This window comes from Photorhabdus bodei (assembly GCF_003287735.1).
GTDB lineage: Bacteria > Pseudomonadota > Gammaproteobacteria > Enterobacterales > Enterobacteriaceae > Photorhabdus > Photorhabdus kayaii.
Genome location: NZ_NSCM01000039.1, coordinates 1 through 47,778, shown reverse-complemented (window position 1 = coordinate 47,778; position 47,778 = coordinate 1). Strand labels below are relative to the sequence as shown.

Below are 47,778 nucleotides of genomic sequence, written 5' to 3'. Positions count from 1 at the left end.
GCAATAGCAACAAGATACGACAAACTTGAGCGAAATTATGCCAGTATGGTTGCCATGGCTTTTATGATGATGTGGTTACCCATGTGGGCTGTATAAGTTATGTACACGAAACGTCAACAGTCCCTAGCAAAAGAATCTATTGTGTATGAAATCCACTGCATCTGGACGTTTTTGGGTAACGAATTGCCATCAGCATAGGATTTACACATCTAAGTAAATTAATTTATTTACAATTGAAAAGTGTGTCAGTACCTGGAAATCACCAGGTAAACGCGACCAATAAAGTTGATTTCATTAATTGCACAGTCAAAAGTTACGTCGTTATCACAAACTCGGATCTTACTGACTGGGATTTTTGTAATTTTTTTAATGCTGTGCATGCCTTCAATATCAATTAACCATAAACCATCTTGAACATCAGGTTCTTCTGTATCTAGCAAATACCAGGTTTTATTGTTATCGACAATAAGAGGTTTTTTTATTTCTCTGGCAATCAGTTGATTATCTAAAATCACTGGATCGTCATCGCTCAGCTTTCCACCAATCAATTTAACGCGTTGTATTTTCGGGGTAATAATGTTTTTTAAAGATTCCTTTTTCTTTTCTCCATCAGGGAACATTTCTCCTTGTCCTGTGCTTAGCCATAACAATGAAGCATTGGTTTCAAGGTTGCATTGAATAACCCAATCGGCTGGAAAGCTGTCCCTTAGATAACGGTTTGCCATTGTGCTTTTAGACACCCCTAAATGGTCGCTCAATGCTTGACGTGATTTAAACCCATATGCACTAATAAGGCGTTCGATAGCTTGCTTTCCTCCACTATCTGCACCCATTTTTATCTCAGTTATGTTTTTTTTCATTGAAAGTACAGTTTGGTGAGTTTGCCGTCTTCACAAAGCCCTCTGATTAAGAGCTATAGTGATACCAAATAAATTTGTTAGATCCGATAGGGGATATTGCATCATGGGCATATAAATTTCAATCTATATACTTTGTGAAACTATGTCATCTAAATAAAGAGAAAAAATCTTCCAATCGATAAAATAAGAAAAACTTATTAATTACAATGGATTGTGATCGGAAAGAAACCTTTTTAACCATTAATTATTTCAATAAAAACAATAATTAATATATTAACACTATCAAATATAGTTCTCAAAAAAGATGAAAAACCACTTTAAATTTTTCTAATCAAAGTGTACTGTTCTTATATACAGTTATGTTATACGGAGGTAAGTTTGTCAGTGGACTTTCTTATGGAATCAGTAATAGCGCAACGTATTAATTTTATCGCCAGAATGGCAACAAGCTGTGAATGTAATCATGCTGAAGATAAAGAACTTGCTTTAGTTTGGATTGCTGAGTTGTCGACACCACTTGCAAAACAACTTATTAACCATCACGAAACGCTTGAAGAATAAATGCGGCAGATAAATGTGGGAATTCTGTATGATAAATAATCTAAAGTTTCTAAGTTGATAATGATTGCATTGGAAAATGAGCTGAGAAATAGACTTTGCCTATGAATTCAGCAAATTTTGGAAGATATGATTAATTATTAAATTAGCCACTGAAAAGTGGCTTCTTGCTTCTCATTTGTACTGTTTCCTTAACAATATTGTTTCATTGTTTCTCTCCCACTATTCAGCGCACCATAACACTTTAAATTAACAATATTGACTAAATTAGAGAGGGTATACCTAATGAAAATAATTGCACAGCAGAATGATACTGTTGATGCTTTATGCTGGCGTCATTATGGTCGGACTCAAGGTATGACAGAACAGGTACTATTAGTTAACCCAGGCTTGGCAGAATATGGTGTAATTCTGCCACATGGTACAGAAGTTGAGATGCCGGAAATTATGACAACTACAACGAAACCTATTTTGCAACTATGGGATTAAAGATATCCATCCTAAATTGGCGGTTTTTAAATAGAATTATCACTCTATATCAGGAAATTAAACTTATCTATTCTGGCTAGATAAATAAACAGTTGAACTGGAACATTATACTTAATATATAATCAAGCAGCGCAAATTTGAATTTTTTTAACTATTAGAGTCAAACTTTAACAAAAGAATTACCTAGTAACATAGATTACATAAAAGCCTTTCTCGATTACGGGAAGGGCTTTTTAATTTATGTTGTTATATTTTCCCTTTTCAAAAAACTTGTTTTGTCTTTCTTACAATTCCTCTTTGATGTCGGCAACTGCCATTGCTGGCATTCTTTCATACATAAACCCATAACCACCAAATGGCATTTTTCCAAACATGGATACACAACTAACAGAACTCTTGCGCTTATTGCGTAACCTGATCAGAACTGGTGTTGTTACCGAGGTAGATCATGCCCGAGGTATGTGCCGAGTCGCGACAGGTAATCTTGAAACCGATTGGCGACCTTGGTTGACAATGCGAGCAGGTCATTCCCGTACTTGGTGGTCTCCCAGTGTTAGTGAACAGGTTTTATTACTATCCGTTGGTGGAGAATTGACCACCTCCTTTGTATTACCGGCTGTATATTCTGATCAATTTCCAGCGCCATCAGCTTCTTCCGAAGCTGTCCATATAGCTTTTCCTGATGGAGCAGTAATGGAGTATGAACCGTTATCTGGTGCATTAAAGGCAACTGGTATAAAGACTGCTAAGGTACAGGCTTTATATTCCATAGATCTTGAAGCGACAAATATAAAACTAAAAGCATACAACGAAATAAAACTGGAGTCATATAACGAGATTAAACTGGATGCAAAAAACAAAATTGAATTGAAAGCACTCAACGAAATTGGGCTAGACGCAACAAAAGAACTCAAAATGAAATCACATGAAGTCAAGTGTGAAGCAGAAGAAAAAATCGAATTGAAGGCATCAGAACTGACGTTGAAAGGAAACACGAAACTGGAAGGTAATGTTGAAAATACAGGCGGAAAACTCAGTTCTAACGGCGTGACCTTACATTCTCACCAACATACCGGCGTTATGGCAGGCGGTGCGACAACAGGAGGCCCAGTATAATGATGTACCTTGGAATGAATCGACAAACCGGTCATAGCCTGACGGATCTGGATCATGTACGCCAGTCTGTCAGCGACATCTTACTAACCCCCATCGGTAGTCGTTTGGCTCGTCGTACTTATGGTTCTCTGCTACCTGAATTAATTGACTGGCCACAGAACGCGGCTCTACGCCTGCAAATTATGGCAGCCACCTATACAGCTATTAGCCGTTGGGAACCGCGAATTAATCTGACAGCTATCACCATAAATACCCAACAAGACAGCAAAATGACAGTAGATATATCTGGTCATTATCAGCTGTCCCCTGGGGGGTTTTCTTTATCTATCCCTGTGAGGTAAAACAATGCCGACCATTGATCTAAGCCAGTTGCCGCCACCTGATGTAGTCGAGCCACTGGATTATGAAATCCTGTTGGCTGAACGTAAAGCCAAATTAATATCTCTTTATCCTAAAGAACAACAGGATGCTATTACTCGAACATTGGAATTAGAATCCGAACCTCTGGTTAAGTTACTTGAGGAAAATGCTTACCGGGAATTGATATTGCGCCAGCGGGTTAATGAAGCTGCTCGTGCAGTAATGTTGGCCTATGCAACCAATAGCGATTTAGACCAGTTAGGAGCGAACTATAACGTTACTCGGGCAGTTATGGAGCCTGATAGTACCTTCCGTGATCGTATCCAAAGAGCCTTCGAAGGGCTAAGTGTTGCAGGGCCGATAGGTGCGTATGAATATCATGCCCTTAAAGTTAATGAAAGTATTCATGCTAATAGAAATGAATACAAAGGCGAATATCAAACTGTTGCAGATGTTTCCGTCGTCAGCCCATCACCAGCCAATGTGACGGTGACTGTTTTGTCGCGGAAATGGAAATGGGAAAAAGATAAAGAAGACGAAGAGGATAAAGAGCATAGCGGTGTAGCTTCACAAGAGTTACTGGATAAAGTGATTGCGGCACTTAATGACGAAAACGTCAGACCGGTTGCTGATCGGGTAAAAGTACAGTCAGCCAACATAGTGGAATATCAAATTGATGCTGTGCTTTATCTCTATCCGACACCTGAATCTGAACCTATCCGTAAATTGGCTCAACAAAATATGGATAAGTACGTGCTAGATCAACATAAATTGGGGAGAGATATTCGGTTATCTGCCATTTATGCTGCCCTGCATGTCGCAGGAGTACAACAGGTAGAACTGAGAGCCCCGACGAAGGACATAATTCTGTGTAAAGATCAAGCTCCTTATTGTACTGGTGCAAAACTGGAAATAGGTAAAACACAAACTGCTGATTGTTCCAAACCAAATCCAGGTTTGATAGTGGGAGGTTCTGATGAATGACCGCCTGTTACCAACAGGTTCTACGGTTTTGGAGTTGGCTGCTGCTAAGGCATGTTCACAATTGCAAAATATTCCAGTACCGCTTCGCCAACTCTGGAATCCTGATACTTGCCCTGAAGAGTTATTACCCTATCTGGCGTGGGCGTGGTCGGTTGATCGTTGGGACGAAAACTGGTCGGTAAGCACTAAACGAGACGTGATAAAAAACTCGCTGTTTCTGCACAAACATAAGGGAACCATTGGTGCCGTCCGTCGCGTGGTAGAACCGCTTGGTTATCTCATTCAAATAAAGGAATGGTGGCTGAACAACGAAACACCGGGCACATTCCGGTTGGCGATAGGGGTACAGGAAAACGGGATCACCGAAGAAACTTTTTTAGAGCTGGAACGGCTAATTTCTGATGCCAAGCCTGTAAGTCGTCATTTGATAGGTTTGTCAATCAACCTGGATGTTAAGGGCGAATTTTATTGTGCTGCAACGAGTTATAGTGGAGATGACCTCACTGTTTACCAATATATCCCTGACGTCATCACAACTAGCGACAATGCTCCTTTAGGGGCAGCAATTCATATGATCGAGACAGATACATTGAGGGTTTCACCATGAAATACTTTGCAATTTTAACCAACCTGGGAGCGGCGAAACTGGCGAACGCTGCTGCTTTGGGGACAAAAGTCGATATTACTCACATGGCTGTTGGTGACGGTGGCGGTAAATTACCAGATCCTGACGTCAATCAGACAAAATTAGTTAATGAAAAGCGTCGTGCTGCAATTAATACATTAGGCGTCGACCCGGTAAACACCAACCAAATTATTGCCGAACAAATTATCCCTGAAAGTGAGGGTGGTTGGTGGATGCGTGAAATTGGTCTGTTTGACAGTGAAGGTAACTTGATTGCAGTAGCAAACTGTCCGGAAACCTATAAACCACAATTACAGGAAGGTTCGGGTAGAACACAAACTATCAGAATGATCTTGATTGTTAGCAATACGGATTCGGTAACGCTGAAAATCGATCCCTCTGTAGTTTTAGCAACTCGTGATTATGTAGATAGCTCTATTCAAAAACATGAAAAAAGCCGTAATCACCCAGACGCCACGTTGACAGAAAAAGGTTTTACAAAACTTAATAGTGCCATTAACAGTAATGATGAAACTACAGCAGCAACACCCAAAGCGGTAAAAGCAGCTAATGATAATGCTAATAGTAAATTGGCAAAAAACCAAAATGGCGCGGATATCCCAGATAAAAATGCTTTTGTAAAAAACCTTGGTTTATTGGAAAAGCTGATCCCGATAGGTGTACCACTTCCTTGGCCGACGGCTACACCGCCGGATGGGTGGTTACAATGCAATGGTGCGGCCTTTGATAAGTCGAAATTTCCGGAATTAGCCAAGGCTTACCCTGGTGGTAATTTGCCCGATTTGCGCGGTGAATTTATTCGCGGTTGGGATGACAAACGTGGCGTTGATCCGGATCGTACATTATTGGTATGGCAAGAAGGGTCTTATTTAGTACAGCAAGTTGATCAAACTATTGATAATGTTGTTAACTTCTCAATTAATGAGCGTACAAAATTACAATGGGATACTCCCCAAAGTAAAGATATTCAATTAAGAGCTAGAGCTTCTGAATATTTAATAACGACTTGGACTCCCAAGGCAGCTCATATAGGGGTATCAAGGCCACGTAACGTAGCGTTTAACTATATTATAAGGGCAGCATAATGAGCACGCCTGTACTCGAAGTGATTCCTGTGGGAATACCTCTTCCCTGGCCGATTGACATACCACCAAATGGGTGGGTGAAATGTAATGGGGCAATCTTTGATAAGTCTTTATATCCAAAATTAGCGGAAGCTTATCCCAGTGGTAGATTACCTGATTTACGTGGTGAATTTATCCGGGGCTGGGATGATGGACGTGGGGTGGATATCGGTCGATATCTCCTATCCTTTCAATTGGCAGATATTGCTCCACATAGTCACAGGATTGGACGGATGTGGTCCAACTCAAATGGTGGAACCGAGAAGGTGGGTACACCAAGCTATATTCTCAATAGTGTCTACCAAAACGTTAACTACGGCATTGATCCTCGCGGACTAGGCATCGCTATAGGAATGGGAGCGGGTGGTTTCGGTTATATGGATAATGCGATTGCTGCTTCAACAGGAATAGAAACACGTCCACGAAATGTGGCATTTAATTACATTGTGAGGATTGCCTGATGAATAAGGCTGTACTGGATAAAAATAATATTGCTATCAGTACCGGAAGTATCGTTGTGTTTAATTACGATGCGATTACGCTGGAATATTTAAACAGTTCTGATGAGTATCTTCCCGTTGGTGTCGGTCTTCCTGCTAATTCCTGCACAGACGCGCCACCTGAAAACCAAGGGGGATATGCCGCCTGCCGTTCATCTGATTTAACTAGTTGGCAAATTGTACCAGATTATCGAGGAAAAATAGCCTACGACACACAAACTGGGGAACAGAAGGAAATCATTAAACCTGGTGAGTTATCAGAAACGCTGACATTTAAACAACCAAGCACCGATTTTGATAAGTGGGATGGTGAAAAATGGGTAACGGATATTGAAGCTCAAAAAAACAGTCGAATTGAACAAGCAGAACAACAACGTGTCACTCTTCGCCAACAGGCTGATGAAGCCATGACTTTATTACAATATGCTATTGAGACTGAGATGGCCTCAGACACAGAAAAAGCATTATTGCTTGCCTGGAAGAAATATGTGGTATTACTGAGCCGTGTTGATACTTCAATGGTTTCAGATATTGAGTGGCCACAAATACCAGAATAATACAATTATCAAGACCGGGCATTATTCTGTCCCCGGTCTTTTTTCAGTTATGATAGGCTATGTTGGCCAGTCGATTTCCGATGCTTTTGAAGTATCAACCTGGTTAAGTATGGCTAGGTATTTTTTCCATTCTAATAAGACCTGGCGCATTAGGTAAACACTTATTAATTAACCTAAAGAGTCAGAGTAGAAAAAGGCCTGCGGTTTGTGAACGGCAGGCCTATATTATTTATACCTGTCATCCTTCAAGTTGCCTCTTTGTTGGCTGCACTCACTCACCCCGGTCACATAGTTATCTATGCTCCCGGGGATTCGCTCCCTTGCCGCCGCGATGCATCTTGAAATCCATAAGGTATATACTGATTGTGTGGGCCACTCAATATCTGGTGCTATGGTGGGATTAATGCGGTTTGCTTGTATTCGGTATTTTTTCCAGGCTTTGAGCCGCTCTATCTCTTCCAGAGTTGCTTCATCTAGATCAACAGCATCCTGTAAAGGAGAAATAGTATTGCTGGCAAGGGCTAGCAATTCTTCTTTATGTCTCTCTGCTTGAGCAACTAACTCGCCCTTTGTGTACTTACGTGGAACAATAGCGCCATCTATATATTGCCATTTGCCAGAAATATCACAAGAATCAGGCAGATTACTTACCTCAGCCACACTCATTCCATCTGGGTTAAAAGCTGATACATCTCCTGATATAGAACGGATTACATTATTAAAATCATACATTACTTTAATTGTGTCAGGGTTAAAGCTTTTCTGGCATTCATACCAGTCTTGACCATTTTCTGACTTCAAATAAATGACATTAAAATCTTCGATGATTTTTCTGGCTTGTTTTGAGTTAGGTGTATATTGGGAAAAATTTTTAATATTTTGCATATATTCATCACCCTATTAAATATTGGATATATTCATCCATATGCCATTAACCTTCTTCTGTATTGGTCTACGGTTTACGGTGTCAACTAATTGATTTCTATTTCCATTTATTACAGCAGTAATGGCATACCCACTTGCGTCTGTATCTCCAGAACTTTCCCGTACTTGCGCACTCTCTTTAGCACCAAAGCGAATGTCTTGAATATAACGCGTGTCTGATTCTGATTTTGTATAAGCACCAATAATCGCAGCGGTTGGTCTATATCCTTCATGATAGACCTGATACCCCCTAACTCGAAGATTATCAGATTTAAGGCTCATCCATTCATTGGTTGATTTTTAAAAACTCACTAATCCGTGAAATTTCCAACAGAATAGTCTCGTATTGGTACTAAGCGAGGGTATATATGGCAAAGATTGGCTATATTCAGGTGCCAATAAATGACCAGAACTGTGGTTTATGAAAAAATACGTTGATATGTATAAATTATCATCTATTTTTGTAGGGAAAATCTGTGAAAAAATAATCAATGAACAGAGCTAAAAGTTCACGCCAGAAGAAACAGATATTGATTTGTAGAGATTTCCTTTTCCACACGTAATAAAGTACAAATAGTTAAATTATTAGAAAAAATAATAAATTAAACAACCTGATTTGTATCATCTCCCACACATTTCCCATCGAATGATTTAATAATTCGGATACTTCAACATAGCGGGACACCTTAATAGGAGAACCGCTAATATGGCACAAGATTATCATCATGGCGTCCGTGTACAGGAAATTAACGAAGGCACACGTACCATCACCACAGTTAGCACCGCTATTGTTGGTATGGTCTGTACTGGTCCTGAGGCAGACGAAAAAACTTTTCCATTAAACACTCCGGTTTTGATTACTGATGTTTCGATGGCAATTGGTAAAGCGGGTAAAACCGGTACATTGCCTCAGGCACTTAAGGCTATCTCAGACCAGTCTAAACCCGTTACTGTTGTTGTCCGTGTAGCACAAGGTGAAACGGAAGAACAAACTACCAGCAACATCATTGGTACTACAACTAATGAAGGTAAGAAAACCGGTATACAGGCACTGTTGGCAGCACAAAGCCAATTAGGTGTGAAGCCTCGTATTCTGGGAGTCCCTGGACTGGATACAAAAGCTGTTGCTGTTGAGTTGGCGAGTATCGCGCAGAAACTGAGAGCAATGGCTTATATCAGTGCCTATGGCAGTAAGACTATCTCAGAAGTTATCGAATATCGCAAAAACTTCAGTCAACGAGAATTGATGTTGATTTGGCCTGATTTCCTGAGTTGGGATACTGTTTCTAATAAAGAAACTATCGCCTACGCTACTGCTCGTGCATTGGGTTTGCGTGCAAAAATTGATGAAGAAACAGGTTGGCACAAAACACTGTCCAACATCGGTGTCAATGGTGTGACCGGTCTTTCAGCAGACGTATTCTGGGATCTTCAAGATCCAGCAACAGATTCAGGCCTGCTAAACCAAAATGGTATTACGACACTTATCCGTAAGAACGGCTTCCGTTTCTGGGGTTCCCGTACCTGCGCTGATGATCCATTGTTCCAGTTCGAAAGTTACACTCGTACTGCCCAAGTATTAGCTGACACTATGGCGGAAGCACATATGTGGGCGATCGATAAACCACTGACTCCTTCACTGGTACGAGACATTATCGAAGGTATCAATGCTAAGTTCCGCGAACTGAAATCTGGGGGCTACATTATTGACGGTCAGTGTTGGTATGACGAAAACGCCAATGATAAAGACACCTTGAAAGCGGGCAAATTGACCCTCGATTACGACTATACACCTGTACCACCACTGGAAAATATGATGTTACGCCAGCGTATTACAGATCGTTACCTGATGGATTTCGCGAAAAGCATAAACGGCTAAGGGGACACAGATGGCATTACCTCGCAAACTTAAATTCCTGAACTTGTTTAATGATGGCAATAGTTATCAGGGAATCGTGGAAGAACTTACTCTGCCTAAGCTGAGTCGTAAACTGGAAACCTATCGTGGAGGTGGTATGAACGGTAGCGCAACCGTGGACTTAGGCTTGGATGAAGGTGCATTGGACGTTGAATTTACTCTGGGAGGTATGGAAGCTCAACATTATCGGCAATGGGGTCTGACCAAAGCCGATGGCGTAATGTTGCGCTTTGCGGGCTCCTGCCAGCGCGATGATACCAGCGATGTGATTGCTGTTGAAATCGTGATGCGTGGCCGTTTCCATGAGTTTGACCACGGTACTTATAAGCAGGGAGATAATACTCAGACCAAAATCAGCGCTAAAAACACCTATTTCAAATTGACATGGGACGGTGAAGTTCTGATCGAAGTGGATACCGTTAACATGGTTGAAGTCGTTAATGGTGAGGATCGCTTGGCAGATCACCGTCGCGCTATGGGTCTTTAATCTAATCGGATAAACAAGGTTGAACCATGACAGAAACACTAATTACTCAAAACGACGAGCAGCGCACAATCGTATTAGAAGAACCGCTTGCACGTGGTAGTAGCAACATCACTGAAGTGGTGGTGCGCAAACCGAACAGTGGCGCACTGCGTGGTGCTCGGCTACAGGCTTTGCTGGAGATGGATGTGGATTCAATGATATTGGTTTTGCCACGTGTTACCACACCAGCGCTCACTAAAAGCGACCTGTTGTCAATGACACCCGGCGATCTGATTAATCTCAGTGTTGAGGTGGTCAATTTTTTGTTACCGAAGTCGGCGAAGTCCGGTTTCCAGACCGACTAACCGTAGATGAATTGGTGGCAGATATTGCCACCGTTTTCCACTGGTCTCCGGCAGTGACAGATGAAATGTCACTACCGGAATTACTGGACTGGCGACATCGGGCCATCTTACGAAGTGGTGCAGAAAATGAGTAATACACAGTCACAGCTTAAATTGGTAATACAGTCCGTTAATAAGCTGACCAGCGCCTTGAAATCTGCCCAGCGAAATAATAAAAGGTTGGCGGATTCTCTCCGGCAAAATCGTGATGAATTCAAGCGATTAAATCAGACTTATGAAGCAATTAAACCTTATTCTGCTCCTGAATATGCGCAGGAAACTGCGCATACCAGTAACAAAAAGGAAGAAGATCGCGGTGAAGGTCGTTATAGCAAAATCAAAGAGCTTCGTGACCGCGTTAGCCAATATGGTGCTAGTGCAAAATCAGCCGGTAGCAAGATACTGACAACCAGTAAAAATTTTCTGATGCCGGGTTATGATCTTAATGTTCAAATGTCTAAAATTCAGGCACAAACCGATATTGAAAAAAATTCTCCTGAATACGTCATGTTGCTCAACCAAAGTCGTGAGTTGAGCAAAAGTACAGGGATTCCTGCCAGTCAGATTGCACAGGGGCAGAGCCTGTATGCCTCCAAGGGGTATTCTCCTGACCAGATAAAGAATGTGATGCCTGGTGCGGTATTAATGTCGCAGGCAAGCGGTACAGATTTCGCCAATGTGGTTGATATTAGTACTAATGTACTGGAAGGGTTTAAATTACAATCCGAGGAGATGGGGCCTGTTAGTGATGTTTTGACGGCAACGCTTATTGGCTCAAAAACAACGTTGGCGGGATTGGGTGACACCATGAAATCTGTCGCTCCAGCGGCCACTTCTTTGGGGATTGATATTGAAACCGTTGCGGCTGCTACAAGAAAGCTAAGTGATGCCAATATTAAGGGAAGTGAAGCTGGAGAGGCTTTGAGCAATGTACTAAGTCGGTTGGCTGAACCGCCTAAAGCTGCTGCTGCCGCATTGAAACAACTAGATATTAAGACTCGTGATGCTAAAGGTAATTTACGGCAATTACCTGATATTCTCGTTGAACTAGATGATAAAACCCGTTCAATGAACGGTAAACAACGTACGAGTTATTTCACCGCAATTGGTGGTGAAAACGCTGCTCCTGCTTTGGATGTATTGGTAAATCAGGCAGGGCAGGGAGGATTGCAAACTTTTATCGCTGGACTAAAAAATGTTCAAGGTGAATCCCAAAAAGTTGCATCTGTAGTGACGAATAATCTCACCGGTGATATCCAAAAACTCAATGCCGCTTGGAGTAATCTGGGCGTTCAGATGTTTTCTGGCGTAGAAGGTCCTGCAAGAGAAGTCACTCAGCAAGTCACAAATGTAGTCAATAAAGTCAGTGAATGGATGGAAGCCAACCCACGCTTGGCTGCAACGCTTGCGACTATTACAGTAGTGGTCGGAGGCATGTTAACTGTTTTTGGCGCATTGGCACAGGCGATCGCTTCGATATTGCTTCCATTAGCTGTAGCGAAATATAGTCTTACTTTCTTTGGTAGTACTGGTGTGAGAGCGCTCGGATTAGTCGGGAATGCTCTGAAAATGTTGGGTAGCACCATGATGATCGTTGGCCGTTTGATGATGGCTAACCCAATCCTCGCCATTATTGGTGTAATTGCTATGGCGGCTGTTTATATTTGGCAAAACTGGGAAACATTGGGGCCGAAATTTTCTCAGCTTTGGGAAAATATTAAAATTAGCCTAAGTGAGAAATGGGAATCAATTAAACAGAGTGTTCTGCAAACTTGGGAAAGTATTAAAACTAATATCAGTAATGCTTGGGAATTAGTTAAACAGAATACATTGGATATCTGGGAAAATATTAAAATATCGATCTCGGATAAATGGAATGAAATTATTACTGACGTAATGAATCTACCCAGTAAATTTAAAGAGGTTGGCACAGCAATAATTAACAGTTTATTGGAGGGGATTAATGAAAAATGGGAAGCCCTGAAACAGAAACTGACTTCATTGTCTGAATATCTCCCTGATTGGATGCGGTCAAAGGAGGATATTTCAAAAGACGCCAGTAATAATGTGAGTCCTAATGTTAGTTCGGTTCTGCCCAAACATGACAAGGGGGGCATTATTCCGGCTGGCCGATTTGGTATTGTGGGTGAATATGGACCAGAGATTGTCACTGGCCCTGTTAATGTTATTAGCCGCCGACAGACTGCTAAACTTGCTGCCGCTGCGGCATTTTCTTTGAGCGTAATGGCGCCTTCTGCCGCAGCCAGAACCGCACCATTGCATGTTCAGAGCTTACCGGTTCATGCTTATCCTCAGATTCAGGAAAAGAAAGCGGACAAACGTCAGATGGTAGAGTACCGCAGTGAATCACCTGTCTATCATATAAATATCTATGGTGCACCGGGGCAATCTGCGCAGGATATTGCAACAGCGGTTAGGCGCGAATTGGATGATCGGGAACGTAAACAGCAGGCGCGTTTACGCAGTTCATTCTCTGATAGAGGAGAATTCTAATTATGATGGCTGCACTGGGTTTATTTGTTTTTATGTTGAAAACCACACCATACCAAAGTATGCAACATCAGCAGTCATGGCGGCATGCTTTTAACAGCCGTATCGGGATGCGGCCTGCCTGGCAATTTCTGGGGCCGGATAACGACACAATGACACTTTCCGGCTCGTTATATCCAGAAATTACCGGTGGTCGTTTATCATTGACGGTACTACAAGTGATGGCTGATAGCGGTAAAGCTTGGTCCTTTATCGATGGCAGTGGCACGGTTTACGGTATGTTTGTCATTGAGAGTATCGACCAGACAAAAACTGAATTTATGTCGAATGGTTCTGCCCGCAAAATTGATTTCACATTGACATTACGGCGAGTGGATAGTTCTCTAAGTGAAATGTTCGGTGATCTTCAGGAACAATTCTCTATGCTTACAGACAATTTGTCAGATAGGGTCAGAGAGGTGTTGCCATGACATCTGAATTTGGCAGAGGTTCCGAAAAAGGCAGTGCACCGGCATTTCTTTTGGAAATTGACAATAAAGATATCAGCGGGCGTATTCAATCGCGCCTGATGTCACTAACGATGACAGATAATCGTGGCTTTGAAGCCGACCAGCTTGATATTGAACTGGATGATGCAGATGGAAGTTTGGTGCTACCTTCCAGAGGTAATGTGATTTCATTGGCGTTGGGATGGCGTGATCAGCCACTGATTAGTAAAGGGCGTTTTACTGTGGATGAAATTGGTCACAGTGGAGCACCGGACAAATTAACGATTCGTGCCCGTAGTGCTGATTTCCGTGAATCTCTCAATATGAGACGTGAAGAGTCTTATCATGAGAAAACGATAGGGAATATTGTCCATACTATCGCTGCTAGAAATAACCTTACCGCCGATTTGCATCAGGATATTGCGAAGATATTTATTAACCATATTGATCAGACGAATGAGTCAGATGGTAGTTTTCTTACGCGCTTGGCAAGGCAAGAAGGGGCAATTGCTTCAGTAAAAAATGGTAAGTTGATATTTATTCGGCAGGGACAGAATAAAACAGCCAGTGGTGCGGTTATCCCTGCATTGGTGATTACACGTCGGTCAGGTGACAACCACAATTTTACGCTATCTGACCGAGAGGCTTATACTGGCGTGGTAGCAAACTGGTTGGATGTCCGTAAACCGGAGAAAAAACATACCTTAACCGTTGAGCGAAAAAGTCAGAAAAATGCTGATAAATTAACCTCTTATTTAGTAGGTAGCAAAGATAACGTATTGGAACTTTCCCGTACTTATGCTGATGAAGCCAGTGCTAAACGTGCTGCCAAGGTTGCCTGGGAGAAAATACAACGTGGGGCAGCGACGTTTTCGATTCAATTGGCTCAGGGGCGTGCAGATCTCTACCCTGAAATACCAATCAAAGTTACCGGCTTTAAACCAGAAATAGATGCCGCTGAATGGACATTAACGACAGTTACCCACACGGTGAATGGATCTGGTGGTTTTACAACAGCACTGACTCTGGAATTAAAAATTGATGATCTCGACATGAAATAATTGTTCTTCAAATGAGATCTCATTGTTATATTGTTCGCATAATGAGAGTTCATGTTTTAGTTAAAGGTAAAAAATATGATCAAGTGTCCTCTTTGTGGTAAAGCGGCTCATGCACGCAGCAGCTTTGAGCATTCCAGCCATACAAAAGAACGTTATAATCAATGTCAAAACATCAATTGTGGTGCAACTTTCGTCAGCCATGAAACGTTTGTCCGCTTTATTTCCAAACCTGGTGAAGTAATAAGTGTTAAGCCGCATCCCAAAGAAAAAACTAAAACTCAATTAAATGTGACTTGAAAATTAAAAGTTAATGGTAAATATTTGCCACCAACAGGTGGCTTTTTACTCGGATACCAGATTTGTTATATATCTTGCTGCTAGTTACGTTGCTAAATATCTTGTGAATTAGTTAATAAATTCACTTGCGTCCCTGGTCATATTTTGTCAGCTTTGGTGTAATCAGAATCACTGATCAACACTCACCAAAGTAGGACAATAATGATGAAAAATGTGGGCTTTATCGGCTGGCGCGGTATGGTCGGCTCAGTATTAATGCAGCGTATGATTGAAGAGCAGGATTTTGATGTTATTCGTCCGGTATTCTTCACGACATCACAACACGGACAGCCAGCACCTGATTTTACTGGTCAGCAAGGTACGTTACAGAATGCTTTCGATATCGAAGCTCTTGGTGTTTTGGATATTATTATTAGCTGTCAGGGGGGAGATTATACTAATGAGATTTATCCAAAGTTAAGGGCAACGGGTTGGCAGGGATATTGGATTGATGCAGCGTCAGCGCTGCGCATGAATGATGATTCCATTATTATTCTTGATCCAGTTAACCATACGCATATTCAGCAAGGTCTTAATAAAGGCATAAAAACTTTTGTTGGTGGTAATTGTACCGTTAGCCTAATGTTGATGTCTTTAGGCGGCTTATTTGCTAATGATTTAGTTGAATGGGTTTCTGTTGCAACTTATCAGGCGGCTTCTGGTGCTGGTGCTCGTCATATGCGGGAATTGCTGGTTCAGATGGGATCTCTACATACTCAGGTAGCAAAAGAGTTGCAAGATCCGGCATCGGCTATTCTGGATATTGAAAGAAAAGTAACGGATTTCACCCGTAGCGGAGTTATGTCAACTGAGCAATTTGGCGTGCCGTTGGCAGGTAGTTTGATTCCGTGGATTGATAAACAACTTGATAATGGCCAAAGCCGTGAAGAGTGGAAAGGTCAGGCAGAAACCAACAAGATTTTGAATACCGGTAATAACATCATTACTGTGGATGGGTTATGTGTGCGTATTGGTGCTTTGCGTTGCCACAGTCAGGCATTTACTCTGAAATTGAAAAAAGATATTTCGATTCCTGAAATTGAGCAATTACTGGCTGCGCATAATGACTGGGTTCGTGTTATTCCAAATGATCGCGAATTGAGTATGCGCGAATTAACTCCGGCTGCCGTAACGGGAACTTTGAATACTCCTGTAGGACGTTTACGTAAGCTGAATATGGGCCCAGAGTATTTATCTGCTTTTACGGTAGGTGACCAATTGCTGTGGGGAGCAGCAGAGCCTCTGCGTCGTATGCTGCGTATCTTGGTTTAATTATTTTAATACATTTACTTATGTAAAAATCCACTCGTTATTCGGGTGGATTTATCCATATAGCTCTGTTCATTGTTTCTTTATTGGTTTATTTTTGATATCTTATATAAGATGTGTTAATGATTTTTTGGTTTGAAAATAAAAAATCGATCTTATAGGGGGAGATATGAAGCAAGATAACCTACTGGATTTAAAGGTAAGGGAATTAAGAGAGTTGGCGAAAACTTTATCTTTTCGCTATCTAACTCATAGTAAAATAAGAATGGATTTTAATTCAAAAATAAATCTTTTTGTGGAGGATATATTAGGTCAGGTTCGTATTCACTGTTTATCTTCAAATGGTGCAATTGAGATTATTCAGTTTGAAATAGATCACTTAAAAGAACAAGCTTTCTATTTGACAGCAAACAGAGTAAAGCAATATGCAATAATTGAAAGGGAAAAAGAGAAATCAAGTTATACCCTATGGATTTCAAGATGCATCGCGACGGCAAGGGAGTGAATCCCCGGGAGCATAGGTAACTATGTGACTGGGGTGAGCGAGTGCGGCCAACAAAGAGGCAACTTGAAAGATAACGGGTATATACCGAAATTATTATTTCTACTAAATCATCATGGTTGGATATATTATACTATTATGTTTTATCTTTAGTAATATTATTTTCACTTCTTATTGTTAAAGTTATTATAGAGAAAAGAGGGAGTTATATTCTCTCTGTTTTTTCATTCTTTATAATAGTCATGTTTGGAACTGCTCAATTGTTTATTAATTTAAATAGTGAGGTAATTAGAGTAGGTAGTGTGATGTTTTCTATTTTATATGCTTTGGTTCTACCAAGAAAGTTCGTCAATGAAAAAAGGCGTTAAATTAAAACGCCTTGTTTTGATTATTTAATAAATTCTGTCATCCCAAATACTATAACCGCCAGTACCTGCGATAAGGTGATTCCAGGTAATGTTTGTATATTTTAACGAAATACTTTCCTGTGGTGGAAGCTCATTATGATTCAATGAATGTGGATGTAAGACACTTATTTCAGTGATTGTGGCACCAGTGATCTTTATATTGTAATAACGTTCTTGAGCACCATTTGAGTTAGTTCGGTAAAAATCAATAGAGCATTCAAGAGACTCATTCTCAGAAATAGCAACACCGAGTAATGGTGATGATTTGTCGATAGGTTTTTGGATAATAATGGGTTGATGATCGACATTTTGAGCCCGTGTTATCGCATGGCTTAAGCTATAAACTAATATCTGATCAAGATGGTTTGCTTGATATTTATTACCAATAGAATCAACAGAAGAACATCCAGCTGATATTAACCCTTGTTTCTTTCCCTTTATTGTCATGTAAATCATGTCAGCCATATTATATCCTTAGATTATATTTAAGTGATGCTTTACAGAAACATTAAATAAATTACACTTTATCTATTGGAAATAATAGATAAAAAAAGCGCCCATAGAGAATTAATATGGACGCTTATTTAAATTGATAATAATATCAATCAGATATCGATATTAGCTGCTTTCAGGGCATTCTCTTCAATAAATGCTCGACGAGGTTCAACAGCATCACCCATTAGAGTTGTAAACAATTGGTCAGTTGCAATGGCATCTTTTACTGTCACACGCATCATGCGGCGGGTTTCTGGGTTCATGGTAGTTTCCCATAACTGTTCAGGGTTCATTTCTCCCAAGCCTTTATAACGCTGTATAGACAACCCACGGCGAGACTCTTTAGTCAACCAGTTTAGCGCTTGTTCAAAGCTGCTAACCGATTGGCGTCGTTCACCACGTTCGATATAAGCGCTTTCTTCGATTAAGTTGCGAAGTTTATCGCCTAGCTGAGTGATACGGTGATATTCGCCACCGTGGACAAAATCGAAGTCCAATAGATAATCAGTATCAACACCATGTGTACGAACACACAGCACCGGTTCGTACATTTGGCGCTCACGATTTTCATGGAGGCGATAACTGTAGCTGCTGCCGTTTTGTTCACTGTCATTCAGACGGGTGACCAGCATTTCAATCCATTCTTCAACTTTCGTCTTATCAGACAATACTTCTTCGGTCAGTTTCGGATGATAAATTAGGCTATTCAATAAACTTAGTGGATACAGACGTTCCATGCGTTTAATGATTTTTTGAACACCATTAAATTCAGTGACCAATTTTTCCAGTGGTTCGCCTCTCAGGGCTGGCGTGTGCTCATTGGTGTAAAGTGAGGCGCCATCTAGTGCAATGGATAGTTGGTACTCATCCATTGCTTCATCATCTTTAATGTATTGTTCTTGTTTGCCTTTTTTGACTTTATACAACGGTGGTTGAGCAATAAATACATGACCGCGTTCAATGATTTCTGGCATTTGACGATAGAAGAAAGTCAGCAATAGAGTACGAATATGAGAGCCATCGACGTCCGCATCCGTCATGATGATAATGCTATGGTAACGCAGCTTATCTGGATTGTATTCGTCACGGCCAATACCGCAGCCCAATGCTGTGATCAGGGTTGCCACTTCCTGAGAAGAGAGCATTTTATCGAAACGTGCTTTTTCGACATTCAGGATTTTGCCTTTTAGCGGCAAAATTGCCTGATTTTTGCGGTTCCGTCCCTGTTTTGCCGAGCCACCCGCAGAGTCCCCTTCCACTAAGTAGAGCTCAGAGAGTGCCGGATCACGTTCCTGACAATCCGCCAGTTTGCCTGGCAGCCCAGCCAGATCCAGTGCCCCTTTACGGCGTGTCATTTCTCGTGCTTTGCGAGCTGCTTCACGAGCGCGAGCAGCATCAATAATTTTACTGACAACGGTTTTAGCGTCGTTTGGATTTTCCAGTAGATATTCCACCAGCTTCTCATTCATCAGCGTTTCAACCGCAGTTTTCACTTCGGAGGAGACGAGTTTGTCTTTAGTCTGAGAAGAGAATTTTGGATCAGGCACTTTAACGGAAATAACAGCAACTAAACCTTCACGAGCATCATCACCCGTGGCGCTGACTTTGGATTTCTTGTTGTACCCTTCTTTATCCATGTAACTATTAAGGGTACGTGTCATCGCAGTGCGGAAGCCAACTAAGTGAGTTCCCCCATCGCGTTGTGGGATATTATTGGTAAAGCAGTAAATATTTTCCTGGAAACCATCATTCCATTGCATTGAAATTTCAACGCCGATGCCATCTTTTTCTGTAGAAAAATAGAAAACATTTGGATGAATGGGTGTTTTGTTTTTATTTAGGAACTCAACAAACGCTTTAATTCCACCTTCATAATGGAAGTGGTCTTCTATATTAGTGCGCTTATCAATAAGACGGATGGATACACCGGAATTCAGGAAGGATAGTTCACGCAGGCGTTTAGCCAGAATGTCGTGCTGGAATTCTGTGTTATTACGGAAAGTATCCATGCTCGGCCAGAAGCGGACACGGGTACCTGTTTGTTCAGTTTCTCCAACGACTTTCAGTGGGCTTTGTGGCACACCAAGGTGATAAGTCTGTTCATGAACTTTACCGTCACGGCGGATAACCAACTCCAGCTTTTCAGACAAGGCGTTAACAACAGAAACCCCTACGCCGTGCAAACCGCCGGAGACCTTATAAGAGTTATCATCGAATTTACCCCCCGCATGCAGCACCGTCATAATAACTTCGGCTGCTGAAACACCTTCTTCTTCGTGTATACCGGTAGGAATACCGCGACCATCATCCTGTACGGAGACTGAGTTATCAGCATGGATAGTGACGATAACTTCACTACAGTGGCCTGCGAGGGCTTCGTCGATAGCGTTGTCGACAACCTCGAAGACCATGTGGTGTAAGCCGGTACCATCGTCTGTATCACCGATATACATGCCCGGACGTTTACGAACCGCATCCAGCCCTTTTAATACCTTGATACTTGAGGAGTCATATGTATTCGACATCAACGTTTCTCGCTCATTTTTAATCCTGTGGTTGAACCTCTATTTTGCCATTTTCCACGCGAAACATCTTGCTATTTCCATCAAGCATGTCTGTTATTTGGTCAGGATTTATCGCACTGACAAATACCTGAGCTTGTGTGGATTTTAGACGAGCGGCCAGCAACTGACGGCGGCCGGCATCCAGTTCGGAGGCAAAATCATCAAGCAGATACAGACATTGTTGTCCGCTCTGTCGGGTGAAATATTCACCCTGTGCTAGCCGCAGTGCGCACATCAGTAACTTTAATTGACCGCGGGATAGCATATCTTCTACTGGCGTTCCTTCTGCACGAATGCGCAGATCTGCCTTATGTGGGCCGGAAGCTGTATAGGTTAACGTTCTGTCACGCTCAAATTGGCGCTCCAGTAATTCAGCATAATCACTCTCTTTGTCCCATCCCTGTTGGAAAGAGAAACTTAATGTAAATTCGGGTAAAAACTGCTTGCAGGTATTCGTGATATCCTGAGTGATGTTTGTAACATATTCACCACGCCACTGATTTATTTGGTTAGCGAGTGGTACCAATTCCTGATCCCAAGGCCGTATCTGGCTGTAGCGGGTAACTTGTCGTAGTGCTGCATTGCGTTGTTTGAGTAGCCGTTTTAAGTTTACCCATGCAGAAAAAAAGCGTGGCTCATTGTGAAAGCACCCCCAGTCAATAAAAGCCCGTCGATACTTTGGCCCGCCATTTAACAGGGTAAACCCTTCTGGAGTAATAAGCTGCATAGGTAACATCTTGGCCAGTTCTGCAATTTTACAGCCATCACTACCATCAATTCTGACTTTACTGTCGCCATTACGGTTTTTACTCAGACCGATAGACCGTTCCCGCTCATTCTCCTGTTGTCCTAACCGCCCATGCAGAACGAACTCATCGCAGTCATGACGGATTACCCGTCCTGCCTGAATACTACGAAAAGAGCGCCCGTGACCCAGCGTATAAATCGCTTCCAGTACGCTGGTTTTGCCGCTGCCATTAGATCCAACCAGAAAGTTAAATCCGGTAGCTAGAGGCAAATCAGCGGCGGCGATATTACGAAAACCGCGGATAAGTAAACGCGTGAGAGTCATATACCTGAAATAAAAATCCGGTTACAGGCGCATTGGCATCACGACATAAGCCGCATTGTGGTTTGCACAGTCTTCTATCTGAACACTGGAAATAGCATCAGTCAGTAGTAAACGGACCTCTTCACATCTTAGTGTATTGAGAACATCTAGCACGTAACTGACATTAAAGCCTATTTCCATTTCAGCACCTTGGTAGCTGACATCTACAATCTCTTCGGCTTCTTCCTGTTCAGGGTTATTTGCTGTGATTTTTAGCTGGTTTTCACTGAAATAAAGGCGAACTCCGCGAAATTTCTCATTAGAGAGAATAGCTGCGCGTGAAAAAGCCTGTTTCAGCATATCGCAATTAGCTTCCAGAGTTTTATCCGGGTTCTTTGGTAATACGCGACGATAATCAGGAAAACGTCCATCCACCAATTTAGAGGTGAAAATAAAGTCGCCAACGTGGGCACGAATATTGTTACTGCCGATTTGTAACTGTAGCGGAGTATCGCCACCATCCAGCAATCTCATTAGTTCAATAACGCCTTTACGTGGCACGATGACGGAATGGGAAGGCAGCTTTTGACCAATTCCCATAGAACAGACTGCCAGACGGTGACCATCCGTTGCAACTGTACGCAGCTCTTCTCCTTCGGTTTCAAACAACATACCGTTGAGGTAATAGCGGACATCCTGGTGAGCCATTGAGAACTGAGTTGATTCAATAAGGCGCTTCAGTGTGGCTTGTGGCAGTGAAAACTCCACCTCACTTTGCCAGTCATCAAGATTTGGAAAATCAGAAGCGGGCAGTGTGGAAAGTGAGAAACGGCTGCGACCAGAACGCACCAATAGGCGGTCGCCATCCAGTTCTACACTGATCTCGGCCCCATCTGGCAAACCTCGCCAGATATCAAAGAATTTACGTGCCGGTACCGTGGTTGCACCTTCTTCGTGTGGCAATGAAAGCGTGACTCTTGCCATCATTTCCATTTCTAAATCTGTGCCGGTCAGCAACAGGGAACCTTCTGTAACCTGTAGTAATAAATTACCAAGAATAGGCAGAGTAGGACGCCCACTCAGCGGGCTACTGACCTGTTGCAGTGGTTTTAACAATTGCTCGCGTTCAATGATAAATTTCATAGCACTAGGAAGACAATGTTCTGATTAAGTTAGAAAAATCCTCTTTGATGTCGTGACTTTCTTCACGCAGTTGCTCGATTTTACGACAAGCATGCAGCACAGTTGTGTGGTCACGTCCACCAAAGGCATCCCCGATTTCAGGCAAGCTGTGGTTGGTTAACTCTTTTGCCAGCGCCATTGCCATTTGCCTTGGACGGGCAACGGAACGGGAGCGCCGTTTGGAAAGTAAATCGGCCACCTTGATTTTATAATACTCAGCGACTGTTTTCTGAATATTATCAATGGTAACCAGTTTTTCTTGCAGTGCTAACAGATCACGTAATGCTTCACGTACAAAATCAATAGTAATCGCTCGGCCAGTAAAATTGGCATTTGCTATTACCCTGTTCAATGCCCCTTCAAGCTCACGGACATTAGAACGCAGACGTTTGGCTATAAAGAAAGCAACTTCGCCTGGTAACTGGATTTCGTTTTCGTCTGCCTTTTTCATCAAAATAGCGACACGGGTTTCGAGTTCCGGTGGTTCAATTGCAACGGTTAGCCCCCAGCCAAAACGGGATTTTAACCGATCTTCTACCCCATTGATCTCTTTTGGGTAACGATCTGATGTCAGAATAATCTGTTGATTACCTTCCAGTAATGCATTGAATGTGTGGAAGAACTCTTCTTGAGAGCGTTCTTTATTGGCAAAAAACTGAATATCATCGATCAGTAATGCGTCGACAGAGCGGTAATAGCGTTTGAACTCTTCTATTGCATTATTTTGTAATGCCTTGACCATATCCTGAACAAAACGTTCAGAATGCATATAGACCACCTTGGCATTTGCCTTACGTGCCATAATACTGTTACCTACGGCATGTAATAGGTGGGTTTTACCCAAACCCGTACCACCATAAAGAAATAGTGGGTTATAGGCACCGCCGGGATTATCAGCTACCTGTCTTGCAGCAGCACGAGCAAGTTGGTTGGATTTACCTTCAACAAAGTTATCAAAAGTATGTTTTTGGTTAACATTAGAGCGATAAGAGAGCTCTGGTTGTACCGTAGTGTTATCCCAACTGGGGCGTACTGATGTGCTCTGTGGTGCAGGTGTAACTGGCGTATGAGCGACAACCCTTTGTGGTGGGCTATCGTTTTGGGAAACGGGTTTATTGCCAACTTCGAAACGTAATAATGGTACTTCTGCTCCACAGAAGTCATTCAACAATCCATTGATATTGTTGATATACTTCTCTCTTACCCAGTCCAGAACGAACCGATTTGGGGCATAAAGTGCCAGAGTGTTACCACTTAGCTCTGCCTGAAGGGGGCGTATCCACATACTGAATTCTGTGGCAGGTAATTCATCCTGCAATCGGGCAAGACATTGCTGCCAAAGCGAAAGTGACACGGTGGACTCCCCTAAAACAAGGCCAATTAACAATTAAAGAAATCGGAGTGGTTAGCTCATTATATTGGGTACAAAACAACGACTCCTCTAAGGCGAGGAAGGATCAATTGTTATGTGTATGGCGATTTTTAATGTCATCGCTCCCCCATGATCCGAGGATAAGATCCAAATCATGGCTTGGGATCATAGCGCAAAAGACGATATAGATCTTCATTCTTTTACACAGTTTAAGCGCTTTTTATCCACAGGATAAAATTGTGTGTGAAATAAAGGGCTGTAAAGGGGTTGTAGTGGAATTATGGAGGATGCCAAATGCAGATCGAGAATAAGCCGATATTCGAAATAAAATCGGACCAAGGATCATAACAAAAAACGAAGATCTGCCAGTGATCGTTGCGCTTTGTTCAGTAGTCCGTATAATATTGCACCCTATGTGCGATACCAGAGTTTTTACCGATAATGTTTGGTGAAGAGTCTGGTGTACGCATGGGCCAGAGTGTTGGTAAACATCCAACTCAGTAGAAAAGCCGGCCGACTTTGTGTTATGTAAATTGACTCAGGGCTGTACATTTTATTACAATCCCGCTTCTTTTATATTGATGTTGCGATTGAGGCATCGGTGTCTATTTCTCACTGGCTGCCAACGCATTTACTGAATCAGTAATAATTTTAAGTTAGGTAGAAATCGCTATGAAACGCACTTTCCAACCATCCGTACTGAAGCGTAACCGTTCTCATGGTTTCCGCTCTCGTATGGCTACCAAAAATGGTCGTCAGGTTCTGGCTCGCCGTCGTGCAAAAGGCCGTACTCGTCTGACCGTTTCTAAGTAATAAAGCTAACCATCTAGTGGTTAAGCTCGCTTTTCCGAGGGAGTTACGCTTGTTAACTCCCAAGTATTTCACTTATGTTTTCCAGCAACCCCAACGGGCAAGTTCGCCAGAGATTACTATCCTTGGTCGCCTGAACGAGCTGGGGCATCCCCGTATCGGTCTTACTATAGCCAAGAAAAATGTTAAACGTGCTCATGAGCGTAACCGGATTAAGCGGTTAGCCCGTGAAAGCTTCCGTTTAAACCAACATAACTTGCCTCCTATGGATTTTGTGGTATTGGTTAGGAAAGGCGTTGCTGAGCTTGATAACCGTGCGTTAACGGAGGCGTTGGATAAATTATGGCGTCGTCACTGTCGTTTGGCTCGCGTTTCCTGATCGCATTAATCCGGGGATATCAGTTGGTAATAAGCCCGCTGTTGGGGCCTCGTTGTCGCTTTAATCCTACATGTTCTCAATATGGCATTGAGGCATTATGCCGATTTGGGGTGATAAAAGGCTGTTGGTTAACGGTGAAACGCGTATTAAAATGCCACCCTTTACATGAAGGTGGTGATGATCCTGTCCCACCGGTAAAAAACAACGATAACAGAGAACACTAACGATGGATTCGCAACGTAATCTTCTTCTCATCGCTTTGCTGTTCGTTTCTTTCTTGGTCTGGCAAGCATGGGAAGCAGATAAAAATCCGCAGCCAACGACAGTACAGGCCACGCAACAAACGGATATGCCGAGCAGTGAGAATCAAGCTGTACCAGGCAGTGGAAAAGGTAAACTTATCACGGTTAAAACTGATGTGCTCTCTTTGACCATCAATACTCGTGGCGGTGATATCGAAGAGGCTGACCTGTTAGCCTATCCTGATACCCTGGGTTCAAACCAGTCCTTCAAGTTGTTGGAAACAACATCTGCTTTCACTTATCAAGCGCAAAGCGGATTGACGGGGAAAGATGGCCCAGATAACCCGATGAATAGTGAGCGCCCGCTGTATACCGCAGCACAGGATAGCTATGTATTGGCTGATGGACAGGATGAATTGCGTATCCCGATGAATTTCGTCACTAAAAATGGCATTGTTTACGTCAAAACATTTGTCCTGAAACGTGGTGAATACGCGATTAGTGTGGATTACCATATTCATAACACGACAGAAAAACCGTTACAGATGACCTTCTTTGGTCAGTTGAAACAGAGTGTTGAACTACCAAAGCATCGTGATACAGGCAGCAGTAACTTTGCCCTGCATACTTATCGTGGTGCAGCCTATTCTTCAGATGATACCAAATACAAAAAATACAGCTTTAGCGATATTGAAGGTGAATCTTTATCCGTGACCACCAAAGGTGGCTGGATTGCCATGTTGCAGCAATATTTTGCTACCGCTTGGGTTCCCGCGGCGAATGAAACCAGTACCTTCTACACTGCCGCATTAGGTAAAGAGATGGCGGCGATTGGCTATAAGAGTGCACCAATCTCTGTTGACGCTAACAGTGAAAAAACGGTCTCTTCTACACTGTGGATTGGTCCGGAAATTCAAGATGAAATGGCCGCTGTAGCACCTCATCTGGATCTGTCTGTAGACTATGGTTGGTTGTGGTTTATCTCTCAGCCATTATTTAAGCTGTTGAAGTTCCTGCATGGTTTTATTGGTAACTGGGGCTTCTCCATCATTGTTATCACCTTTATTGTGCGTGGTATCATGTACCCGCTGACCAAAGCACAATACACTTCAATGGCGAAAATGCGTCTGTTACAGCCTAAATTGGCGGCTATGCGCGAGCGTATTGGTGATGATAAACAGCGTATGAGCCAGGAAATGATGGCATTGTACAAAGCAGAGAAAGTGAACCCACTGGGTGGCTGTTTGCCTCTGTTGATTCAAATGCCAATCTTCCTTGCTTTATATTACATGTTGATGGGTTCTGTTGAATTGCGTCATGCGCCATTTGCTGGCTGGATTAATGATCTGTCTGCACAAGATCCTTATTACATCCTGCCGTTGCTGATGGGTGTGACCATGTTCATCATCCAGAAAATGTCTCCGACAACAATTACTGATCCGATGCAACAGAAGATTATGACCTATATGCCTGTCATATTTACCATATTCTTCCTATGGTTCCCATCAGGTCTGGTTCTGTACTATATCGTCAGTAACTTGGTGACAATTATTCAGCAGCAATTGATTTATCGTGGGCTGGAAAAACGCGGTTTGCATAGTCGCGAGAAAAAGCCAGCGAAATAAAACATAGCTTCAGCCAGAATACATGCTGGCCGTTGTAACGGGAAAGGCGGTCATTGACCGCCTTAACTATTTGCTTTAAAAGCAATTTGAGCGAAAAAGTCAATAGAGAGATAACCATGAATACCACGGATACGATTGTTGCTCAGGCTACCCCACCAGGGCGAGGAGGGGTTGGCATTTTGCGTGTTTCCGGCCCGAAAGCCGCACAGGTCGCTGAGGTGGTATTAGGTAAATTACCCAAACCCCGTTATGCAGATTATCTGCCATTTCGTGATGTAGATGGTCAGATACTTGATCAGGGGATTGCTATTTACTTTCCGGGACCCAATTCATTTACCGGAGAAGATGTACTGGAGCTTCAAGGGCATGGTGGGCCGGTTATTCTCGATTTGCTACTTAAACGTATTCTGACTCTGCCAGGTGTGCGAATCGCTAATCCTGGTGAGTTTTCTGAACGCGCTTTTCTTAATGACAAACTGGATTTAGCTCAGGCGGAAGCCATTGCTGACCTGATCGATGCCAGTTCGGAGCAGGCTGCCCGTTCAGCGATGAATTCCTTACAGGGCGCTTTTTCGACTCAAGTTCACCAGATGGTGGAAGCACTTACTCACTTACGAATCTATGTAGAAGCGGCTATTGATTTTCCAGATGAAGAGATTGATTTCCTTTCTGATGGGAAAATCGAGGCCAAATTGGATGAAGTGATGGCTGAGCTTGGGCGTGTACGTGCTCAGGCTCGTCAGGGCAGCCTTTTACGTGAAGGGATGAAAGTTGTTATTGCCGGTCGCCCTAATGCGGGGAAATCTAGCCTGCTTAATGCATTAGCAGGCCGTGAAGCGGCGATTGTGACGGATATTGCAGGCACAACCCGTGATGTGTTGCGTGAACATATCCATATTGACGGTATGCCGTTGCATATTATCGATACCGCAGGTCTGCGTGAAGCCAGTGACGAAGTTGAGCGTATTGGTATTGAGCGTGCTTGGCAGGAAATTGAGCAGGCTGATCGTGTACTGTTTATGGTAGACAGCACGACAACGAACGCGGTTGAGCCTGTGGAAATCTGGCCTGAATTTATGGCTCGTCTGCCTAAATCGCTCCCTATCACAGTCGTTCGTAATAAGACAGATATGACTGATGAAGAGACAAGCATTGCCGAAGTAAGTGGTTACTCGCTGGTTAGACTTTCTGCCCGTAGCGGTGAAGGTATCGATTTATTGCGCGATCATCTAAAAGAAACGATGGGTTTTAGCAGTAATACCGAAGGTGGTTTCTTGGCTCGTCGTCGTCATTTACAAGCATTAAATACCGCGGCGGAGCATTTACAACGGGGCCATGAACAATTGGTGGTTGCCCGTTCAGGTGAATTGCTGGCAGAAGAGCTGCGTTTGGCACAGCAGGCGCTGAGTGAGATTACGGGTGAATTTACTTCCGATGATCTGCTAGGAAGGATTTTTTCGAGTTTTTGTATTGGTAAGTGAAGTGGTCATTTTTAAAGTGTAACGCTTCAAAACCCATTTACTTCGCTTTGATCCGTTTTACCGGAATTCCATCGCGCATTGCAAAGTTGTTTTCCGATTGCTTTTAAAAAAATGGCGCTGTTTTAAAAGCGCCAGATACAGTGCGGTATATGCTGTTCCAACAGCCACAACATCTATTACCGGAACAAGATTGTTTTTAAATGATCATCTGCCAAATCAAACTCAGGATCTTTACCTGTTAACGCTTTCGTTAGTGGCATAATTTTGGTCCTCACACCCATTCCTCGGTAATCGACATAGCCATAATCACGTAATACTTCCATGACAATAATATTTCTGGGTGAACGCTGTCCTGCTTTCATTTTTTCTACCGTCATGGAGTTTGGTAAAGAACCTGGGCTAATGACTTCAAGCCGGTCGGAATAACTAGATACCTCAATTTCAACAAAACGCGTCCAATCACGGTGCGCCAGCGCATTGACCAATGCTTCTCTAACGGCCTCAAGTGGATAAAACCACAGTGTCTCTCGCCTTAACTCTTCATTCACCTGATCAGACTCTTGAGAAATAAAGGGACTCATAGCCTCCATGAATCTCTCAATAACGCCACCATCGACTAGCCGTTTATCACCATTTTCAAGATCCCAGCGCCCGACCATTGGGCCATCAATGATGTCATCCAATGCAGCTTGGTATTCCTTATCTTCACCATGAAATACCATGACCCGTAAACCCGCTTGTTTGAGATAGCGTCGCGGACTTTTACCAAATAACACCAAGCCAGCTATTGTGCAGCAAACATTGCCCGCGGCTTCGGTTAAAAAACCCAGACCAAGTAGCCTTGCTTGCCATTCATCAGGCGTTTTAGGTACATCGGGATCTCGTAAGATGTCCTTTACATAATTGGTTAGGCGAGCGTCATCCAAACAACTCATATCTGTACGAGGCACAGGCATTACTTCGGTATGCAGCATTCCACCCAATTCAAACAATCGCATCTGCTGCTCTCTAGTTGCTAGCCTCGATGTTGTCCCAACACGAATATAGATTTCCTCTTTTCCGCTATGGCGAACGACGTAGGGCTTCGAAATGCCGATGGGAAAGCTAATGACAGCAACCAGTTTGCCATCATCCAATTTCACCTCTTCGTAAAACGGCAGCATCATCGGATGAATTTTGCCCTGAAAGACATTCATAACCCACTCTTCAAGATCATGCCTTTGCACGCCACTAATAGTGCCGTCATCTTCCACACCCAGCAGTATTCGTCCTCCTTGAAAGTTGGTCATGGCAACAACTTCTTTGGCTAATTGCTCAGGACGTATATCATCTCGCTTAAATTCCACACCTGAGTTTTCGCCATTGGCAATAATTTCCAACAATTCTGTTTTTAACATCGTTCTCTCCCAAGGAAGTAAAGCATTCAGTTAAAGCCGTACTTTTCACGGCGTTGATTAAACGCACTCTTACCTCCTTCCAATATATCTGCCGCTAGTTTTTGCACTTCTGGCATATCGATCGCACCCTGTTGTTCTGGCAGGATCAACCCTTTGTTATCTTCCACACTCAGCACACCAATCCATTCCGCGTCACCAAATACCGGAATATTGGCGTTGTGGGTTGCGAACAAGAACTGTCGGCTTAGCTTGGCTCTGCGCAGCTCAGCAACTATACGCTCAGCGATAAAGGCGTTATCAAGGTTATCCTCCGGCTGATCAAGGATAAGTGGATCTTGGTTGTCCAATAGCAACAGGTGCAAAATCGCCGTACATTGTTGGCCGGTCGATAGTTCCCCAATTGGGCGGAAAACGGCCTCGCGTTCACCGTGAGTGATATTCAGCTCAATCGCGATTGTATCGGGAAGCAGCAACTCTTCTAGCTCAAGCAGTTTACTCTCAGGCAAACGGCTTAACGCTCGTACAACGGAATTAGATATACCGAAATTAGAGGTTAATTCAGCCTCACCTTGGCGAATAGTGGCAGCAAGATTAGCTGGTGTGAACTCACCCTCTAAAACCCACACTAGTCTTTCCTGCCCAACACCTTCCAAGTTGCAATCACTCAAGAAATTCACTAATTCTTGGCGGTTACCTTCAGAATTCAGGCTAAGGCGTACCTTCTGATCCAACTTGCGATTGAGCCGTTTAACCGACTTCTGCATGGCGCTAGCATGTGCACTGGTCTGCTGATCTAACTCAAGTAATAGTTTCTTCCGCTGACTATAGAGCTCGTTGAGTTGGGTTTGTCGGTTTTGCAAGGCAGTTTCTTTTGGGCGAATCTGTTCAATTTGCTTTAGTAAGGTTTGATATTCAGTACCAATCTGCCGACCCGTTTTACCCTGACTTGTGGGGATGTCTTTAAACGCATTTTCAAGTTGTTGTTCTTCCGTTTGTAACCTTTCCGACAGTTGTTGCTGTAGAGGAAGTAAATTACTCGCGGCTTTACTGGAGAGCTCCTCAACTTGGATTAAACATTGAGTTAAAGAGCTCTTTAACATTTCTAAAACTTGACGCTTTTGTTTTAAAAGATCTAAGTGTGGTAATCCTTCTAAGCTGGCATCGCTTAAAAATACCGTATCTGGCAAACCGTCTTTTAAGATGTTGATAGCTTCTTTTACTCGAGCAATTTCTTCATTAACTCTCCCACTCAGTTGTTTTTCCTTTTCCAGCTTTGGAATCACTTTCAACTTTTCATCAATACCCAGCGCTTGGAATTGTTTAGCCTGATCCAATAACTTGGGTAAGCGCTCAACTTCTGCCTCAACATCTGCTTTTTGGCTAAGCGCACGAATAATGGTTTCACGATTATCCTTAAGGCTCACTAGCACTTTGACTATGGCCTTCTCAAACTGTTCGTGCTCACTTTCCAAGAATCGTGCAATGAGTAGGTTTCGGCTTTGCTCATCCCGAGTCATCTCATAAATTTCATTCTGACCATACAGCTCAACGCCAGGCAGTAAATCTTTGGGGTGATAAGGTGAAATTCTGCCGTTTTCATTCACCACTGGCTGGTTTCCATATTTGCGGCTCACCGTAAATATGCGGCCATGCATGGTTGCAGAGCGAACACTTACTTCAACCATGCCTTTTTCGATACCTAAGTTATTTTTTACAATAGCGTCATGCTGAGCTTTCGATGCTTTACCAAAAGGTTCTAAATCAAAAGCATAGCGAATACACTCCAGCAGGGTTGATTTGCCCGTACCTCTACCACCAATCACTGCGTTTAAGTGATCCGATAATTCAATATCCATACCATCAAGGTAGCCACCGACAAAACGAATACGTTCGATAGCTGACGCATAGTTTTCCGGTTTGTCTGAATTTAACCGCACTCTGGAGCCAGCATCTAAAAAAGCTTGCTTGAAAGAAGTGAAGCAGGGCTTGGTCATTTTAATTAAACAAGAAGCGCCATCAGCTTTAATCTCTTCAGGCTTTGCCACATCAGCGGCATTGATGGCAGCCATTTCCCGCTCGCGGCGATAGTCATCATTCTTATTCAGGAAAACTTTACGATAAAAGTCGCTCTCTACACCCTTTAAGTCCTCAATTGAACCTGGGATCTGAGCAGCCAACAGCCTTTTATGTTGCCAAACATAATCCATCCGCCGCTTTAACACGCCATCATCATTGGTACAGTGGGCAGCGAAAATGAAACCACCCTTATCGTTTACGTAATTAATAATATCTGTGGCAGATTTCTGCACTGGGGCTTCCGGCTGGTTTATATCCACCCCCAATGCTCCCAAATGCATTTTTATCAGATCAGCCGAAGCTGATTCATCAAACAAGCAAACGAAGTGAATTTTCTCACTGGAGGCAACTTCAAAGCCGGGGAACACCACGATTCCATGTTGTGCAAAGAGATCTCTGATCTTTTCAAAACCATTCACCGACCCATGATCAGCTAGGCCAATGACTTCAATTTCCATCTCTAGCGAAGCATTTAACAATTGCTGATTATAATCATCTTCAGAAAGAGTCGGTTGCTGCCCCCGATATTTTATGTAGCCTGAAGAATTTACCTGCAATGCACACTTGAAAAAACGTGCTTTAGCGTGCTTATTGGTCTGAATAGTCATACTTATACTCCACTTATACAGGCATATTCATCGTTCAGGCCTTGGTAATTTACATCGACAAAATTGTCTTAAAGCAGATCCGTATTAAGTCCTGCGGTTTTCAAACGCTGCGTCAAATTACGCATTTTACTGAACTCAGTGCCAAAACTCTGGCTAAGTCCAACACCTTCACAAAAATCTTTAGCTGTAATGTTCTTCAGCTCATCGGCATACTTAATCATTTGTAGATGTAGTTCAGCCGTGTACTGATTGCGTGGCGCATTCGTTAAAACCTGCTTGATCCTTTCGTAAATATCTTGTTCGTTTATCATAACCTTTACTATCGAACATCTATATAATTTAGCTAAATTATATAATTTATATGCGTACTGCAAGAAAGACTGTAGTTGCGTTGGTAAACGTTCTAGACTATTTGCAAATAGATGGGGGATGGTTTGCTTTACTGATAGCAAGCTATGAGATAATGCTACCATTTAGTTACAAAAAATGCGGGATATGTCCTTTCAGAATAAAGTCTTACTAAGCATAGTATTAATTAGGGAGTAAATACTTTGATCCATACTTACTCCAAAATTCACATAACAAATTGTTTTAATTATATTTTTAACATTCTGTATTGGCAAGTGAATGGGTAAAAGGCGGAAGTAGAACTTTTTTACCGGTTATAACAGGTAAAATTATATTTACCGGCTATAGCGTGTAAAAATTGATTTACCGGTTATAGCGTGTAACAATGAGGTTAACTGTTCAAATTGGTTGACCTCAAATATGAAAGTGACTAACTCGAAACAACTCAGCGCATATTTAAAAGATATCAGGCTTACTCAAAAACTTTCTCAGGGTAAAGTCGCAAGCAAAGTGGGTATTAGGCAGGATACGGTATCAAGCTTTGAGCAGCACCCAGATTCTACCAAGCTGGAGACCTTCTTTAAGATTATGTCAGCATTGAATTTGGAACTCGATATCCAGCCAAGAAACGTTACTAAGATAGATTCGTTAGTGGAAGATGATTGCGCAACATCGGACTCGGTGTGGAAAGAGGAGTGGTAATGGCAGCACTGGATGTCTACATGAACGGTTATCGGGTTGGAGTATTCACCAAAGCCAATACTGGCTCCCACCATTTCAAATATGATGAGTCCTGGCTTAGGTTATCGGGTAGTCGCCCCATTTCACTGTCTATGCCTCTGCGCCATCAAGCTTATCAGGGTGACGAGGTATATAACTTTTTCGATAATCTACTGCCGGATAATTCGGAAGTCAGAAGAAGAATTGTTGCCAGGCACAATGCTGAATCAACGCAACCTTTTGATCTACTGGCTAAAGTGGGTCAAGATAGTGTAGGAGCTTTGCAACTGGTACCGCAAGGTACATCCGCCAATGATATCAAGAGGATTGAATACAAGCCCTTATCTGAGATGGAACTAGAGAAAGTGCTAACTGGCTATCAAGCTGGCGCGCCATTGGGGATGATCGAAGAAGAGGAAGATTTTCGTATATCCATTGCTGGCGCACAGGAAAAGACAGCGCTTTTAAATATTGATGGAAATTGGTGCTTGCCATTAAATGCCACGCCGACAACACATATCATCAAACTTCCCATCGGTAAAATTGAGAGTCATTCACACTCTATTGATATGTCTGAAAGTGTGGAAAATGAATATCTTTGCATGTTGATTGCAAGGATGTTTGGGCTGTCTGTTCCTCACTGCTTAATAATGAAAGTGGGAGAGATAAAAGCATTAGCAGTAGAACGATTTGATCGCAAGTATTCATTTGACAACAGTTGGATAATGCGGCTGCCTCAGGAGGATTTCTGCCAAACCTTGAGCGTGCCTTCGGCGAAAAAGTATGAGAGTCATGGTGGTCCTGGGATTCCCGAGATCATGTCCTACCTCTTGGGTTCGGTTAAAGCCGAGACTGACCGCTATGAATTTATGAAGATCCAGGTATTGTTTTGGCTGTTGGCTGCCACAGACGGCCATGCAAAAAACTTTTCACTGTTTATTGAGGCTGAAGGGCATTATCGGCTAACGCCTTTTTATGACATTCTTTCCATGTACCCTGTATTCGGAGGCAGAGGGCTTCATCCCCGAGATGCCAAATTGGCGATGGGGCTAACTGGGACGAGAGGTAGGAAGTACAATATAGAGCAGATATTCCCAAGACACTTTTTTCAAACAGCCAAGGCCGCTGGATTTGATAAGGATTCGATGGCAAGAATTCTTACTGAATATGCTGAGACGGTTGATACAGTTGTCATGAATGCCAGAGGTCAGTTGCCTATAGATTTCCCTGTTCATATCAGTAACTCGATATTGGGAGGGTTACAAGCCAGAGCAAAGCGCCTGAAAATTGGATGGGATTAACATTTTCATCATCAGCATTATCTACAGCAAGTGCCATATAAATATGGCACCCACTTACATGATGATTTTATAACTTATTTTTTACCTGCAACATCTAGTTGCTGATAAATATAGTGTTTATAACTTTCCACCAGCGCTTTATCCTGACAATCATCCAGTGCTCCATGACAGAGATGACGCATTGTCATATTTGCTCGGTAGAAAGGTGAAGCATCCAGTTTAGCTCTCTCCATAATCATGCCACCGAGGAATGAAATATCCGTCAGTTCATCAGTCTGAATAGATGTTCCCTGCTGCAAGTTATCCCGCATAGTAAATTGGGTGATATGACCCGGATTTGAAAATACGCCATTGTACTGATTTAGGCTGATATTGGGTTGATGATCACCGAAGTAGAGGAACATGGTTGGCTTTTCCCGTTTAGCAACAAACTCACTGAAATCTTTGATTGCCGGATCAGAAGCTTTGATTTTCTCCATGTAGTGACTGAACTTACCCACTGACTGTGAATTTTTTACATGTCCGGTAAGCCCGTAATCATCGGCATGATCTTCATCATATGGGCCGTGTTCATACATAGTCAGTGAGAAAATAAAGAGCGGCCTATCCGTTTCCTGTGCCAAAATTTCTTTCACATAGCCCAACATCTCTTGGGTAGAGATAGTCCACAGATTTTTATCAAGACTGGCGGGATATCCCAATTCCTGTGGCTGAATAATGCGATCAACGCCGAGAGTCTGATAGGCATGACCGGAATGATAAGAAGATTTATTAAATGGCGTCAAAACAACCGTGTAATAGCCATTCTGTTTCATTTCACGGAACAAGCTGTATTTCAGGTGATCAACAATAAAATAAAAAACCGCATTCTTACGTGAGCCAAAATCGTCCGTATTTAAGCCAGTCAGAGCAGAAAATTCAGATAACCAGGTACCACCACCGAAAGTTTGCACCCGCATTGGACTTTGTGCGCTGACCCCCGAATCCCGCTGAAACATATAAAAATCAGGTAAGCGGGTATCATCAGGCAGTTGATAGATATGCGGAGTCACGGTGGATTCCTGTAATAACATCACCACGTCAGGTTTAATCGCTGACTGCGGCACAGGCAGCACAACATTCCTAGCCTGTTGTAGAAAATAATCGGATGATTGCCCAAACTGAGGCGCATGATATTTGGCGTCTTTAGCCGACATCACCATATTGGTGACTGTACCACGTCCTTTTGGTAGTGAAGATTCCCACTGCTCTCTGAATGCATTAGCGGTAGCGCTCACTTCCCATGTACAGAACGCCGCCAGAACCAAGCCGACAGTACGCCATTTGAAACCACGGCGGGAAGATGATTTTTTCCAGCTCAGCGTCATGTTAAAAATCAACCAGATAAACATCGCGACAACGCCTAAACCGGCCAGCCAATAGTGGCGTAGTGTTTCCTGATTGGCAGGATCAAACATCAAGTTTAGATCGGAGAACATCAACTGTTCTTTGTAGTAATGCACTTTTATCTGATTGAGGAACTTAAAGATAATAAACAGTGTTCCGGTAAAGGCCGTAGAAAACAGTAACCGGGCTGACACAAAAAACACGAGGCCAAATATCACCCCAAACACGCCGACAGCGATCAGTGCCGGGTAAATATCTTCACTTTTTTCAAAAACCAGTATTAAAGTTGCAATAAACAATAATCCCAGATAAACACCCGATATTATCTTCTTTTTCATATCGTATTGAATCCAATTAATAGATGGTCCACGGTTGGCAAAATAACACAGATCAGTTGAATCGATGAAACAAGACGGTGATTTTGCTGAAATCATCTATATTTTAAATAAAAAAATCATCAGAATAGCCCATTATCTCTGAGAATATGCGACTCAGCCTGACGACGAGTAAAACCACTGCGATCAAAAAATTCCAATATCTGAATAGCCAATTTACGACCGATACCGAGTTGATCACGAAAATCCGCAGCGGTAATTGCACCATAATCTTGATTAAATTGGCGAATTAGTTCCGCGAATTGTTGAATTCGTTGGCTACAATAATAACGATCAGGAACAATCGCGATAATATGCCCCAATTGAGCGGATTTTTTCAACAAATTGCGGACTGTTGCCTCTTCTTCTTTTAAATCAGCAGCCAGGTCGCGTACCCACCACGGATCATCTGTGAAATAGGGGGCTATTCGTTGCCACAATTTTGCCTGTTCATCACTAAAAGACAAACCGTGTTCAGGAAGATATAACCAACCTCGTAATTGCTTTAGCTGTCCATCACTGAGCAATGCATCTATCAAAGTGTAAACTAGCGCTTCATCCAGCGTTGGCAGCGCCATCCGTTTCAGACGTGCCCTGCCTAAACCCAGTTGATCGACATGTTGCTGGTGATATTCAGCCAAAACGTGTAGTAACTTCTGCTTTGCTAACTTGGCATTGTTCTGTGATAACACCATACCATCGGCAATAATCACATCCTCATCAACGATTAGCTGGTGGAGAGTTGCTTCCGTTAACTGACGCGCCCAAGAAAAGTGGTTGAGAGAAAGTGCGCCTCGTGGCAAATGGAGCGCTAAATTAGCTGCATGATCTGATGTTCTGGCAAGCCGCGTGAGCCAATGCAAAAATTCTGGCTGGCGCTTACCACGACGGGGGGAATTTAGATTTATCACTCGTGCGCCAGCCAATGTTTTTCTGGCACTGATATCTCGCAATATCAACCGGTCATTCTCAACCAACCACACTGGGCTATCAAGCGCCAATTCAGCCAGCAGAGGCTTATCAGAAAGTTGATTTAGTAATGAAATTCGCCCCGTTATATGGCTGGCAGCATGATGAATATGAATTGGTTGCCAGTTTCGCAAAGGTTCATCAGTTTCTACTTCCACCAATACCTTTTCTACATGCTCAAAGGGTTTGTGGGAAAGTAGCCAATCACCACGGGATACCTGTTCTTTACTCACATCACCAGTAATATTCAGTGCGATACGTTGCCCGGCCTGAGCCGTATCGGTCTGTTGATTCTGAGCATGCAAGCCACGTACTCTGACTTGCTGATCCCGGCCGGTTAGCCAGAGGGTATCTCCCACCCTGACCCGGCCGGCCAATGCCGTTCCCGTGACTACCAGACCTGCTCCTTTTACACTGAAAGCGCGATCTATCGCCAGACGAAAACGCTGATGTAATTTTTCATGCTGCTTATTTTGCTGATGTAACTGCAACAGATGCTGCCTCAAAGGGACAATACTTTCTTCATCCGCCGCAGCCGTTACAAACAGAGGGAACTCTCCCCAACCCTGCATTGCCAGTTGATGCTCAATTTGTTGGCGGATTTCAACTATTCGTTGCGATTCCACTCGATCTGCTTTAGTGAGCGCAACTGTCATGGCCGGGCGGCCAATCAAACGCAGAATAGCTAAATGTTCTCTCGTTTGAGCCATTACCCCATCGTCACAGGCAACCACTAATAAAACATGATCAATACCTCCGATCCCTGCCAACATATTAGCGAGGAATTTCTCATGTCCGGGCACATCGATAAAACCAACCGAAGAGCCATCCGGTTGCGGCCAATAGGCATAACCTAAATCGATGGTCATCCCGCGCTTTTTCTCTTCCGGCAAATGGGCTGTATTAACGCCGGTAATCGCTTGAATAAGTGTGGTTTTACCATGATCAACATGGCCCGCGGTGGCAAAAATCATAATAGTTTTAGAAAATTATTGTATTTCAGAAAATTACAGCAATAGTGCCTGCAATAGCGCTTTTTCATCTTCAAGACAGCGTAAATCCAGCCATAAACGTCCGCCAGAGATACGACCAAGAACGGGTTTTGCTAATCCACGCCAGCACCGGGCCAACCGCTCTAACGAGCTCCCCTGACCATCAACGGCGGCGAAAGTCAAAGCCCAACTTGGCAGACGATCAACCGGCAGTGAACCACTGCCAATCTGTGAATAACATGGTTCATCACGAACAATAAATTGGTCACCGTAATGTGCTTGAAGCTGAGGTAATAGCTGTTGTGCCATATCATGCATTTGTTGTTGTGAACGGGTTAACAAACGTAACGTTGGCAACTGTTGGCAAAGTTGTTCGGGGCGCTGATATAACCGCAATGTGGCTTCTAAAGCGGCCAGTGTCATCTTATCCGCCCGCAAAGCGCGTTTTAGAGGATGACGCTGGATTGCTTCTATCCAGTGTTTCTTGCCTAGAATAATGCCAGCTTGTGGTCCCCCCAGTAATTTATCACCAGAGAAAGTGACCAGATCGATGCCCTGATTCAGGTAATCTTGAGGCATAGGTTCGGCTGGCAATCCATATTGCGCCATATTGATCATGGAACCGCTACCCAGATCAATTGCAGTAGGAATTTGCGAGGTTATTCCCAGAGTGGCCAATTCACGGCCAGACACTTCCGCGGTAAAACCTTCAATATTGTAGTTACTGGCATGCACTTTCATGAGGAGAGCGGTCTCTTCATTAATCGCTTGCCGATAATCTTTCAGGTGAGTGCGGTTCGTTGTGCCGACTTCAACTAATCGGCATCCTGCCTGAACCATCACATCAGGAACACGGAATGCGCCACCAATTTCCACTAATTCGCCACGAGAAACCACAACTTGCTTACCGGATGCTACGGTTGCCAGCAATAACAACACCGCCGCTGCATTGTTATTAACAATACAGGCATCTTCCGCCCCGGTTAATTCACACAGTAAATCCGCCAAAGCATGGTCACGGTGTCCACGTCCGGCGTTATTGAGGGAATATTCCAACGTTACAGGTGAACGCATCACTTGTGTTACCGCTTCAATCGCTGATTCTGCCATTAATGCTCGGCCAAGATTGGTATGAATCACCGTACCACTAAGATTAAACACCGGCTTTAAAGCCAAAACTTGTTGCTGTTCCAGTTGCTGACCAAGTGCCAAGGCCCAGTTATCACACCAATCAGGCAGTACCTGATACTGCTTGATATTGATTCTGGCCTGCTCCTGCATTCCTCTTAATGTGGCAGTGACCAACGTCTGTCCATATTGTTCCACGAATGGGGCTATCTGTGGCTCATGCAATAGACGATCAATGGCGGGGAGCAGGCTGTACAACGGGTATGGTTTATGTGTCATGGCAATTCCGTCAACTCACTATTACTCATTTGGGAACAAAAACGGGTTGATGCTACTGCGGGCAAAACCTTCCTCTTCCATTTTGGCATCGAGGATCAGTGAAGCTAGATCATCAGCAACAGCTTCAACTTTCGGATCTTTCTCCTGATAGAGAATTTTCAAATAACTACCACAATCGCCGCAACTTTCCGCTTTCACAGCGGCGTGCTCACTATCCAGTGACCAATAATTAAGATCGCGTGTCTGTTCGCAGTTACTGCATTTTACCCGTACCACATGCCATTCACTTTCACACAAACTACAATGCAGATAACGCAACCCGTTGGTTGTGCCAATATGAACGACACTAGAGACCGGCATACTGTTGCAAACTGGGCAAAACTGACGATGTTCACCATATTCTGCCCTCGCTTTTCCTGGGATTTGATTTGCCATTTGTGCCCAATAGAGGGAAAGTGCCGCCCAGATAAAAAGTGCTTTTTCAGGGCTGACTTTACTGAATTCATTTTTCAGCAGAGCATCGGCCATCTGTTCCAGCTCCTGTTCTGGCGCTTTTTCTAGATTATCCAGAGCGGCATTAACATGTTCCGACGCATCTGGCAGTAATTCTGCTATCAGAGAGTGAAGTAATTTTTGCCAGTGTTCAGTACGTTGGAAGGTTTTGCAATCCAGAGGCGGTTTACCTTCAATGACAGATTTTTCTAAGATATCTGCTATCTCCATTTTCAATGGATTATCATGCAACGCTTTTTGCTGAGCTTGGGCAACTTGTGCTGAAAAGTTAAGATAATCAACGAATGGGCTCTCTTTTGCCAATTGTTGCAGGCGTTCTGCTCGACGCTGATAAAGATTTTTCAGATTAGCAAAAAGCAATGGCGGGATATAATCTGCTGTTTTTTCATTGGTGCGATCTTTGCTCAGTTGTTCTTGAGGAACGATGTGAATACTCATTAAGTTCTATCTTCCTGCTATCTGCTTTGGGGCTTTCAGATTAATAATAATCTTAAGCTTGTTTTTAGCGTTCAGCATAGATCAAAAGTGGTTTCTGGGCTACAGAGATAATACTTGAAATTATGTGGTCGGTAATAATCAATATATTCATGAAATGGTTGTAAATATTTTTATAATCATTCATTCTTAGTGTGAATTTGCTGAAATAAAAATATTGTTAAGGCATATTTTTTAATTTAATCTTAAAAATCCCTAAAAAGAGTTAATTGTGATTTTTAACATTTCTTTCTATCATATTTTATATAGTCTGATAGTTAATTACTTACGGCTAAAAAAATATAATTAAAGTGAGTAAGCAATGGTCAAAGATGAATCAAATTTTCATTATCTCATAAGGAAAAGATAGCAAAGTTAATAATTACATTTTGGGCTGAAAGTGTTTCAACTATATATGGTTAGTTATAGTGGTACTATGTTCTATACCCGTCATCTTTCAAGTTGCCTCTTTGTTGGCTGCACTCGCTCACCCCGGTCACATAGTTATCTATGCTCCCGGGGATTCACTCCCTTGCCGTCGCGATGCATCTTGAAATCCATAGGGTATATATAATAACCTCATTTAAAAATACAGAAAGGGTAATTCAATGCTAATCGATCTCATTACGTCATATAGAAAAACCGCTGCAATCTATACTTTTGTTGATGCTGGTTTATCTATTCACTTTAAAAATGGAGACTATGTAGATATTAACAAACTTGCCAGTCAATATGGTATTGATTATTCAAGACTTAATCGACTATGTGATTTCTTAATTGAAATAGGAGTATTGGTTAGCAGCAACCACGGGGTTGCACTTTCTGATGAATGCAGTGCACTTGCTGATCCTAATAGCGTAGAATTCTTAACAGTAAAATATGAAATCAATTCAGAACATTGGGATTCTTGGTTAATGTATCCAAAATCCTTACTGGAAAACAATGGCAAATCGGCATTTGAAATGGTGCATGGAAAATCATTCTTTGAGCATTTGGATAGTAATAAGGGATTAAAATCAGATTTTGATGCTTTAATGTCAAAATACACAAATAAAATAATTAAAGAGTTGCTTGTTATTTATGATTTTAATAAACATAACAGAATATTAGATCTGGGGGGTGGAGACGGAGAGCTTTTGATCAGAATCAGTGAACAGGTCAAAGGAAAAGATTACGCTGTATTGGACAGATATAATGAAGTGCCTATTTCAGAAGGTGTAAATTTCATAAGTGGAGATTTTTTTAAGCCAATTCCGACAGGTTATGATTTATATATTTTAAAAAATGTTCTCCATAACTGGCCTGATAATGATGCTATATCCATTTTGAAGAACTGCCGAGAAGCGATGGATAATAACACAACCCTTCTGATAATAACCTTAATGAAAAAACCACAATCCTTGGTAGTTAAATCTGTGGATATATTAATGGATATGCTATTTTTAGCGAAACAACGCTATTTGTCTGAATTCGAAGATATAGCTAGCCACGCGGGACTTGTCATTCGATCTTATAAAGATTTAGATGAAATATTTTCATTTATAGAATTAGGGGTAAAATAAATTATTAGGGATTTAGGATCATTTCCAAAAGATGATTATATTTATAATTGATCGTTGGGAAATATATATATAAAATGTGGCATCAAAATATTTGACGCCACATTTTATTTTATGTTAATAATTAAATGTATATACCCTATGGATTTCAAGATGGATCGCGACGGCAAGGGAGTGAATCCCCGGGAGCATAGATAACTATGTGACCGGGGTGAGCGAGTGCAGCCAACAAAGAGGCAACTTGAAAGATGACGGGTATAAGTATTAAAATAGAAAGCAAACTTATTCTCTGATAATAAAAACGATTAATAACTATATTAAACGATTCTATTTTATCTTGGAAATTTCTGATAAGAGTTAATTGTGATCTTTGTCATTTATTTTTGTCGAATTTAATATAGTCTGGTAGTTAACAATTCTGTTTAAAAATGCGTTATTAAAGTAAGTTGAACAATGGGAAAATAAGGAGAGTGGAATTTTTATTATCTCACTATGAAAAGGTAACAAAGCTAATAATCACATATTAGTTATCGAAATATCCAATTATTCATTATGGTATTTAATGTACTTTAGATAAAACACTTACTCTATTTATACCCTATGGATTTTAAGATGCATCGAGACGGCAAGGGAGCGAATCCCCGGGAGCATAGGTAACGATGTGACCGGGGTGAGCGAATGCAGCCAACAAAGAGGCAACTTGAAAGATAACGGGTATATAAGATAAAGACATAAAGGATAACTCAATGCTAGCCGAACTTATTACATCATATAGAAAATCAGCCGCAATCTACGCTTTTGTTGATGCCGGCTTATCTATTCACTTTAGAAATGGAGCTTATGTAGATATAGACGAACTTTCCCGTCAATGTGGTATTGATTATTCGCGACTTGATCGATTATGTGATTTCTTAATTGAAATTGGGGTATTGGTTAACCATGGTCATAAAGTCACCCTTTCTGATGAATGCAGTGCACTTGCCGATCCTGAAAGTATGGAGTCATTAATTGTAAAATGGGAATTGAGTCCAGATTGCTGGAACGCTTGGTCAATGTATCCAAGATCTTTACTTGAAAATGATGGAAAACCGGCATTTGAAATAACGCATGGAAAATCATTCTTTGAACATTTAGCTAGTAATAAATTACTCAAATCAAATTTTGATTCTTCAATGTCAAAAGGCTCAGATAAAATAATTGAAAAGCTACTTGATATTTATGATTTTGGTCAATACAACAGAATATTAGATATTGGAGGAGGTGAAGGAAATCTTCTGGTAAAAATGAGTGAGAAGGTAAAAGGAAAACATTACGCTGTATTAGATAGATATGATGAAATTCCTGTTTTGGAAAATATAGATTTTATAAATGGAGATTTTCTAAAGTCAATTCCATCTGGTTATGATTTATATATTTTAAAGAATGTTATTCACGATTGGTCCGATAATAACGCAATACTCATTTTAGAAAATTGTCGCAAGGCAATGGATAATGGTTCAGCTGTTTTATTGATAAGTTATATGAAAAAACCACAATCTAAAATGGTGATATATTTGGATATATTAATGGATGTACTATTTTCAGGAAAAGAACGTTATTTGACGGAATTCGAACGTTTGGCTAACCAGGCAGGATTGGTTATTCAAGATGTTAAAGATATCGATGAATCATCTTCAATTATCCAGCTAGGAATAAAATAACTTAAAGATAATCACATGTTTTCATTAAATATAATTATATGGATGTTGTTTCTCTGAAAAAATATATAATAAGTATGTCATTAAAATATTTGATGACATACTTACTGCCTATCTTGAAATCCATAGGGTATATATGGATATTAAAGTGTAAAGAAAGTTCATTCGTTGGAAATTAAAATAATTTAAATAGCATAAATAAATATGTTAAATTGAATTATTTTATTTGATTTTTAAAACCCCTTAAAGAGTTAATTGTAATCTTCATCATTTCTTTTTATCATGTTTAATATAGCTCGATAATTAACAATTTTAACCCCAAAAGTACATAACTAAAGTCAGTTAACCAATTGGATAATAAGGAGAATGATATCTTCATTATATTACCAAGAAAAGATAGTAAAGTTAATGAACTCATTCTAGTTATCAGAATACCTAATAAATTAGCATGGTATTTTCTGAAATTTAGATAAAAAATTCGTCTTTTTATAAGATAAAGATATATACCCTATGGATTTCAAGATGGATCGCGATGGCAAGGGAGTGAATCCCGGGGAGCATAGATAACTATGTGACCGGGGTGAGCGAGCGCAGCCAACAAAGAGGCAACTTGAAAGATGACGGGTATAAAGGACAACTAATGCTAGCCGAACTTATTACATCATATAGAAAATCAATTGCCATCTATACTTTTGTGGATACAGGTTTGTCTGTTCACTTTAAAAATGGCACTTATATGGATATCAACGAACTTGCCAGCCAATATGGTATTGATTATTCTCGACTTAATCGATTATGTGATTTCTTAATTGAAATCGGGGTATTGGTTAGCTGCAATGATAGAGTTGCACTTTCTGAGGAATGTAGTGTGCTTGCTGATCCTGAGAGTATGGAATCATTAATTGCAAAGTGGGAATTTAACTCAGATCTCTGGAACGCTTGGTTAATGTACCCAAAATCCTTACTTGAAAATAATGGTAAATCGGCATTTGAAATAGCGAATGGAAAACCATTCTTTGAGCATTTGGATAGTAATAAATTGCTCAAATCAAAATTTGATTCCTTAATGTCAAAAGATTCAGATAAAATGATTGAAAAATTATTTTATATTTATGATTTTAGTCAACACGATAAAATATTAGATGTTGGCGGAGGAGAAGGGAATCTTCTGATAAGAATGAGTGAAAAGGTAAAAGAAAAACATTACGCTGTATTGGACAGATATAATGCACTTCCTGATTATGAAAATATAGATTTTATAGATGGAGATTTTTTTAAATCAATTCCGGCAGGTTACGATTTATATATTCTAAAGAATGTTATTCATGATTGGCCTGATAATGACGCAATACTCATTTTAGAAAATTGCCGAAAGGCAATGGGTAATAATGCAACTATTTTATTAATAACCTTAATGAAAAAACCACAGTCTAAAGTAATTAAATATTTTGATATATTAATGGATGTATCATCTTTAGGGAAAGAGCGTGACTTAACGGAATTCGAATATTTGGCTAACCAAGCAGGGCTGGTCATTCAAGATGTTAAAGATATCGACGAATCATATTCAATTATCCAACTAGGTGTAAAATAAATTATAGATAATAGTGGAGCTTCACCAAATATAATGATATGGATATTGTATGTCTGATAAATCTATAAAAAGTATGGCATTAAAATATTTAATGCCATATTTTTATTTTATATCAATAAGATATTGAAATAGAATGTGGATTTAAATGTTGATAACAAGGGTAGTTTAATAGCTAAAATATCAAAATTAAGTTATATTTCCTTATTTGATTTTCAATTATTCTGAAAATATTTAATTGTGATCTTCATCATTTATTTTTATCAAATTTAGTATAGTATAATAATTTGTTTCTAAAAATGGATAATTAAAGAAAGTTAATTGATTGGAAAGTAAGGGGAATAAAATATTTATTATTTCATAGGAAAAAGATAAAAAAAATAATAATCACAAATTGGTGAAAATATGTTGTTAAAATACCTAGTTAATCGTCATGGTATTTCCCGAGTTTTATATAAAACACTTCATTTCTTTATGATATATACCCTATGGATTTCAAGATGCATCGCGACGGCAAGGGAGCGAATCCCCGGGAGCATGGATAACGATGTGACTGGGGTGAGTGAGTGCAGCCAACAAAGAGGCAACTTGAAAGATAACAGGTATAAAGGATAACGCTATGCTAATCGATCTTATTACATCATGTAGAAAATCAACCGCAATTTATGCTTTTGTTGATATGGGTTTATCTGTTCACTTTAAAGATGGGGCCTGCGTAAATATCAGCGAACTTTCCTGTCAATATGGTCTTGATCATTCTCGCTTTAGCCGGTTATGTGAATATTTAATCAAAATAGGGTATTGGTTAGCCGCAATGAGGGAGTTGCACTTTCTGAGGAATGCAGTGCACTTGCCGATCCTGAAAGTATGGAATCATTGATGATAAGGTGCGAAGTTAGCCCAGAATACTGGAACGTTTGGTCAATGTATTCAAAATCCTTATATGAGAATAATAACAAAACGGCATTTGAAATAGCGCATGGAAAACCATTCTTTGAATATTTGGATAATCATGAATTGTTCAGATCAAATTTTGATTCTTTTATGTCAAAAAACTCGGACAAAATCATAGAGAAAATACTTGATATTTATGATTTTAGTCAACATAACAGAATATTAGATGTTGGAGGAGGAGAAGGAAAGCTTTTGGTAAGAATAAATGAAAAAATAAAAGGAAAACATTACGCTGTATTGGACAGATATAATGAAATTCCTGTTTTAGAAGATATTGAATTTATAAACGGAGATTTTTTTAAATCAGTTCCATCTGGTTATGATTTATATATTTTAAAGAATATTATCCATAATTGGTCTGATAATAACGCAATACTGATTTTAGAGAATTGCCGAAAAGCTATGGATGATAATGCAACTGTTTTGTTGATAGGCACGGTGAAAAAATTAAAATTAGAAATAATTGACTCTACGGATATATTAATGGATGTACTATTATTAGGAAAAGAGCGTTATTTGAATGAATTAGAAGATTTGGCTCACCAAGTAGGGTTTGTCGTTAAAGATATCAAAGATATAAATGAAAAATATTCAATTATAGAGCTAAATAAGATTTCATAATTGTGCTACACCCATTTTTTGTCTTCCTGGCTTTTGCTGTGATGAAAACGATGCCAAAAAGGCATCAACATAATTCAGTAACTGCCACATAAATTGACAACAATGATTTC

The 47,778-nt window shown here is 41.4% G+C and carries 51 protein-coding genes and 2 pseudogenes; 34 read left to right on the top strand and 19 right to left on the bottom strand.

Annotated elements, in window-relative coordinates; all coding sequences use genetic code 11:
• Positions 1–96 (top strand): annotated as a pseudogene (locus tag CKY02_RS17910) (IS5/IS1182 family transposase); the annotation flags it as partial.
• 149 nt (positions 97–245) lie between these two features.
• Here the strand turns inward: CKY02_RS17910 and CKY02_RS17905 are convergent.
• Positions 246–860, bottom strand: a complete 615-nt coding sequence (locus tag CKY02_RS17905) for a phage repressor protein CI (protein WP_112896328.1) — start codon at positions 858–860, stop codon at positions 246–248.
• 396 nt (positions 861–1,256) lie between these two features.
• Here CKY02_RS17905 and CKY02_RS24865 point away from each other — a divergent pair, with 396 nt between their 5' ends.
• From CKY02_RS24865 to CKY02_RS17865, 9 genes are all read left to right on the top strand, one after another.
• Positions 1,257–1,421 carry a hypothetical protein gene (locus CKY02_RS24865; RefSeq protein ID WP_165603259.1) on the top strand — a complete coding sequence of 55 codons (165 nt, stop codon included), beginning with the start codon at positions 1,257–1,259 and terminating at the stop codon, positions 1,419–1,421.
• Positions 1,422–1,703: 282 nt separating this feature from the next.
• Complete coding sequence (locus CKY02_RS17900) at positions 1,704–1,907, top strand: tail protein X (protein ID WP_112896327.1); 204 nt, start codon at positions 1,704–1,706, stop codon at positions 1,905–1,907.
• Between the two features lie 372 nt (positions 1,908–2,279).
• Positions 2,280–3,023 carry a phage baseplate assembly protein V gene (locus CKY02_RS17895; protein ID WP_112896326.1) on the top strand — a complete coding sequence of 248 codons (744 nt, stop codon included), beginning with the start codon at positions 2,280–2,282 and terminating at the stop codon, positions 3,021–3,023.
• A complete protein-coding gene (locus CKY02_RS17890) occupies positions 3,023–3,364 on the top strand; it encodes a GPW/gp25 family protein (RefSeq protein ID WP_112896325.1) in 342 nt (113 codons plus the stop codon). Before CKY02_RS17895 ends, CKY02_RS17890 begins: the two co-directional genes overlap by 1 nt.
• A gap of 4 nt (positions 3,365–3,368) precedes the next feature.
• Complete coding sequence (locus CKY02_RS17885) at positions 3,369–4,367, top strand: baseplate assembly protein (protein WP_112896324.1); 999 nt, start codon at positions 3,369–3,371, stop codon at positions 4,365–4,367.
• A complete protein-coding gene (locus CKY02_RS17880) occupies positions 4,360–4,974 on the top strand; it encodes a phage tail protein I (RefSeq protein WP_112896323.1) in 615 nt (204 codons plus the stop codon). The genes CKY02_RS17885 and CKY02_RS17880 overlap by 8 nt, the downstream gene beginning before the upstream one ends.
• Positions 4,971–6,098 carry a phage tail protein gene (locus CKY02_RS17875; RefSeq protein ID WP_112896322.1) on the top strand — a complete coding sequence of 376 codons (1,128 nt, stop codon included), beginning with the start codon at positions 4,971–4,973 and terminating at the stop codon, positions 6,096–6,098. Before CKY02_RS17880 ends, CKY02_RS17875 begins: the two co-directional genes overlap by 4 nt.
• The gene (locus CKY02_RS17870; protein ID WP_112896321.1) at positions 6,098–6,598 is read left to right on the top strand and encodes a phage tail protein; all 501 of its coding nucleotides are present in this window, start codon (positions 6,098–6,100) and stop codon (positions 6,596–6,598) included. Before CKY02_RS17875 ends, CKY02_RS17870 begins: the two co-directional genes overlap by 1 nt.
• The gene (locus CKY02_RS17865) at positions 6,598–7,194 is read left to right on the top strand and encodes a tail fiber assembly protein (protein WP_112896320.1); all 597 of its coding nucleotides are present in this window, start codon (positions 6,598–6,600) and stop codon (positions 7,192–7,194) included. Before CKY02_RS17870 ends, CKY02_RS17865 begins: the two co-directional genes overlap by 1 nt.
• Before the next feature lie 57 nt (positions 7,195–7,251).
• Here the strand turns inward: CKY02_RS17865 and CKY02_RS17860 are convergent, their stop codons facing one another.
• The 3 genes from CKY02_RS17860 to CKY02_RS17850 all read right to left on the bottom strand — a co-directional run bounded on the left by CKY02_RS17860 (position 7,252) and on the right by CKY02_RS17850 (position 8,400).
• Positions 7,252–7,344 carry a tail fiber assembly protein gene (locus CKY02_RS17860; RefSeq protein ID WP_112896319.1) on the bottom strand — a complete coding sequence of 31 codons (93 nt, stop codon included), beginning with the start codon at positions 7,342–7,344 and terminating at the stop codon, positions 7,252–7,254.
• A gap of 75 nt (positions 7,345–7,419) precedes the next feature.
• The gene (locus tag CKY02_RS17855; protein WP_240002085.1) at positions 7,420–8,079 is read right to left on the bottom strand and encodes a tail fiber assembly protein; all 660 of its coding nucleotides are present in this window, start codon (positions 8,077–8,079) and stop codon (positions 7,420–7,422) included.
• A gap of 15 nt (positions 8,080–8,094) precedes the next feature.
• Positions 8,095–8,400 carry a phage tail protein gene (locus tag CKY02_RS17850; RefSeq protein WP_112896318.1) on the bottom strand — a complete coding sequence of 102 codons (306 nt, stop codon included), beginning with the start codon at positions 8,398–8,400 and terminating at the stop codon, positions 8,095–8,097.
• A gap of 424 nt (positions 8,401–8,824) precedes the next feature.
• Between CKY02_RS17850 and CKY02_RS17845 the strand changes: the two genes are divergently transcribed.
• The 11 genes from CKY02_RS17845 (at position 8,825) to CKY02_RS26405 (ending at position 17,226) form a co-directional block, all read left to right on the top strand.
• On the top strand, positions 8,825–9,997 hold the full coding sequence (locus CKY02_RS17845; RefSeq protein ID WP_112896317.1) for a phage tail sheath protein: 1,173 nt from the start codon (positions 8,825–8,827) through the stop codon (positions 9,995–9,997).
• 10 nt (positions 9,998–10,007) lie between these two features.
• Positions 10,008–10,523, top strand: coding sequence for a phage major tail tube protein (locus CKY02_RS17840; RefSeq protein ID WP_036782412.1), 516 nt, complete (start codon positions 10,008–10,010; stop codon positions 10,521–10,523).
• Positions 10,524–10,549: 26 nt separating this feature from the next.
• On the top strand, positions 10,550–10,867 hold the full coding sequence (locus CKY02_RS17835) for a phage tail assembly protein (protein ID WP_011144426.1): 318 nt from the start codon (positions 10,550–10,552) through the stop codon (positions 10,865–10,867).
• A gap of 14 nt (positions 10,868–10,881) precedes the next feature.
• Entirely contained in the window at positions 10,882–11,001 is a 120-nt protein-coding gene (locus CKY02_RS17830) for a GpE family phage tail protein (RefSeq protein WP_011144425.1), read from the top strand.
• Positions 10,994–13,420, top strand: a complete 2,427-nt coding sequence (locus CKY02_RS17825) for a phage tail tape measure protein (protein ID WP_240002084.1) — start codon at positions 10,994–10,996, stop codon at positions 13,418–13,420. Before CKY02_RS17830 ends, CKY02_RS17825 begins: the two co-directional genes overlap by 8 nt.
• Positions 13,421–13,422: 2 nt before the next feature.
• Complete coding sequence (locus CKY02_RS17820) at positions 13,423–13,887, top strand: phage tail protein (protein WP_112878681.1); 465 nt, start codon at positions 13,423–13,425, stop codon at positions 13,885–13,887.
• Positions 13,884–14,966, top strand: coding sequence for a phage late control D family protein (locus CKY02_RS17815; protein WP_112896315.1), 1,083 nt, complete (start codon positions 13,884–13,886; stop codon positions 14,964–14,966). The genes CKY02_RS17820 and CKY02_RS17815 overlap by 4 nt, the downstream gene beginning before the upstream one ends.
• Before the next feature lie 75 nt (positions 14,967–15,041).
• On the top strand, positions 15,042–15,263 hold the full coding sequence (locus CKY02_RS17810) for an ogr/Delta-like zinc finger family protein (protein WP_036782400.1): 222 nt from the start codon (positions 15,042–15,044) through the stop codon (positions 15,261–15,263).
• A gap of 204 nt (positions 15,264–15,467) precedes the next feature.
• Complete coding sequence (gene asd, locus CKY02_RS17805; protein WP_112896314.1) at positions 15,468–16,574, top strand: aspartate-semialdehyde dehydrogenase; 1,107 nt, start codon at positions 15,468–15,470, stop codon at positions 16,572–16,574.
• A 166-nt stretch (positions 16,575–16,740) separates the two neighbouring features.
• Complete coding sequence (locus tag CKY02_RS24065; RefSeq protein WP_146747469.1) at positions 16,741–17,076, top strand: hypothetical protein; 336 nt, start codon at positions 16,741–16,743, stop codon at positions 17,074–17,076.
• 24 nt (positions 17,077–17,100) lie between these two features.
• Positions 17,101–17,226 carry a hypothetical protein gene (locus tag CKY02_RS26405; RefSeq protein WP_274382185.1) on the top strand — a complete coding sequence of 42 codons (126 nt, stop codon included), beginning with the start codon at positions 17,101–17,103 and terminating at the stop codon, positions 17,224–17,226.
• Between the two features lie 239 nt (positions 17,227–17,465).
• Here the strand turns inward: CKY02_RS26405 and CKY02_RS17800 are convergent, their stop codons facing one another.
• The 5 genes from CKY02_RS17800 to dnaA form a co-directional block, all read right to left on the bottom strand.
• Positions 17,466–17,945 (bottom strand): Hcp family type VI secretion system effector, encoded by a 480-nt coding sequence (locus CKY02_RS17800; protein ID WP_112896313.1) that lies wholly within the window; start codon positions 17,943–17,945, stop codon positions 17,466–17,468.
• A 140-nt stretch (positions 17,946–18,085) separates the two neighbouring features.
• Positions 18,086–20,500, bottom strand: coding sequence for a DNA topoisomerase (ATP-hydrolyzing) subunit B (gyrB, locus tag CKY02_RS17795; RefSeq protein WP_112896312.1), 2,415 nt, complete (start codon positions 20,498–20,500; stop codon positions 18,086–18,088).
• Between the two features lie 19 nt (positions 20,501–20,519).
• Complete coding sequence (recF, locus tag CKY02_RS17790; RefSeq protein ID WP_112879279.1) at positions 20,520–21,611, bottom strand: DNA replication/repair protein RecF; 1,092 nt, start codon at positions 21,609–21,611, stop codon at positions 20,520–20,522.
• Between the two features lie 21 nt (positions 21,612–21,632).
• Positions 21,633–22,733: a DNA polymerase III subunit beta gene (gene dnaN, locus CKY02_RS17785; RefSeq protein WP_112879278.1), complete on the bottom strand. Its 1,101-nt coding sequence runs from the start codon at positions 22,731–22,733 to the stop codon at positions 21,633–21,635.
• A gap of 4 nt (positions 22,734–22,737) precedes the next feature.
• Complete coding sequence (dnaA, locus tag CKY02_RS17780; RefSeq protein ID WP_112879277.1) at positions 22,738–24,126, bottom strand: chromosomal replication initiator protein DnaA; 1,389 nt, start codon at positions 24,124–24,126, stop codon at positions 22,738–22,740.
• A gap of 690 nt (positions 24,127–24,816) precedes the next feature.
• Between dnaA and rpmH the strand changes: the two genes are divergently transcribed.
• From rpmH to mnmE, 5 genes are all read left to right on the top strand, one after another.
• Positions 24,817–24,957 (top strand): 50S ribosomal protein L34, encoded by a 141-nt coding sequence (gene rpmH / locus CKY02_RS17775; protein WP_036769962.1) that lies wholly within the window; start codon positions 24,817–24,819, stop codon positions 24,955–24,957.
• 16 nt (positions 24,958–24,973) lie between these two features.
• The gene (rnpA, locus tag CKY02_RS17770) at positions 24,974–25,333 is read left to right on the top strand and encodes a ribonuclease P protein component (protein WP_112896311.1); all 360 of its coding nucleotides are present in this window, start codon (positions 24,974–24,976) and stop codon (positions 25,331–25,333) included.
• Positions 25,297–25,557, top strand: a complete 261-nt coding sequence (gene yidD / locus CKY02_RS17765; RefSeq protein ID WP_112879275.1) for a membrane protein insertion efficiency factor YidD — start codon at positions 25,297–25,299, stop codon at positions 25,555–25,557. The genes rnpA and yidD overlap by 37 nt, the downstream gene beginning before the upstream one ends.
• A 2-nt stretch (positions 25,558–25,559) precedes the next feature.
• Positions 25,560–27,200 carry a membrane protein insertase YidC gene (gene yidC, locus CKY02_RS17760; protein WP_112896310.1) on the top strand — a complete coding sequence of 547 codons (1,641 nt, stop codon included), beginning with the start codon at positions 25,560–25,562 and terminating at the stop codon, positions 27,198–27,200.
• 116 nt (positions 27,201–27,316) lie between these two features.
• Positions 27,317–28,681 (top strand): tRNA uridine-5-carboxymethylaminomethyl(34) synthesis GTPase MnmE, encoded by a 1,365-nt coding sequence (gene mnmE / locus CKY02_RS17755; RefSeq protein WP_112896309.1) that lies wholly within the window; start codon positions 27,317–27,319, stop codon positions 28,679–28,681.
• Positions 28,682–28,857: 176 nt separating this feature from the next.
• Here the strand turns inward: mnmE and CKY02_RS17750 are convergent, their stop codons facing one another.
• From CKY02_RS17750 to CKY02_RS17740, 3 genes are all read right to left on the bottom strand, one after another.
• A complete protein-coding gene (locus tag CKY02_RS17750; protein ID WP_112896308.1) occupies positions 28,858–30,078 on the bottom strand; it encodes an RNA-binding domain-containing protein in 1,221 nt (406 codons plus the stop codon).
• 26 nt (positions 30,079–30,104) lie between these two features.
• Complete coding sequence (locus CKY02_RS17745) at positions 30,105–32,762, bottom strand: TrlF family AAA-like ATPase (protein WP_193493160.1); 2,658 nt, start codon at positions 32,760–32,762, stop codon at positions 30,105–30,107.
• 68 nt (positions 32,763–32,830) lie between these two features.
• The gene (locus CKY02_RS17740) at positions 32,831–33,070 is read right to left on the bottom strand and encodes an HTH-like domain-containing protein (RefSeq protein WP_112896330.1); all 240 of its coding nucleotides are present in this window, start codon (positions 33,068–33,070) and stop codon (positions 32,831–32,833) included.
• A gap of 460 nt (positions 33,071–33,530) precedes the next feature.
• Between CKY02_RS17740 and CKY02_RS17735 the strand changes: the two genes are divergently transcribed.
• Positions 33,531–33,812 carry a helix-turn-helix domain-containing protein gene (locus CKY02_RS17735; protein WP_112896306.1) on the top strand — a complete coding sequence of 94 codons (282 nt, stop codon included), beginning with the start codon at positions 33,531–33,533 and terminating at the stop codon, positions 33,810–33,812.
• A complete protein-coding gene (locus CKY02_RS17730; protein WP_112896305.1) occupies positions 33,812–35,131 on the top strand; it encodes a type II toxin-antitoxin system HipA family toxin in 1,320 nt (439 codons plus the stop codon). Before CKY02_RS17735 ends, CKY02_RS17730 begins: the two co-directional genes overlap by 1 nt.
• Positions 35,132–35,205: 74 nt before the next feature.
• Here CKY02_RS17730 and CKY02_RS17725 read toward each other — a convergent pair whose 3' ends face one another.
• The 4 genes from CKY02_RS17725 to fdhE all read right to left on the bottom strand — a co-directional run bounded on the left by CKY02_RS17725 (position 35,206) and on the right by fdhE (position 41,210).
• Positions 35,206–36,855 (bottom strand): LTA synthase family protein, encoded by a 1,650-nt coding sequence (locus tag CKY02_RS17725; protein WP_112896329.1) that lies wholly within the window; start codon positions 36,853–36,855, stop codon positions 35,206–35,208.
• A gap of 119 nt (positions 36,856–36,974) precedes the next feature.
• Positions 36,975–38,834, bottom strand: coding sequence for a selenocysteine-specific translation elongation factor (gene selB, locus CKY02_RS17720; protein WP_112896304.1), 1,860 nt, complete (start codon positions 38,832–38,834; stop codon positions 36,975–36,977).
• Positions 38,835–38,867: 33 nt separating this feature from the next.
• Positions 38,868–40,259 (bottom strand): L-seryl-tRNA(Sec) selenium transferase, encoded by a 1,392-nt coding sequence (gene selA, locus CKY02_RS17715; protein WP_112896303.1) that lies wholly within the window; start codon positions 40,257–40,259, stop codon positions 38,868–38,870.
• A 21-nt stretch (positions 40,260–40,280) separates the two neighbouring features.
• Positions 40,281–41,210: a formate dehydrogenase accessory protein FdhE gene (fdhE, locus tag CKY02_RS17710; RefSeq protein WP_112896302.1), complete on the bottom strand. Its 930-nt coding sequence runs from the start codon at positions 41,208–41,210 to the stop codon at positions 40,281–40,283.
• A 464-nt stretch (positions 41,211–41,674) separates the two neighbouring features.
• On the opposite strand from fdhE, the gene CKY02_RS26400 reads away from it, so the two are divergent.
• Together CKY02_RS26400 and CKY02_RS17705 are read left to right on the top strand one after the other, a co-directional pair.
• Positions 41,675–41,800, top strand: coding sequence for a hypothetical protein (locus CKY02_RS26400; RefSeq protein WP_275658226.1), 126 nt, complete (start codon positions 41,675–41,677; stop codon positions 41,798–41,800).
• Between the two features lie 54 nt (positions 41,801–41,854).
• Positions 41,855–42,808 (top strand): methyltransferase, encoded by a 954-nt coding sequence (locus tag CKY02_RS17705; RefSeq protein WP_112896301.1) that lies wholly within the window; start codon positions 41,855–41,857, stop codon positions 42,806–42,808.
• 145 nt (positions 42,809–42,953) lie between these two features.
• On the opposite strand, the gene CKY02_RS26395 is transcribed toward CKY02_RS17705, so the two are convergent.
• Both CKY02_RS26395 and CKY02_RS26390 read right to left on the bottom strand, forming a co-directional pair.
• Positions 42,954–43,085, bottom strand: coding sequence for a hypothetical protein (locus CKY02_RS26395; protein WP_275658225.1), 132 nt, complete (start codon positions 43,083–43,085; stop codon positions 42,954–42,956).
• A gap of 327 nt (positions 43,086–43,412) precedes the next feature.
• Complete coding sequence (locus CKY02_RS26390) at positions 43,413–43,538, bottom strand: hypothetical protein (protein ID WP_274382186.1); 126 nt, start codon at positions 43,536–43,538, stop codon at positions 43,413–43,415.
• Positions 43,539–43,551: 13 nt separating this feature from the next.
• Here CKY02_RS26390 and CKY02_RS17700 point away from each other — a divergent pair, with 13 nt between their 5' ends.
• The 4 genes from CKY02_RS17700 (at position 43,552) to CKY02_RS17690 (ending at position 47,668) form a co-directional block, all read left to right on the top strand.
• Positions 43,552–44,505 carry a methyltransferase gene (locus CKY02_RS17700; protein WP_112896300.1) on the top strand — a complete coding sequence of 318 codons (954 nt, stop codon included), beginning with the start codon at positions 43,552–43,554 and terminating at the stop codon, positions 44,503–44,505.
• 637 nt (positions 44,506–45,142) lie between these two features.
• Positions 45,143–46,096 carry a methyltransferase gene (locus CKY02_RS17695; RefSeq protein WP_112896299.1) on the top strand — a complete coding sequence of 318 codons (954 nt, stop codon included), beginning with the start codon at positions 45,143–45,145 and terminating at the stop codon, positions 46,094–46,096.
• Positions 46,097–46,498: 402 nt separating this feature from the next.
• A complete protein-coding gene (locus tag CKY02_RS24055) occupies positions 46,499–46,708 on the top strand; it encodes a hypothetical protein (RefSeq protein WP_146747468.1) in 210 nt (69 codons plus the stop codon).
• 186 nt (positions 46,709–46,894) lie between these two features.
• Positions 46,895–47,668 (top strand): methyltransferase, encoded by a 774-nt coding sequence (locus CKY02_RS17690; RefSeq protein ID WP_338015689.1) that lies wholly within the window; start codon positions 46,895–46,897, stop codon positions 47,666–47,668.
• Here CKY02_RS17690 and CKY02_RS17685 read toward each other — a convergent pair.
• Positions 47,663–47,778, bottom strand: a pseudogene (locus tag CKY02_RS17685) (IS630 family transposase); the annotation flags it as partial. The gene CKY02_RS17690 and the pseudogene CKY02_RS17685 overlap by 6 nt on opposite strands.

Coding starts and splice junctions, on each gene's coding strand:
- CKY02_RS17905 (WP_112896328.1), bottom strand. CDS start 860: ATGAAAAAAAACATAACTGAGATAAAAATGGGTGCAGATAGTGGAGGA.
- CKY02_RS24865 (WP_165603259.1), top strand. CDS start 1,257: ATGGAATCAGTAATAGCGCAACGTATTAATTTTATCGCCAGAATGGCA.
- CKY02_RS17900 (WP_112896327.1), top strand. CDS start 1,704: ATGAAAATAATTGCACAGCAGAATGATACTGTTGATGCTTTATGCTGG.
- CKY02_RS17895 (WP_112896326.1), top strand. CDS start 2,280: ATGGATACACAACTAACAGAACTCTTGCGCTTATTGCGTAACCTGATC.
- CKY02_RS17890 (WP_112896325.1), top strand. CDS start 3,023: ATGATGTACCTTGGAATGAATCGACAAACCGGTCATAGCCTGACGGAT.
- CKY02_RS17885 (WP_112896324.1), top strand. CDS start 3,369: ATGCCGACCATTGATCTAAGCCAGTTGCCGCCACCTGATGTAGTCGAG.
- CKY02_RS17880 (WP_112896323.1), top strand. CDS start 4,360: ATGAATGACCGCCTGTTACCAACAGGTTCTACGGTTTTGGAGTTGGCT.
- CKY02_RS17875 (WP_112896322.1), top strand. CDS start 4,971: ATGAAATACTTTGCAATTTTAACCAACCTGGGAGCGGCGAAACTGGCG.
- CKY02_RS17870 (WP_112896321.1), top strand. CDS start 6,098: ATGAGCACGCCTGTACTCGAAGTGATTCCTGTGGGAATACCTCTTCCC.
- CKY02_RS17865 (WP_112896320.1), top strand. CDS start 6,598: ATGAATAAGGCTGTACTGGATAAAAATAATATTGCTATCAGTACCGGA.
- CKY02_RS17860 (WP_112896319.1), bottom strand. CDS start 7,344: ATGCGCCAGGTCTTATTAGAATGGAAAAAATACCTAGCCATACTTAAC.
- CKY02_RS17855 (WP_240002085.1), bottom strand. CDS start 8,079: ATGCAAAATATTAAAAATTTTTCCCAATATACACCTAACTCAAAACAA.
- CKY02_RS17850 (WP_112896318.1), bottom strand. CDS start 8,400: ATGAGCCTTAAATCTGATAATCTTCGAGTTAGGGGGTATCAGGTCTAT.
- CKY02_RS17845 (WP_112896317.1), top strand. CDS start 8,825: ATGGCACAAGATTATCATCATGGCGTCCGTGTACAGGAAATTAACGAA.
- CKY02_RS17840 (WP_036782412.1), top strand. CDS start 10,008: ATGGCATTACCTCGCAAACTTAAATTCCTGAACTTGTTTAATGATGGC.
- CKY02_RS17835 (WP_011144426.1), top strand. CDS start 10,550: ATGACAGAAACACTAATTACTCAAAACGACGAGCAGCGCACAATCGTA.
- CKY02_RS17825 (WP_240002084.1), top strand. CDS start 10,994: ATGAGTAATACACAGTCACAGCTTAAATTGGTAATACAGTCCGTTAAT.
- CKY02_RS17820 (WP_112878681.1), top strand. CDS start 13,423: ATGATGGCTGCACTGGGTTTATTTGTTTTTATGTTGAAAACCACACCA.
- CKY02_RS17815 (WP_112896315.1), top strand. CDS start 13,884: ATGACATCTGAATTTGGCAGAGGTTCCGAAAAAGGCAGTGCACCGGCA.
- CKY02_RS17810 (WP_036782400.1), top strand. CDS start 15,042: ATGATCAAGTGTCCTCTTTGTGGTAAAGCGGCTCATGCACGCAGCAGC.
- asd (WP_112896314.1), top strand. CDS start 15,468: ATGAAAAATGTGGGCTTTATCGGCTGGCGCGGTATGGTCGGCTCAGTA.
- CKY02_RS24065 (WP_146747469.1), top strand. CDS start 16,741: ATGAAGCAAGATAACCTACTGGATTTAAAGGTAAGGGAATTAAGAGAG.
- CKY02_RS17800 (WP_112896313.1), bottom strand. CDS start 17,945: ATGGCTGACATGATTTACATGACAATAAAGGGAAAGAAACAAGGGTTA.
- gyrB (WP_112896312.1), bottom strand. CDS start 20,500: ATGTCGAATACATATGACTCCTCAAGTATCAAGGTATTAAAAGGGCTG.
- recF (WP_112879279.1), bottom strand. CDS start 21,611: ATGACTCTCACGCGTTTACTTATCCGCGGTTTTCGTAATATCGCCGCC.
- dnaN (WP_112879278.1), bottom strand. CDS start 22,733: ATGAAATTTATCATTGAACGCGAGCAATTGTTAAAACCACTGCAACAG.
- rpmH (WP_036769962.1), top strand. CDS start 24,817: ATGAAACGCACTTTCCAACCATCCGTACTGAAGCGTAACCGTTCTCAT.
- yidD (WP_112879275.1), top strand. CDS start 25,297: ATGGCGTCGTCACTGTCGTTTGGCTCGCGTTTCCTGATCGCATTAATC.
- yidC (WP_112896310.1), top strand. CDS start 25,560: ATGGATTCGCAACGTAATCTTCTTCTCATCGCTTTGCTGTTCGTTTCT.
- mnmE (WP_112896309.1), top strand. CDS start 27,317: ATGAATACCACGGATACGATTGTTGCTCAGGCTACCCCACCAGGGCGA.
- CKY02_RS17750 (WP_112896308.1), bottom strand. CDS start 30,078: ATGTTAAAAACAGAATTGTTGGAAATTATTGCCAATGGCGAAAACTCA.
- CKY02_RS17745 (WP_193493160.1), bottom strand. CDS start 32,762: ATGACTATTCAGACCAATAAGCACGCTAAAGCACGTTTTTTCAAGTGT.
- CKY02_RS17735 (WP_112896306.1), top strand. CDS start 33,531: ATGAAAGTGACTAACTCGAAACAACTCAGCGCATATTTAAAAGATATC.
- CKY02_RS17730 (WP_112896305.1), top strand. CDS start 33,812: ATGGCAGCACTGGATGTCTACATGAACGGTTATCGGGTTGGAGTATTC.
- CKY02_RS17725 (WP_112896329.1), bottom strand. CDS start 36,855: ATGAAAAAGAAGATAATATCGGGTGTTTATCTGGGATTATTGTTTATT.
- selB (WP_112896304.1), bottom strand. CDS start 38,834: ATGATTTTTGCCACCGCGGGCCATGTTGATCATGGTAAAACCACACTT.
- selA (WP_112896303.1), bottom strand. CDS start 40,259: ATGACACATAAACCATACCCGTTGTACAGCCTGCTCCCCGCCATTGAT.
- fdhE (WP_112896302.1), bottom strand. CDS start 41,210: ATGAGTATTCACATCGTTCCTCAAGAACAACTGAGCAAAGATCGCACC.
- CKY02_RS17705 (WP_112896301.1), top strand. CDS start 41,855: ATGCTAATCGATCTCATTACGTCATATAGAAAAACCGCTGCAATCTAT.
- CKY02_RS26390 (WP_274382186.1), bottom strand. CDS start 43,538: ATGTCTTTATCTTATATACCCGTTATCTTTCAAGTTGCCTCTTTGTTG.
- CKY02_RS17700 (WP_112896300.1), top strand. CDS start 43,552: ATGCTAGCCGAACTTATTACATCATATAGAAAATCAGCCGCAATCTAC.
- CKY02_RS17695 (WP_112896299.1), top strand. CDS start 45,143: ATGCTAGCCGAACTTATTACATCATATAGAAAATCAATTGCCATCTAT.
- CKY02_RS24055 (WP_146747468.1), top strand. CDS start 46,499: ATGTTGTTAAAATACCTAGTTAATCGTCATGGTATTTCCCGAGTTTTA.